This window comes from Rheinheimera faecalis (genome assembly GCF_021290965.1).
GTDB classification, from domain to species: Bacteria; Pseudomonadota; Gammaproteobacteria; order Enterobacterales; family Alteromonadaceae; genus Pararheinheimera; species Pararheinheimera faecalis.
This window is the reverse complement of sequence record NZ_JAJOYT010000004.1, coordinates 346,029-403,699: the sequence shown is the minus strand read 5'-3', so window position 1 is coordinate 403,699 and position 57,671 is coordinate 346,029. Positions and strand designations below refer to the sequence as shown.

General features: G+C 46.1%; 47 protein-coding genes and 3 tRNA genes (2 of these 50 cut by a window edge). 31 read left to right on the top strand and 19 right to left on the bottom strand.

What is annotated here, in order from left to right; genetic code table 11:
* The 12 genes from LSG34_RS10070 to LSG34_RS10015 form a co-directional block, all read left to right on the top strand.
* On the top strand, positions 1 to 1,091 hold the 3' portion of the coding sequence (locus LSG34_RS10070) for an anthranilate synthase component 1 (protein ID WP_233008958.1). The gene continues 508 nt to the left of window position 1, outside the view; the window shows 1,091 of its 1,599 coding nt (coding positions 509-1,599); its start codon lies off the left edge, out of view; its stop codon occupies positions 1,089 to 1,091.
* Positions 1,088 to 1,696: an aminodeoxychorismate/anthranilate synthase component II gene (locus tag LSG34_RS10065; protein ID WP_233008957.1), complete on the top strand. Its 609-nt coding sequence runs from the start codon at positions 1,088 to 1,090 to the stop codon at positions 1,694 to 1,696. Before LSG34_RS10070 ends, LSG34_RS10065 begins: the two co-directional genes overlap by 4 nt.
* Positions 1,693 to 2,724, top strand: coding sequence for an anthranilate phosphoribosyltransferase (trpD, locus tag LSG34_RS10060; RefSeq protein WP_233008956.1), 1,032 nt, complete (start codon positions 1,693 to 1,695; stop codon positions 2,722 to 2,724). Before LSG34_RS10065 ends, trpD begins: the two co-directional genes overlap by 4 nt.
* The gene (gene trpCF / locus LSG34_RS10055) at positions 2,717 to 4,099 is read left to right on the top strand and encodes a bifunctional indole-3-glycerol-phosphate synthase TrpC/phosphoribosylanthranilate isomerase TrpF (RefSeq protein ID WP_233008955.1); all 1,383 of its coding nucleotides are present in this window, start codon (positions 2,717 to 2,719) and stop codon (positions 4,097 to 4,099) included. The genes trpD and trpCF overlap by 8 nt, the downstream gene beginning before the upstream one ends.
* Positions 4,092 to 5,309 (top strand): tryptophan synthase subunit beta, encoded by a 1,218-nt coding sequence (gene trpB, locus LSG34_RS10050; protein ID WP_233008954.1) that lies wholly within the window; start codon positions 4,092 to 4,094, stop codon positions 5,307 to 5,309. The genes trpCF and trpB overlap by 8 nt, the downstream gene beginning before the upstream one ends.
* 10 nt (positions 5,310 to 5,319) lie before the next feature.
* Positions 5,320 to 6,120, top strand: a complete 801-nt coding sequence (trpA, locus tag LSG34_RS10045) for a tryptophan synthase subunit alpha (RefSeq protein ID WP_233008953.1) — start codon at positions 5,320 to 5,322, stop codon at positions 6,118 to 6,120.
* Positions 6,121 to 6,616: 496 nt separating this feature from the next.
* Positions 6,617 to 8,014, top strand: a complete 1,398-nt coding sequence (locus LSG34_RS10040) for an undecaprenyl-phosphate glucose phosphotransferase (protein WP_233008952.1) — start codon at positions 6,617 to 6,619, stop codon at positions 8,012 to 8,014.
* A gap of 13 nt (positions 8,015 to 8,027) precedes the next feature.
* On the top strand, positions 8,028 to 9,209 hold the full coding sequence (locus LSG34_RS10035; protein WP_233008951.1) for an outer membrane beta-barrel protein: 1,182 nt from the start codon (positions 8,028 to 8,030) through the stop codon (positions 9,207 to 9,209).
* 28 nt (positions 9,210 to 9,237) lie between these two features.
* Positions 9,238 to 9,765 carry a polysaccharide biosynthesis/export family protein gene (locus LSG34_RS10030; RefSeq protein ID WP_233008950.1) on the top strand — a complete coding sequence of 176 codons (528 nt, stop codon included), beginning with the start codon at positions 9,238 to 9,240 and terminating at the stop codon, positions 9,763 to 9,765.
* A gap of 2 nt (positions 9,766 to 9,767) precedes the next feature.
* Complete coding sequence (locus tag LSG34_RS10025) at positions 9,768 to 11,957, top strand: GumC family protein (protein ID WP_233008949.1); 2,190 nt, start codon at positions 9,768 to 9,770, stop codon at positions 11,955 to 11,957.
* Positions 11,957 to 12,682, top strand: coding sequence for a tyrosine-protein phosphatase (locus LSG34_RS10020; RefSeq protein WP_233008948.1), 726 nt, complete (start codon positions 11,957 to 11,959; stop codon positions 12,680 to 12,682). Before LSG34_RS10025 ends, LSG34_RS10020 begins: the two co-directional genes overlap by 1 nt.
* 10 nt (positions 12,683 to 12,692) lie before the next feature.
* A complete protein-coding gene (locus LSG34_RS10015) occupies positions 12,693 to 13,445 on the top strand; it encodes a hypothetical protein (RefSeq protein WP_233008947.1) in 753 nt (250 codons plus the stop codon).
* A gap of 6 nt (positions 13,446 to 13,451) precedes the next feature.
* Here the strand turns inward: LSG34_RS10015 and LSG34_RS10010 are convergent, their stop codons facing one another.
* The 9 genes from LSG34_RS10010 to galU form a co-directional block, all read right to left on the bottom strand.
* Positions 13,452 to 14,453 (bottom strand): acyltransferase family protein, encoded by a 1,002-nt coding sequence (locus tag LSG34_RS10010; protein ID WP_233008946.1) that lies wholly within the window; start codon positions 14,451 to 14,453, stop codon positions 13,452 to 13,454.
* Positions 14,450 to 16,384 (bottom strand): acyltransferase family protein, encoded by a 1,935-nt coding sequence (locus tag LSG34_RS10005; protein ID WP_233008945.1) that lies wholly within the window; start codon positions 16,382 to 16,384, stop codon positions 14,450 to 14,452. The genes LSG34_RS10010 and LSG34_RS10005 overlap by 4 nt, the downstream gene beginning before the upstream one ends.
* Complete coding sequence (locus LSG34_RS10000; RefSeq protein WP_233008944.1) at positions 16,381 to 17,589, bottom strand: hypothetical protein; 1,209 nt, start codon at positions 17,587 to 17,589, stop codon at positions 16,381 to 16,383. The genes LSG34_RS10005 and LSG34_RS10000 overlap by 4 nt, the downstream gene beginning before the upstream one ends.
* The gene (locus LSG34_RS09995; protein ID WP_233008943.1) at positions 17,582 to 18,601 is read right to left on the bottom strand and encodes a glycosyltransferase family 2 protein; all 1,020 of its coding nucleotides are present in this window, start codon (positions 18,599 to 18,601) and stop codon (positions 17,582 to 17,584) included. Before LSG34_RS09995 ends, LSG34_RS10000 begins: the two co-directional genes overlap by 8 nt.
* Positions 18,567 to 19,628: a glycosyltransferase gene (locus tag LSG34_RS09990; RefSeq protein WP_233008942.1), complete on the bottom strand. Its 1,062-nt coding sequence runs from the start codon at positions 19,626 to 19,628 to the stop codon at positions 18,567 to 18,569. Before LSG34_RS09990 ends, LSG34_RS09995 begins: the two co-directional genes overlap by 35 nt.
* 1 nt (position 19,629) lies before the next feature.
* Complete coding sequence (locus LSG34_RS09985) at positions 19,630 to 20,694, bottom strand: glycosyltransferase family 4 protein (RefSeq protein ID WP_233008941.1); 1,065 nt, start codon at positions 20,692 to 20,694, stop codon at positions 19,630 to 19,632.
* Positions 20,672 to 21,919, bottom strand: a complete 1,248-nt coding sequence (locus tag LSG34_RS09980) for an oligosaccharide flippase family protein (RefSeq protein WP_233008940.1) — start codon at positions 21,917 to 21,919, stop codon at positions 20,672 to 20,674. Before LSG34_RS09980 ends, LSG34_RS09985 begins: the two co-directional genes overlap by 23 nt.
* Positions 21,920 to 21,925: 6 nt before the next feature.
* Positions 21,926 to 23,281: a UDP-glucose dehydrogenase family protein gene (locus tag LSG34_RS09975; RefSeq protein ID WP_233008939.1), complete on the bottom strand. Its 1,356-nt coding sequence runs from the start codon at positions 23,279 to 23,281 to the stop codon at positions 21,926 to 21,928.
* Positions 23,282 to 23,385: 104 nt separating this feature from the next.
* Positions 23,386 to 24,318 carry a UTP--glucose-1-phosphate uridylyltransferase GalU gene (galU, locus tag LSG34_RS09970; RefSeq protein WP_233008938.1) on the bottom strand — a complete coding sequence of 311 codons (933 nt, stop codon included), beginning with the start codon at positions 24,316 to 24,318 and terminating at the stop codon, positions 23,386 to 23,388.
* A 564-nt stretch (positions 24,319 to 24,882) separates the two neighbouring features.
* On the opposite strand from galU, the gene LSG34_RS09965 reads away from it, so the two are divergent.
* The 6 genes from LSG34_RS09965 to LSG34_RS09940 all read left to right on the top strand — a co-directional run bounded on the left by LSG34_RS09965 (position 24,883) and on the right by LSG34_RS09940 (position 33,384).
* Positions 24,883 to 25,536 (top strand): transglutaminase-like cysteine peptidase, encoded by a 654-nt coding sequence (locus tag LSG34_RS09965; RefSeq protein WP_233008937.1) that lies wholly within the window; start codon positions 24,883 to 24,885, stop codon positions 25,534 to 25,536.
* A gap of 5 nt (positions 25,537 to 25,541) precedes the next feature.
* Positions 25,542 to 27,569 carry a bifunctional diguanylate cyclase/phosphodiesterase gene (locus tag LSG34_RS09960; protein WP_233008936.1) on the top strand — a complete coding sequence of 676 codons (2,028 nt, stop codon included), beginning with the start codon at positions 25,542 to 25,544 and terminating at the stop codon, positions 27,567 to 27,569.
* 18 nt (positions 27,570 to 27,587) lie between these two features.
* Positions 27,588 to 28,112: a hypothetical protein gene (locus LSG34_RS09955; protein ID WP_233008935.1), complete on the top strand. Its 525-nt coding sequence runs from the start codon at positions 27,588 to 27,590 to the stop codon at positions 28,110 to 28,112.
* A 106-nt stretch (positions 28,113 to 28,218) separates the two neighbouring features.
* Positions 28,219 to 29,559 (top strand): O-antigen ligase family protein, encoded by a 1,341-nt coding sequence (locus tag LSG34_RS09950; protein ID WP_233008934.1) that lies wholly within the window; start codon positions 28,219 to 28,221, stop codon positions 29,557 to 29,559.
* Positions 29,560 to 29,638: 79 nt separating this feature from the next.
* A complete protein-coding gene (locus tag LSG34_RS09945; protein WP_233008933.1) occupies positions 29,639 to 30,628 on the top strand; it encodes an ABC transporter substrate-binding protein in 990 nt (329 codons plus the stop codon).
* Positions 30,625 to 33,384 (top strand): diguanylate cyclase domain-containing protein, encoded by a 2,760-nt coding sequence (locus LSG34_RS09940; RefSeq protein WP_233008932.1) that lies wholly within the window; start codon positions 30,625 to 30,627, stop codon positions 33,382 to 33,384. The genes LSG34_RS09945 and LSG34_RS09940 overlap by 4 nt, the downstream gene beginning before the upstream one ends.
* Before the next feature lie 62 nt (positions 33,385 to 33,446).
* Here the strand turns inward: LSG34_RS09940 and LSG34_RS09935 are convergent, their stop codons facing one another.
* The 3 genes from LSG34_RS09935 to LSG34_RS09925 all read right to left on the bottom strand — a co-directional run bounded on the left by LSG34_RS09935 (position 33,447) and on the right by LSG34_RS09925 (position 39,629).
* Positions 33,447 to 35,219, bottom strand: a complete 1,773-nt coding sequence (locus LSG34_RS09935) for a M14 family metallopeptidase (RefSeq protein WP_233008931.1) — start codon at positions 35,217 to 35,219, stop codon at positions 33,447 to 33,449.
* Between the two features lie 264 nt (positions 35,220 to 35,483).
* Entirely contained in the window at positions 35,484 to 38,549 is a 3,066-nt protein-coding gene (locus LSG34_RS09930) for an efflux RND transporter permease subunit (RefSeq protein WP_233008930.1), read from the bottom strand.
* 3 nt (positions 38,550 to 38,552) lie between these two features.
* The gene (locus LSG34_RS09925) at positions 38,553 to 39,629 is read right to left on the bottom strand and encodes an efflux RND transporter periplasmic adaptor subunit (RefSeq protein WP_233008929.1); all 1,077 of its coding nucleotides are present in this window, start codon (positions 39,627 to 39,629) and stop codon (positions 38,553 to 38,555) included.
* A gap of 114 nt (positions 39,630 to 39,743) precedes the next feature.
* Between LSG34_RS09925 and LSG34_RS09920 the strand changes: the two genes are divergently transcribed.
* Positions 39,744 to 40,628 carry a LysR family transcriptional regulator gene (locus LSG34_RS09920; protein ID WP_233008928.1) on the top strand — a complete coding sequence of 295 codons (885 nt, stop codon included), beginning with the start codon at positions 39,744 to 39,746 and terminating at the stop codon, positions 40,626 to 40,628.
* Between the two features lie 196 nt (positions 40,629 to 40,824).
* Here LSG34_RS09920 and LSG34_RS09915 read toward each other — a convergent pair whose 3' ends face one another.
* From LSG34_RS09915 to LSG34_RS09905, 3 genes are all read right to left on the bottom strand, one after another.
* On the bottom strand, positions 40,825 to 41,598 hold the full coding sequence (locus LSG34_RS09915; RefSeq protein ID WP_233008927.1) for a putative porin: 774 nt from the start codon (positions 41,596 to 41,598) through the stop codon (positions 40,825 to 40,827).
* Between the two features lie 206 nt (positions 41,599 to 41,804).
* Positions 41,805 to 43,796: an excinuclease ABC subunit UvrB gene (uvrB, locus tag LSG34_RS09910; protein ID WP_233008926.1), complete on the bottom strand. Its 1,992-nt coding sequence runs from the start codon at positions 43,794 to 43,796 to the stop codon at positions 41,805 to 41,807.
* Positions 43,797 to 43,860: 64 nt separating this feature from the next.
* Positions 43,861 to 45,225 carry an MATE family efflux transporter gene (locus tag LSG34_RS09905; protein ID WP_233008925.1) on the bottom strand — a complete coding sequence of 455 codons (1,365 nt, stop codon included), beginning with the start codon at positions 45,223 to 45,225 and terminating at the stop codon, positions 43,861 to 43,863.
* 534 nt (positions 45,226 to 45,759) lie between these two features.
* Between LSG34_RS09905 and LSG34_RS09900 the strand changes: the two genes are divergently transcribed.
* The 12 genes from LSG34_RS09900 to gloA all read left to right on the top strand — a co-directional run bounded on the left by LSG34_RS09900 (position 45,760) and on the right by gloA (position 55,161).
* Positions 45,760 to 45,836 (top strand) — tRNA-Asn (locus LSG34_RS09900).
* Positions 45,837 to 45,862: 26 nt separating this feature from the next.
* A tRNA-Asn gene (locus LSG34_RS09895) sits at positions 45,863 to 45,939 on the top strand.
* Positions 45,940 to 45,974: 35 nt separating this feature from the next.
* A tRNA-Asn gene (locus LSG34_RS09890) sits at positions 45,975 to 46,051 on the top strand.
* 122 nt (positions 46,052 to 46,173) lie between these two features.
* Positions 46,174 to 48,030: an EAL domain-containing protein gene (locus LSG34_RS09885; protein ID WP_233008924.1), complete on the top strand. Its 1,857-nt coding sequence runs from the start codon at positions 46,174 to 46,176 to the stop codon at positions 48,028 to 48,030.
* Positions 48,031 to 48,267: 237 nt separating this feature from the next.
* Positions 48,268 to 48,849 (top strand): electron transport complex subunit RsxA, encoded by a 582-nt coding sequence (gene rsxA / locus LSG34_RS09880; RefSeq protein ID WP_233008923.1) that lies wholly within the window; start codon positions 48,268 to 48,270, stop codon positions 48,847 to 48,849.
* Positions 48,850 to 49,404, top strand: coding sequence for an electron transport complex subunit RsxB (gene rsxB, locus LSG34_RS09875; RefSeq protein ID WP_233008922.1), 555 nt, complete (start codon positions 48,850 to 48,852; stop codon positions 49,402 to 49,404).
* 1 nt (position 49,405) lies between these two features.
* Complete coding sequence (gene rsxC / locus LSG34_RS09870) at positions 49,406 to 51,664, top strand: electron transport complex subunit RsxC (RefSeq protein ID WP_233008921.1); 2,259 nt, start codon at positions 49,406 to 49,408, stop codon at positions 51,662 to 51,664.
* Positions 51,661 to 52,725: an electron transport complex subunit RsxD gene (rsxD, locus tag LSG34_RS09865; RefSeq protein ID WP_233008920.1), complete on the top strand. Its 1,065-nt coding sequence runs from the start codon at positions 51,661 to 51,663 to the stop codon at positions 52,723 to 52,725. The genes rsxC and rsxD overlap by 4 nt, the downstream gene beginning before the upstream one ends.
* Entirely contained in the window at positions 52,725 to 53,351 is a 627-nt protein-coding gene (gene rsxG, locus LSG34_RS09860; RefSeq protein ID WP_233008919.1) for an electron transport complex subunit RsxG, read from the top strand. Before rsxD ends, rsxG begins: the two co-directional genes overlap by 1 nt.
* A gap of 31 nt (positions 53,352 to 53,382) precedes the next feature.
* Complete coding sequence (locus LSG34_RS09855) at positions 53,383 to 54,078, top strand: electron transport complex subunit E (protein WP_233008918.1); 696 nt, start codon at positions 53,383 to 53,385, stop codon at positions 54,076 to 54,078.
* A gap of 39 nt (positions 54,079 to 54,117) precedes the next feature.
* Positions 54,118 to 54,750: an endonuclease III gene (gene nth / locus LSG34_RS09850; RefSeq protein WP_233008917.1), complete on the top strand. Its 633-nt coding sequence runs from the start codon at positions 54,118 to 54,120 to the stop codon at positions 54,748 to 54,750.
* A 9-nt stretch (positions 54,751 to 54,759) separates the two neighbouring features.
* Complete coding sequence (gene gloA, locus LSG34_RS09845) at positions 54,760 to 55,161, top strand: lactoylglutathione lyase (protein ID WP_233008916.1); 402 nt, start codon at positions 54,760 to 54,762, stop codon at positions 55,159 to 55,161.
* 64 nt (positions 55,162 to 55,225) lie between these two features.
* Here gloA and LSG34_RS09840 read toward each other — a convergent pair whose 3' ends face one another.
* The 4 genes from LSG34_RS09840 to LSG34_RS09825 all read right to left on the bottom strand — a co-directional run.
* Positions 55,226 to 55,915, bottom strand: a complete 690-nt coding sequence (locus LSG34_RS09840; protein ID WP_233008915.1) for a transposase — start codon at positions 55,913 to 55,915, stop codon at positions 55,226 to 55,228.
* Between the two features lie 115 nt (positions 55,916 to 56,030).
* Positions 56,031 to 56,921 (bottom strand): aspartoacylase, encoded by an 891-nt coding sequence (locus tag LSG34_RS09835; RefSeq protein WP_233008914.1) that lies wholly within the window; start codon positions 56,919 to 56,921, stop codon positions 56,031 to 56,033.
* A 126-nt stretch (positions 56,922 to 57,047) separates the two neighbouring features.
* Positions 57,048 to 57,272 carry a bacterioferritin-associated ferredoxin gene (locus tag LSG34_RS09830; protein WP_233008913.1) on the bottom strand — a complete coding sequence of 75 codons (225 nt, stop codon included), beginning with the start codon at positions 57,270 to 57,272 and terminating at the stop codon, positions 57,048 to 57,050.
* Positions 57,273 to 57,424: 152 nt separating this feature from the next.
* On the bottom strand, positions 57,425 to 57,671 hold the 3' portion of the coding sequence (locus tag LSG34_RS09825; protein WP_233008912.1) for a DUF2750 domain-containing protein. 146 nt of this gene lie beyond the right edge of the window; the window shows 247 of its 393 coding nt (coding positions 147-393); its start codon lies beyond the right edge, outside the window; the stop codon is at positions 57,425 to 57,427.

Genomic DNA, 57,671 nt, shown 5'->3' with positions numbered 1-57,671 from the left:
CAACAGCTGAAAACCAGTGTCCTGACTATCTGTTTTATCTGGCTGAAACGGTGTTAGTGGTCGATCATCAGGCAGGCAATAGCCGTCTGATTGGTAATGTATTTTGTGGCACTCAAGCCCAGCAGCAGTATTTTGTTATAGGTCAGCGTTTATCAGAGCTGCAGCAGCTATTGCAGCAATCAACTAATACAACAACGGCAACAGAGCCTGCAGCCAAAGCTGAAGTCAAAGTAGATATCAGCGACGCCGACTTTGTCGCCCAGGTCGAAGCACTGAAACACAATATAGTGGCTGGTGATGTATTTCAGGTCGTGCCATCACGCTGTTTCAGCTTGCCCTGCCCTGATCCACAAGCGGCTTACGCCAAACTGAAACAACAAAATCCAAGCCCTTATATGTTTTACCTGCAGGATAGAAACTTCAGCCTGTTTGGTGCCTCTCCTGAGTCGGCGTTGAAATATGAAGCAAAAACAGCACAAGTAGAGATTTACCCCATAGCAGGCACCCGTCGCCGTGGTTTTGCCGCCAATGGCAGTATTGACCGCGACTTAGACAGCCGCATTGAGCTGGAACTGCGTCAGGACGAAAAAGAGAAAGCCGAACATTTAATGTTGGTCGATTTAGCCCGTAATGACGTAGCCCGTATCAGTGTGCCAGGCAGCCGTTATGTCAAAGAGCTGCTGAAAGTAGACCGTTACTCTTACGTGATGCATTTAGTCTCGCGTGTAGTCGGCACCTTAAAACCAGAACTGGACGCTTTGCATGCCTATCAGGCATGTATGAATATGGGCACCTTAGTAGGCGCACCTAAAGTACGGGCAGCAGAACTGATTCGTGGTGTCGAGAAAAAACGCCGTGGCAGTTATGGTGGCGCAGTAGGTTATTTGGCTGGCAATGGTGATTTTGATAGCTGCATTGTCATTCGTTCGGCTTATGTGCAAAACGGCATGGCTTACATTCAGGCCGGTGCTGGTGTGGTGTACGACAGTGTCGCGCAAGCCGAAGCGGACGAAACCCGCAGCAAAGCTCAGGCTGTGATTAATGCTATTCAATCTGCAGGCCAAGCTGCTAAACAAGGAGTATCAGCATGAGCGTGGTATATCTGTTAGATAATTTAGATTCGTTCAGCTACAACCTGGTGGATGAAGTCGCCCAATTAGGTTTTAGCTTAAAGCTGTACCGCAATACTGTGCCTGCAGCTTATATCTTTGAAAAGATGCAGCAGGAACAACAGCCTGTGGTGTTGTTATTATCCCCTGGCCCTGGCGCACCTTCACAAGCCGGTTCTATGCCGGAGCTTATCGCACTCTGTGCTGGCAAATTCCCAATGCTGGGTATTTGTTTAGGCCATCAGGCGCTGGTGGAACATTATGGCGGTGTGGTTGGTCGTGCCGGTGAAACAGTCCATGGTAAAACTTCTATTATTGAGCTGAGCGACCACCCGGTATTTGGCGCTTTACCTAAACAATTCCCTGTGGCGCGTTATCACTCTTTAATGGCCACTGAAGTGCCGGATTCGTTGCAGGTGATCGCAGCCTATCAGCATATTCCTATGGCCATAGTGCATGAAGAGCACAAAGCTTTAGGTTACCAATTCCACCCTGAGTCTATTCTGACCACTTTAGGTAAGCCTTTGCTAAAACAAAGTCTGGACTACTTAATGAAAAGCCCAATGAGCTTGGGAGCAACAGCATGAGCCAGCCAATTTTAGAACTAGTACAAAAAAGCCTGAAAGGTGAAGCCTTGTCCTTTGAGCAAAGCCATGCTTTTTTCAGTGCGGTAGTTAAAGGTGAAGTGGAACCTGTTTTGCTGACCGCGCTTTTAGTGGCGCTGAAAATGCGTGGCGAAACGGCCGATGAAATTGCCGGAGCAGCCGCTGCTATGCGCGCTGCCGCCACTGAATTTCCGGCTAGTGTTGCTGGCGCTATAGATTGTTGTGGCACAGGTGGTGACGGCTCCAATACCATCAATATTTCCAGCACTGCAGCTCTTGTGGCAGCCAGTATGGGATTGCCAGTGGCCAAACATGGCAACAGAAGCGTATCCTCTCAGTCCGGTTCAGCCGACTTGTTGGAGCAACTAGGCATCAATATCCAAATGAGTCCGGAAGCAGCCGCTCAAGCCTTAAGTCAAAGCAACAGCAGCTTCTTATTTGCGCCTTTGTACCATGCAGGTATTAAGCATGCGATGCCGGTACGTACAGCCTTAAAAAGCCGCACCATTTTTAACTTATTAGGGCCGCTGATTAACCCGGCTAAACCTGATTATCAGCTGCTTGGTGTCTACGATCCGGCCTTAACTGCTGTGATGGCAGAAGCACTACAGCAATTAGGTGTAAAAGCCGCCTGGGTAGTGCATGGCAGCGGTTGTGATGAAATTGCTTTACATGGTGTGACGAACGTCAGCGCTGTGACCAGCACAGGCGCCATTGAACACTTTGAGCTGACCCCTGCTGATTTTGGTTTACCTCAAATCAGCCTGAGTGAATTAATAGGCGGCAGCCCGGCCGATAATGCCAAAGCCACACTGGCGATTTTACAGGGCACTGGCAAAACAGCACACAATCAGGCGGTGGCGGCTAATGTAGCAGCAATGCTGCATATCAGTGGCGCAGATAAAGAGCGCAAAGATCTAAAACAGTTGACCCAATCTGTGCTTGAACATTTAGCTTCAGGACAGGCTTTTTCGACATTGACGCAGTTAAGGGAACTTAGTCATGGCTAATGTGTTAACCACTATTATCGATCACAAAAAACAGGAAGTGGCAGAGCGCAAGCAAAAGTTGCCACTGGCGCAGTTTCAGCAGCTGGTGCAACCCAGTCAGCGTAATTTCTTAAAGGCTCTGCAGCAAAAAGGTCCACGCTTTATTCTGGAATGCAAAAAGGCGTCGCCTTCAAAAGGTTTAATTCGCAGCCCTTTTGATTTAGAAGAAATTTGTGCCGCTTATGGTCAATATGCCGACTGTATTTCTGTACTGACCGACGAGAAGTTTTTTCAGGGCAGTTACGATTATCTGGCAACAGTGCGCGCCAAGGTAAACCAGCCGCTACTGCATAAAGATTTTATTATCGACTCCTACCAGATTTACCTTGGCCGTTTGCAAGGTTCTGATGCTGTGCTTTTGATGTTATCTGTGCTGAATGATCTGGAGTATCTGGAACTGGCAAAGGTTGCGAAAAGCTTAAATCTGACGATCTTGACCGAGGTCAGTAACGAGTCAGAAACCTTAAGATCTGTGGCTTTAGGCGCAGAGCTGATTGGCATTAATAACCGCGACTTACGTACTTTAGATACCAACTTAGAAACCAGTTTCAAGCTGGCTCGCCTGATCCCTGATGGTATTACTATCGTATCCGAATCAGGCATTTACAGCTCGCAGCAGGTACGGCAGCTGGCCAAAGTAGCTGATGCTTACCTGGTGGGCAGTTCGTTAATGGCACAAGCTGATTTGGCCAATGCCTGTCGCTCACTGATCCGGGGCGAACATAAGGTCTGTGGTTTAACCCGCGCAGAGGACAGCAAGGCTGTGTATGCCCATGGTGCTTATTTTGGCGGCCTGATTTTTTATCCAAAATCACCACGTTTTGTCACAGTAGAGCAAGCTAAAGCTGTGCAACAAGGCGCACCAGCTTTGCATTACGTTGGCGTATTTGTGGATGAAGCAGTAGAGACAGTGGCTGCAACAGCACGGGATCTAAAACTGGCCGCAGTGCAGCTGCACGGTGATGAGTCCGACTTGTATTTACAAAAACTGCGGCCTTTATTGCCCAAAACTACAGAGATTTGGAAAGCCTACCGTGTGCAACACAAGCTGCCAGAGCTGACACGTTACGCCGACCGTTATTTGCTCGATGCCTATCATCCAGAGCAGGCGGGTGGCACAGGGCAACAATTTGACTGGCAATTATTGGACGAACAACTGCTGGATAAAAAAGTGATGCTGGCTGGAGGTTTAAATCCGGACAATGTCATTGCAGCACTGAAACATCAGGTACTGGCCGTGGATCTTAATTCTGGCCTCGAATCCGCTCCCGGCATCAAAGATGCGGGCAAAATTCAACACGCATTTGTGAACATCAGAGAATTCAGTCATGACTAAATTAAATTTAAACCCTTATTTTGGCGATTTTGGTGGCATGTTTGTGCCTGAATTGCTGGTCCCTGCTTTAGTGCAGCTAGAGCAGGCTTTTGTCGATGCGCAGCAGGATCCGGCTTTTATTGCTGAATTTCAGGCGCTGTTAAAAGACTACGCGGGTCGCCCTACTCCTTTAACTTTATGCCGTAATGTGTCGCCTAATCCACTGGCAAAAATTTACTTAAAACGTGAAGACTTATTGCACGGTGGTGCGCATAAAACCAATCAGGTATTAGGTCAGGCCTTATTGGCTAAACGTATGGGCAAAAAAGACATTATTGCTGAAACCGGTGCCGGTCAGCATGGTGTGGCAACAGCACTCGCCTGCGCTTTATTGGGCCTGAATTGCAAAATTTATATGGGTGCCAAAGATATTGACCGTCAGCAGCCGAACGTATTTAGGATGAAGCTGATGGGCGCAACCGTTATTCCTGTGACCGCAGGTTCTGGCACCTTAAAAGATGCAGTTAATGAAGCCATGCGTGACTGGTCCGGCAGTTATGCCACCAGCCATTATTTATTAGGGACTGCGGCTGGCCCTCACCCATTCCCGACTATAGTGCGCGAATTCCAGAAAATGATTGGTGAAGAAGCCAAACAACAAATTCTTGAAGCTGAAGGTAAATTACCTGATGCGGTGCTGGCTTGTGTGGGCGGTGGTTCAAACGCCATTGGTATGTTCGCTGATTTCATCAAAGAAGAAGGCGTACGCTTAATTGGTATTGAGCCAGGTGGTATGGGCATTGAAACCCATCAGCACGGCGCGGCATTAAGTACAGGCAGCTTTGGTATTTTGCACGGCGCTTATACAGCTATTATGCAAACCAAAGATGGTCAGATTGAAGAGTCCTACTCTGTCTCTGCTGGTTTAGACTATCCGGCTGTTGGGCCACAACATACCTATCTGCAAAGCATAGGCCGCGCTGAATATGTGGCTATTAACGACGATGAAGCCTTAGCTGCCTTCCAGCATCTGGCGAAATCTGAAGGTATTATCCCGGCACTGGAAAGCTCACATGCGTTAGCTCATGCGCTCAAAATGGCGGCTGCTGCCACAGAACCTTTGGTGCTTTTAGTCAACTTATCAGGTCGTGGCGACAAAGATTTAAACCACGTCTATTCAATTATTGGCGAAGCCCATATCAAACCAAACAACATGGCAGAGCGCAGCTAAGGAGATTTTTATGCAACGTTATCAGCAGTTATTCAGCCGCCTGAGCATCGCCAAACAAGGTGCTTTTGTGCCTTTCGTCACTATGGGCGATCCGGGTCTTGAGCTGTCTTTCAACATTATCAAAACCTTAATAGATGCAGGCGCCGATGCGTTGGAGCTGGGTATTCCGTTCTCCGACCCAATAGCTGACGGCCCTGTCATTCAAAACGCCAATATCCGCGCTTTGGCCGCTGGTGTCACTCCAGCTCAGTGTTTTGAACTGATTGGCCGTATTCGTCAGTACAACAAAGACATTCCTATTGGCTTGTTGCTGTACAGCAATCTGGTGATGGCTCGCGGCATAGATAACTTCTATCTGCAGGCACAGCAAGCTGGTGTGGATTCTATTCTGATCGCCGATGTGCCTTTGCATGAAAGCAAGTTATTCAGAAACGCAGCGATGAAACATGACATAGCCCCTATTTTTATCGCGCCGCCCAACATCACAGACGAGAGCTTACGTGAACTGGCCTCTTATGGCCGTGGTTACACTTATCTGTTAAGCCGCGCTGGTGTGACAGGCACTGAAACTCAGGCCGCAATGCCCGCCAGCACGCTGATTAATCAGTTAAAAGAATACAATGCTGCTCCTACGCTTTTGGGTTTTGGTATCTCCAAACCTGAACATGTCAAAGCAGCTATTGATAGTGGTGCAGCGGGTGCAATTTCAGGTTCGGCTATAGTACAAATTATTGAAAAACATCAACATCAGCCAGACACTCTACTCAGTGAACTCTCAGCTTTTGTTCGCAGTATGAAAGCGGCAACCTAAGCGACAACACAAACAAAGCCTGACAAAATCAGGCTTTGTTTGTACCGACAATACTGCAATTTCATAAAAAATTCACATCACAATTCCTGCTTTGCCAATAAAAAAATACAGCCCTTGATTCCAATAAAAACCCTAAATCCGCTATTTTGACTATTTTATACACGATTTTTTTTAACTCATGACAGCCTGAAAATAACCTGAATTTTGAAACAGCTTTAGCTTATTACGGCAAAAACACCAGCAAGATCAAGACCAACAGCCTACAACACGGTTTCCCAATACAAATACACCTCTAAAAGCACCATAGTTGAATATTTTTCAACCAGTTGAACAAACAGATTTTTTAGTTAAGCCTGTGTAAGGTGACTGTCACAACTCGTGGCTATAGTCCTTGGGATGGCGAAAAATCAATCAATGAGTCATTGCTTCATTTTTTGCTGTAGGCACTTCGTACCAACGGCGTTTGATGCCAATTGGAAGTTAACAGGATTTAACTATGAACACGCACACAAGTTTCAAGGCGGAAGATAGTGGTTTCTGTTTCCTAAACAGACTCTTCGACATAATGGCCATAGGTGCAGCTTTGTACCTGAGCCTGAAGCTGTATGGCGAAGTCGTGACGACCAGTTACATTATGCTGTATTTCACTGTAATGGCGGTCTATCTGTATACGGCAGAATCCGTTCAATTATATCGTTCATGGCGCATTAGTACACTGACCAGCAATGTCGCTTTGGTGGTGCTGTGCTTATTTGTTGCCTTTAGTCTGATGCTGGTGATTACCTTTGCATTAAAAAGTACCGCCAGTTACTCAAGGGTCATTCTTGTCGGCTGGTTCAGTTTGGCGTTGTGCTACACCACTGTGTGGCGTGTGGCTGCCCGCATGATCAAAAACACCCTGCACAAAAAAGGCTACAGCATCCGTCGTGTTGCCGTCATTGGTTGCACCGCCAATGCAAAACGTCTGATTAACGAAATCACCAGCAAACCACAACTTGGATTACAGTTTTGCAGCGTGTACGACGACAGAGAAGCAGATCGCCTGCCTGAATGTGGAAAAACACTCAGCGGTAAAATTGACGAATGTGTTGATTCAGCCAGAAATGGTGCATTCGATAAGCTCTATATCACCTTGCCTTTATCCGCGGATAAGCGCATCGCCGATATTATTCAGCGCTTAGGCGATACCACAGTGGACGTGCACATAGTGCCTGACTTCCTGCTGTATAACCTGATGCATGCCCGACTTGGGACTATAGGAGATGTCGAAACGCTGAGCGTATTTGAATCCCCCTACTATGGTGCTCACGACTGGTTAAAACGTTCGTTTGACGTGACGGTAAGCAGTATCGCCCTGTTGTTACTGGCCCTTCCAATGCTAGTGATAGCTGCTGCCATTAAAATCACCAGCCGTGGTCCGGTATTCTTTAAACAAGACCGCTACGGATTGGACGGTAAAGCGATCAAGGTATTCAAGTTTCGCAGTATGACGGTTCAGGACAACGGAGATACTGTTGTTCAGGCTAAAAAAGGCGATGCACGAGTGACGCCCTTAGGTGCGGTACTAAGACGCACATCACTGGATGAGTTACCGCAGTTTATCAATGTACTCAGAGGTGAAATGTCTGTGGTGGGTCCCCGTCCACATGCGGTAGCGCACAATGAACAGTATAGAAAGCTGGTAGCCTTTTATATGCTCAGACATAAAGTAAAACCAGGTATTACCGGCTGGGCGCAAATTAACGGCTGGCGTGGTGAAACCGACTCGTTAGAGAAGATGGAAAAACGGGTGGAATATGACCTGACGTATATCAAAAACTGGTCACTGTGGTGGGATACAAAAATAGTATTTTTGACCTTCTTTAGAGGGTTTACAGGGAAAAATGTATATTAAAAGGGCCACTGTCATGAAATCCAAGTTAGCTATTATGACAGCGCTGGCTTTTACCAGCGCTGGAGTACAAGCTGTAGATCCACAGGCTATTAAGACAGAGTCGGGCTTTGATATTACGCCTCTGCTCAGCACTGGCCTGAAGTACGACGACAACATTACCAGTGTCAGTGCCAACGAAACAGACAGTTGGATTATGACAGTGTTGCCGTCGTTAAAAGCCAGCAGAGATGATGGCGTCACCAGTCTCGAATTCAGTGCAGCCGCTTATCACGGCAACTATTTCAGTAGCAGTAGCGATAACTTTACCGACACCTTATTAGGTGGCTTGTTTAATACCCAGTTGTCCGAGCAAGGTAAGTTAAACGTTAAAGCGGATATGGTATGGGGCCACGAGGACAGAGGTACAGGTATTACCGAAGGTCTGAATAACAATCTGGACGACCCTACCCGCTTTAATAATCAGACCTTGTCTGGTTATTACGAGTATGGTGCTGTAGCCGCACCAGCCCGGGTTCGTTTTGGTGCCCGTTACTTTAATAAAGAGTATATGAACCAACGTGAAGTCACGCAGTTCCGGGATTATGACTCCACCATGGGCGGCATTAATTTTTACTATGACACCTTGTCAGGCACTACTGCGGTGCTGGAAACCTGTATTGTCGACATAGGCTATGACTTCGTAGATCCGGAAGCCCCCAGAGACAGTAAAGAAACCAATGTAAAAGCTGGTGCTGAATGGCAAATCAGTGCCCTGACCTCAGGTGAGTTCAAATTAGGTTATCAGAAAAAAGAATTTGATGACTCCACCCGTGATGATTTCAGCGGTGTGGCCTGGACAGTCAACGCCAACTGGGCCCCTCTGACCTACAGTAACTTTAATTTAGGCACAGGACGTAAAGCCAAAGATCCATTACAAGGCGGAGACTACATCAAAGAGACCACTTACACGCTAAGCTGGTACCACAACTGGTCAGAAGCTGTGCAGACTCAACTGGCCTATAACAGGCTGGAAGAAGAGTATGTGGGGATCAATAGAGAGGACGAAAACGACTCCTACACCGCCAGTATCAAATATGCGTTTCGCCGCTTTGTCGATGTTTCGTTATTTACCACTATGACAGATAAAACCTCTTCTGTACCTGGTATAGAATTTGACCGGAACATTGTCGGCGTAAATTTTGACTTTTCCCTTTGATCCACGGATCAGATTTCATGGATAGATTATGCAGCACTTTGTAGTTTGGCTTGTTGCCCTGTTAATTAGTTGGTCTTCCTGGGTAAGTGCCCAGGAGGACGCTAACTATTTATTAGGTCCCGGCGATAAAATCATTATTCAGGTGTACGGTGAAGAAGAGCTGAAAATAGAAACTCAGCTGACTGACAGTGGCAAAATTAATTACCCCTTCCTTGGCGAAATCATGGCCAAAGGACTTTCGATTAAACAGCTCGAAAGCCGTATTTATAATGGCCTGAAAGGTGATTATTTTGTTGAACCTAATGTTTTTGTCGGAATGGTGGAATACAGACCGTTTTTTATTCATGGTGAAGTGAAGTTACCTGGAGGCTACCCTTATCAACCGGGGATGACGGTCAATCAGGCGGTTGCTTTGGCTGGAGGCCTGACCGAGCGGGCTTCAAAAGAGAAGATATTTATTACCCGTGAAGCCAATAAAAGCAAACAAGAAAATGCCAACCTGAACACGAAAGTGAATGCTGGCGATACCATCACCATCGAACAGAGATTCTTTTAACTATGGCAGTAACGGACTTAGCAGGTGCGCCTTCGCAGCAGGAAACCATTGACCTGCGTAAATATCTTTCCATTATCAATATTCATAAGTGGCGTATTCTGAGTTTAGCTGTACTAGTGACCATACTGACGGTGCTGGTCATGCTCAACGTCAAATCCAGATATGCAGCAACAGCCACTCTGCTGATTGAAAGTCAGCAGGCCAATGCGGTGTCGATAGAAGAGGTGTACGGTATTAACTCCAGTCAGCAGGAGTACTACCTGACCCAATTCGAAATTTTGAAGTCACGCTCTATTGCAGAAGCTGTTGTTAATAAGCTGAACCTGCAGGATCATCCGGATTTTCTCGGAAAACCAGGTTTAATCAGCCGGCTTAAAGATCTGATCCCTTTTATTCCAAGCGCAGAAAGCAAACTGACACCTGAACAGCGTGAGCTCAGACAAAGAGATCAGCTGATTTCACAATTCCAGAGCAGACTGAACGTCAGTCCCATCCGAAAAACACAACTGGTTCAAATCAGCTTTGTCACCTATACCCCGGATCTTGCAGCTCAGGTTGCTAATGCTGTGGGTGAGGCTTATATCAATAGTCAGTTGGAAGCGAGGCTTGGCATCACGCAGCAGGCCGCCAGTTGGCTGGGGGGTCGCCTTGGTGAGCTGCGCGTACAACTGGACGAATCCGAAGCAAAATTACAAGCCTACAGAGCGAAGGAAGGTCTGGTTGATGTTGAGGGTGTTAGAGGTTTGGGTGCCAAAGAACTGGAACGATTGTCTGAAGCCCTGACCGAAGCCCGTAGCCGCAAAGCTCAGGTCGACGGTTTTATCCGTGTGATCAAACAATATGGCATAGACAATATTGAAAAACTGGAAAGCTTACCTGAAATTACTGCACACAGAGGGATCCAGGATGCAAAAAACCAGCTTATTTTGACTGAGCGTAGAGTGTCTGAGTTATCAAAAATTTATGGTGTAAAACACCCACGACTGATAGCTGCAAAAAGTGAATTGACGGCTGTACAGGAAAACTTAAGAAACCAGATTAAAAAACTGATTTCTGGTATAGAGAATGAAGCCCAATCTGTGCAGGAAAACGTCAGCTCACTGGAAGAGGAAATGGCAAAAGCCAAAAATCAATACCAGACGGTCAGCTTAAAAGAGACCACTTATCAAAGCCTTGAGCGAGAAGTTCTGACCAACAGACAGCTATTTGAAACCTTCTTATCCAGACAAAAAGAAACCCAGGCGACCAGTAATTTTAATTCGGCTCTGGCGCGTTTCACCGATCTTGCAACACCGTCGACTGAGCCTATCTCACCTAAACGTAAGCTGGTGGTCATTATCGCCTTTATCATTACGCTTGGCTTGGGCATGTTATTGGCCTTTTTGTTGGATGCATTAAACGATACGATAAAGTCGCCTAATGACGTCGAAAATCAATTGGGACAACGTACATTAGGTTTTATGCCTGACTTGCCTCATAAGAAAAATCAGGACTTGCCTCTCTATAGCTTTTTTAGCGATCAACACAAGCAATACGCCGAGGCGGTACGAAGTATCAGAACCAGTTTAATTTTGCTGGCGCTGGATAAACCCTTAAAGCTGATTGAAGTGACCTCAGCAGTACCGTCTGAGGGCAAATCAACCTCTGCGACTAATCTGGCATTTGCCTTTGGCCAGATGGAAAAAGTGCTACTGATTGATGCGGATATGCGCCGCCCTACGCTCGCAAAACGTTTTGGTTTACCTGCCTATCAACCGGGTTTGGCTAATTTAATAGCGGGCCGTGAACAAATTGACACCTGCATAGTGGCCGATGAAACCTCAGGTATCGATCTTCTGCCCGCTGGCAATGTCCCCCCTAACCCTCTGGAGCTTTTACTTTCTCCGCGTTTTGCCGAGCTGTTGGGCGAGCTGTCCGCAAGATACGACAGAATTATTATTGATACGCCTCCTGTTCAGGCCGTAAGCGACTCCTTAGTCGTTGCCAAACAGGCTGATGCTGTAGTCTTTGTGGTTGCAACAGACGAGACCCGTAAAGGAGCAATACAAAGTGGTATCGCCAAGTTACTGCAGACAGAAAACAACCTCTATGGCGTCATTCTGAATAAAGTGAATATGAAAAGAGTGGCGCAAAGTTATGGTGACTATAGCCATTATGGCTATTACCACTATTACAGCAACGAGAACAGCTGATGTACGACCTGCACTGCCATTTTATTCCGGGGCTGGATGATGGAGCCAGAACTGTAGAAGAGTCTATACAGCTGCTGAAAATGGCAGAACTTAATGGCATCAGTCATATTGTCAGCACCCCTCATATCAACCCGGGGCACTTTGACAATACCCTGGCCAGTATTCAGCACGGATTAACAGGCCTCAAAGTTGCGGCGAAAGAAGCAGGTGTGTCGGTGCAACTCGCTGCGGCTGCCGAAGTACGCTTATGCTCTGAACTACCGGGCTGGGTTGAATCAGGCAGCTTGCCTTATTTAGGCGAGTATCAGGGCTACAAAGTGTTGTTACTGGAGTTTCCGCACAGCCATATACCTGCAGGTGCAGACCGGCTGGTTAAGTGGTTATTGGGCAAACAGGTACTGCCGATGATCGCACATCCAGAGCGCAACAGAGATGTCCAAACGGATCTGAAAAAACTGCTGCCCTTTCAGCGTATGGGATGCTTGCTGCAACTGACCGCAAGTTCAGTGCTGGGTGATATGGGCGAAAGCAGTAAAGAGACCGCATTGCTGTTGCTGCAGCAAAAAGCGTTTCACATAGTCGCCAGCGACAGTCATAACCTGCAACGTCGTCCTCCCAAACTGGCCGAAGCACGGGATTATATTGCGGCCTTGTGCGGCATTGATTACGCCGAACAGTTAGTCACTGAACATCCAAAACGTATTAGTCATATTCACTTCAGTTAAGGGTTCGAGAATGCCAGAACGCCAACGTCGCACCCGCCACCAGAGTGCAAGCACTGTGTTGCATGGCAGTAGAGTGTCCCGTTTACTCGCCCTGCCGGCATTGTTGTTATTAGGCCTGACGGCCTGGCATATCATCCCGATAGGACTGGCAAGCGCCTGGTATTTTAAAGCCAATTACTTTGTCGAGCTATGGGTGAAAAATCAGCCATTGTTGACCGAAGAAAGCTGGAAGCAAGCCAGTGAAGCCATAGATAAAGCTATAGAGCTACATCCTAAACACCCCCACTATCTGCTGACCAAAGCCAAAATCAATGAATGGGGCTGGTACGCAGGTTTAATGACGACCAAAGAACTGGAACAGACTGAAACTTATTATAAAGAAGCCATTCAGGCCAGGCCTTTATGGCCTAATGCCTATGCTGACTATGCCTATTATCTGGGTGTGACCCAGTTCCGTATTACTGAAGCTTTTGAACAGTTAGAGCTGGCGAAAAAGTATGGTCCTTATATGCCTGAAACCTCGTTAAGAGAGCTGGCTTTAGGACTGTCCCGCTGGTCATTACTCAATGGCCAGCAAAAAACTGAGACTTTTTATGCGATGGATAAAGCGCTGCAAAGTGGTCAAAGCTCTTATTTTCAAAGCTTAAACATTATCAGAAGTACAGGAAAGGTTGAGCTCGCCTGCACCTATTTTCGAACATCAAAGAACAGCTTGCCTGAACCTATCAGGCAGCTGATCAAAGATGATCTTTGCGCAAAATAGTCCCGCTCAGCCAGTCAGAGTCTTTAACATCAGCTTCGCGTATTTTTCCCTTACTGAGGCCTTTGCAATAATAGCCTTCACTATCCTCACCTGAAGATACATACAAAGAATAGAGCAGCTGAGGATCAGCAGCCAGCGCAGTAGCCAGTGCCCGTCTATCAGCCCTAAAAATACGATGTGCCACAGGTAAATCCAGATCGAATTCGAGGAGACAAAAAGTATCAGGTTATTTAAATGTGGCACTGCAAACAACTGGGCATAAAACCGGGTTGAGCAATACAACAGAAAGCAAGTCACGGCCACTGCATAAGACAAATAATACAAACCTGGCGGGTATTTAAAATGTTGGGTGGACAAAATACCGCCGTCAGTTCGTCCTACCCAATAGAACATCACCATAAAGAGAACAATACAAAATACCGACGTCATTAAAACGCTGGCGTTGCTCTTGGTTTTGAACCTTAGTCCTAACAAAAAAACCAGGGAATAGGGGATCAGAAGTAACAGTGTTCTTAGTAGTTTATAGTCCTGATACAACTCCCGGCCTGCCCAGGAGATAAACAGATCGTAAAGAACTAAAAACAAAAAACACAGGCAGAAAAACATAGTATCAGAGCGGATCAACTGATTAAATTTATAGATAAAAGGCGAAACCATAGCAATGGACACAAACACCTGAATAATCCACAAATACTCCAGTCCCTCGCCTTCCACAAAAAGAAAGGTTAACAACACATAGTCCGGATCACTCGCTAAAGCAGAGTTGAATGCAAAAAAGAACAATAGAAAAAACCAGACAGGGATCACTAAGCGTTGCAGCCGTGCCATCACATAACTTAAATAGCCGCTATAAGACACGCCATAAGAAAACACAAAACCAGAACAAAACACCATCAATGGCACATCGAAGTTTCTCAGTTGGAAAATGCCACCGGGTGGGCCTGAGTGGGCCAGTATAATCATCACCAGCCCAACAAATTTCAGAAAATCAATACGCAGATCTCTCATTTCTGCTCTCCTTCTTTTAGCGAATTCAAGTCAGACACAAAGCTGGTTTCATTCACCAGATAGGCGGAGCCACTCTTGGTTAAATGGATGTAATCCTTAAACAGAGGCTTGTCGTTGAAACTGCTTATACAATGCCCGGAGTCAGCACAAAAATATCTGGATAAATTGATTTGCAGATACTGGGGGGGCAGCAGGCTTAACAGCTCTGTCGCTTCCCCGATCTGGACAGCTTTGAAATTGCACTGCTCTGTATTGGCGCCTGAGGCAACAGAGCGCACATAACAAAATCCTGGGTCAAAAGAAGACAAAGGGGGTGGAGAAATCACTACTACTTTCTTGCCAAGCTCTTCAAGGGCGGCAATAGTTGCAGTCAATCGCTGCAAAGCGATGCTGCGGTCATAGTTTTGGATCTGGTCATCGTAGTAATTCTTCGCATAGGAATAATCGAAGGTGGATGCCAGCACCACATACTTCAGCTCTGGCTGCGTTTTTATAAAATCAAACACAGCCTGATTATTTGCCATACATTTATTCGCCCATTTGCCGGTATGGTCATAACGAAGCACACTAAAATCTAAAACAGGCGGGCATGCACTCAAGGTTTTCTGCACAAATTTAAAGGCATTGGCTGCTTGCATACTGTTTGCGACATGCATCCCCAGTGAATCGCCCCAGACAATCCACTCCGGCTCTGCACTATTTTGACAGGCATCCGGGTTTAATTGGCCATTATCGCAAAGATCGGATAAGCCAAGGTTAGGTTTAACCTGTGCATCTACCTGCATTAACTGCGGGCTGTATAGCGTTGCTGGTTTATAAAGCACCAGCATTTTCAAAGTCACAAGACTTAGCAGCACCAGAAAAAAAGTGGCAAAAAACAACTTATAAATCATCGCTCTGTCCATACGGCTTTTTGACCTGAATGGTGACTCTATAAATCTGTAGGTCAGATAAGAGATCGCAAAGGTGATGGCGATGAGAAAAAATTTATACCAGATAGGGTTGGTGGAACTGTGGTTAATAAAATTGGAAAAAACCACAACAGGCTGGTGCACCATATATAAGCTGTAACTGATCAAACCTATATACACCAAGGCTTTATTGGCTAAAAGCTTATAAAACAGAAAGTCGGCTTTATTCAGCGCCAATATAAAAAATACCACTAAAGTGGGTGGCAAAGCCCAGGGACCGGGAAAAGGACTGCCTTTCTCATAACTCAGGATGAAATAAATCAGGATAAAAAACATCGAAAAAAGAAAAATATCAGCTTTTAACGGATGTCGTATCCCGTCAAATTTATCCCGGTAAAAATAGGCAAGCGCGCCCAGTAACAATTCCCAGCCGCGGGTTGGCAGTAAATAATAACTGGCCAGAGGTTTCGAATAGGACCCAACACAGGACAGCACATAACCCAGAATAAACAGCACAAAGAGCACCAAAAACACTTTGTTTTTTAACGCGGAGCGAAACAAATAAATCAGCAGAAAAGGGAAAACAATATAGAACTGCTCTTCAACGCTCAAACTCCAGGTATGCAACAGAGGCAATCGGTCAGCACCATCGTCAAAATAACCAAAGTTATTCCAGAAATAGATATTTGAAGCAAAAAATAATGAATAAACAGCGCTGTCCAGAAATGCAGAAAACTCTCTGGGGCTAAACAACAGCAAAGCAAAAATTAGACTGACCACCAGTACTGAAAAATAGAGCGGCATTAATCGCCGGATCCGGCGCTCATAAAAAGAAATGTAAGAGAAGCGCCCTTCCCTGATTTCTTCGACGATAATGGACGAAATTAAAAAACCGCTGATGACAAAAAATATGTCTACACCTACAAAGCCTCCCGAAAATACTTCAAAACCAAAATGAAAAAGTAGTACCGGGAGAATAGCGATCGATCTTAGCCCATCAATGTCAGCGCGATACTTCATGCTCCCCGCTCCCTGTTAAACTTAATAAGAGTAGCTATCGCCAACAGTCCAATAATACGTCCATCCAGCGGCACGTAAAAACACCAGGAAATGATCATAAAAATAAATAAAGACAGGTTCTTTCCACCAGCACCTTTAATCTTTGAAAAGCAAAAGGATAGAAACTTGTAGAATAAATATAAAAACACCCAGCCTGCATATATAAGCCAGTCAAAAAATAAGGTTTTTGTCGATACAGACTCCACGTTACCTACAATGAAATAGGTAACAACTTCGTCAAAATTAAATAAATTCGGAAAGTAATAATCTACAAAATTAATCACATCGGGGCCGAGTTGGTAGATCTGGTTAAAGTAGCCGGTAAACCCCACGCCAAAAGGCGAGACTAAAGCGCTGTAAATACCGGTAAATATCATTACCCCCCGGGTTGAGGAGCTATTGTACTTTTCGATATCGAGGATAAAGGCATCCAGCAGTACATAATAAAAGCCAAAAGAAAAGGCGAGAAAACCAACAATAAGAAAAGTGATTTTATTAAAGCCACTTTTGGCCAACACAAACTTTGAGATCACAACAGACAAACAAAAAGCCAGTAAGGCGCCTTTTGACGAGGTAAAAAGTAAAAACGAAACTACGACCACAATAGACAACAGATAATTCACGCTGAATACAATGGCCAGCAACATCACTGCCGTAACCACCTGAAACCCGAAGGTGCTGGCCTCCAGAGTAAAACCCCGCATCCGATCAGGCGAAAACGCAGCTGAGCCTTGTAAAAAGGATGGATTATTGACGATATCCGGGGCCACAAGGTTAATAAAAAACACCATGACGATAAGAATACCGGATATCTTGCTGGCGACTTTTAATTCAGCGTAATCAAAGGTTAAGAAGAAAACTAAAAACACAAAGGAGGCAAGATTAATCAGGAACAACCTCAATCCCCGGTCAAGCAAAAAGCCAAAATAAAGACTGTCTGCGAAGATAAATAAGTAGGCTAAAGAAAAAAACAAAACACCAAAGATAAAATAAATAATGCGTTTACCCACTATATCTATCGAATAAAAATTAAACAGCAAATACAAAGTGACTGCTGGGAATAAAGAAATAGCCAGAGGAGCTGTAAAAGCCCCCCCTATGGCACTGAGCGCGGTATTTTCGAAAACAAGAAAAAAACTGCTTAAATATAAAAGGATCTTACCCATGTACAGTCCTGTTCATTACTTTCGACAGGCGCTCAAACTGAGAACTTTTCAGCAAAACATCGAACACAATCACAAACAAGCCTTTGACAGAATATGGATAACGGCAACGTCCTATCGCTGCACCAAAGCGCTTCATTTGCTGCAATAAATCCAGATAGTCTGCAGCATGATTGGCTTTTGCCAGCTTCAGACTGCGGACATAGAGATTAATGAGGCAGGTTTTCAGAAAAAAATTGGCTTCAGATTGCAAAGCACCACTCAGATGAGCCTTACTAAGCTGCGATATTTGAGCAAAAGCAGACAGATGTTCAGTTTCCCGCTTGCCTTTAAAGGAGGAGATCACAGACCCCTGGCGGATATTGTAATAATAAAGCACATCCTCAAAACCTTTGACCTTCGCTGCAACGGCAAAGGCATTAAAGATAAATAAAACATCTTCGCTAAGACCGGTATCTTCGCTAAAACGCAGCTGATGCTGTTGCAAGAATTTCATGCTGAAAATAAATGAGCAGATATGAAAACTGTTTTTCTTCAGCAGGAAATGGGAAAACAGCTCTGTGCCATCAGCACTATTGATAATGTGACTAGTCTCTGCACCAGTCCCCTCATGCCTCGTGACATAAGAGTACTGATGAATATCCTTATCTGATGCCACCAGATCCCGCTGCATAATTTCAAACAGGTTATCCGGTATATCGTCATCACAGTCTAAAAACATAATGTAATCTGAGCTTGCGGAATCAATGCCCAGATTTCTTGCCGATGACACGCCGCCATTGGTCTTTCTTAAATAAGTCACCATAGGTGATACCGGCATCTGAGCTGAAAGGTCAGAAGCGGAGCCATCATCAATGACAATCACTTCAAACAAGTGATTCAAATCAACAGCTGCACCAGCGCTGATAGCGAGGATCCGTTCTATCAGTCGCTTTAAATAATCCCAGTCGTTATACACAGGAATAATGATGGAGCAGAGTTTAGAGTTCAATGGATAACCCCTTCCAGCTGTCATTGATCGCACCTTTTGAGGTTTCTTCGGCCAGCACCAAAGCGCGTTGACCAAAGCTGGTATAGACCTGCGTATTGCCAAGCACAGTGATGATTTTTTCAGACATAGCGGCTATGTCATAAGGGGGGATCAAATAGCCATTTTCACCATCGCGCACTATCCATTTAGCGGCAGGAAAGGTATCAAACAAAATGATGGGTAAGCCCTGGCTTCTGGCTTCCACCAGGGTTTGTCCGAAACCTTCATAGCGGGAGGTCATTAAGAATAATGAATACTCTTTATAAATTTCCTCTACTTTATTGGAAGAACCTTTATAAGTAATCCGGCTGTCGTGTGCTATCAGTGTCTTTAAATCAGACACTTCTTGCTCTGAACCATCCCCATAAATATCCAGGCTGTAGTCTGCCGGCAACAGACCCATCACCTCCACCATGGCTTTGAAGTTTTTCTGATCTTCAAAAACCCGCGCCAGCGTCAGTAATTTTTTCGACTGTGCGGGAATAGCACTCGCTTTCTCTATTTTACTGGCTCTGGGGATAATTTTTATTCTGGATTTAAACTGCGGATAAAGTGCACCGAGCTCAGCTTCATCGAAGGAGGTATAAACCGTAAAGTGATTGATATACTTGCCTCTGAGCGACATCGCCAGTTTGCCCAAAGGCGTAAAAATGATGTCCAGCCTGTTGGTCTGCACCATGATGACATTATTGGCTTTCAGCACAGCCCCTGGGATATACAAAAGATCGGTAGGATGAAAAACCAACAGATCCTCCCCTACAGGGGCAAGCTTTTTCAACTGCCGCCATAAATTCAATGCCGTTTTTATTTTTGCGACATACCCGGCTTTACTCTCTTCACCATAGCAAATGTAAGTTACAGCTGGGGATTCGCTGTAGACATGTTTGCCCGCTCTGTACTTAAAAAACTCGGTCACTCTGGCGCCAGTGCCTTTAAATAAGGACTGAACCTCCCGAATTAAGGTTTCAATACCACCCAATGAGGTGGATATGCAGGAATTCACTGTGATCATGTTATTTTCCCACCTGAAGGTCTTTGTACAAAGTTAATATCGAGGTCTTAAATTTCTCTGCGGTAAAACGCTGCAAAAATGACGCTTTGGCATTTAATTTCAACTCGCGAAACTTAACTTCATCGTCAAGTGCAGCAAAGATAGACTCTGTTGAGGCCAGATTATCCAGATCAAAAGTAAAGCCATTTAAAGGCGGTACAATCAGTTCAGGCAAAGCGCCTCTGTTAGAGCCAATCACAGGCACGCCCACACGAAAAGATTCAATCACAACAAAACCAAAACCTTCCCATCTGGAAGGGCAGATCAAGGCTCTGGCGCTCGTTAAAATACTGTTGATTTTGCTGCTGCTAAGCCAGCCAGCGACTATGATGCGGTCACTGTGAAAATCATTAGCCTCAAAATCGCCTATGACGACTATTTTGTAATGTGCCGGAAGGTAACGGGATAGTTCGTCTAAAAAGTCATAACCTTTCTGCTGGCTTTTCCGACCGATAAAAACAATGTACTTTTGCTGTTCTTCAGTTAAAAAATCCGGTTTAAAGTCAGGATCGAACTCATAAGATTCAGGAAGGGAGTTGTAAATAACGATGAGTTTTCTTTTGCTGATACCAATCCTGATGGCTTCGCTCATCTCGTAACCCGAGATACAGACTATTTTTGCGCTGAGCCAGGACAAACAAAGCTCAATAGCTGAATAGAGTTTTAATATGATTTTTCTCTTATCCATATTAAAGCTCCAGCCGTGAGAGCAATAAACAAACTTATCTTTCAGTGTTGGGTTGATGATGCAAAAAAGCCGGAGCAGTCCTGCAAAGGTACTGTGCAGGAAAATAATGTCCGGACTGTCATTTTTATAGACCCGATAAAAGGCTTTGAACATCGAGAGCAAACCAGACACACCGCGACCAGTTGAGCTAAAACCTATAGACTCACTCTCTATATAAGTACGCTGATTTTCAGGCAGCAAAAATAAATTAGTGCACTGAGCATCAGTCACATGGCTCAGCAAATTCAGATAAGTGGCTACACCACCTTTCACAGTTTCAGCTACGTGAAGGACTTTCATTGGCTCTCCATGGCATGATCATTCTTCTTTCCATATACCAGATATCAAAGAAGCAAATAAAAGAGACGGCGATAAACGAGGCTGAAATAAGTACTAATGAAGTTAAAAAGCTATCTGCGAAATAACCCAGCAGTATGGATACCAGCAACATAACCACCAGCATCAGATTAATTTTCAAATTTCGTTCGGGGTGCGAAAGTGCGTAATAAATGCCACCGCTGACGCTATACATGGCCTGGAAAGGAATAGAGATACTCAAGATGATCAGCATATCTTCAATACCGACCCACTGTTCGCCAATGATGAAGATAATGATGTCCCTTGCATTTAACTGGATGAGCAGCACCAGAAAAAAACCGCCGATCAAAAATATCGCACTTATTTTTAGCAAAAACCCCCGCAGCTCCTGAAAGCTTTTTAATTTTTTAACCAGGGGCTGGATGGCAGGTTGTAACGAAAATGCGATCAACATCACAGGGTATTTAGTGAGCTGATAGGCCCTGTCATACAGAGATAAAATTTCCAGACTAAACAGCTTGCCTATCACCAAATTGTCGCCAAAGCGGACAAAAAACGACAACAGGTTACTTAATGTGACATGGGTCGAAAATCCGGAGCTATCCGATGATTTCTGCCGTATCAGGTCAATGGCATTGCCAAAAAGCGCATGCTCTTTGAAGAAAAACCAGAGGATTAAAAAGCGGATGTAAGAGTAAGCACTGATCTTTATAATTAAAACGTTGATATCAAATGAATAAAAGTATCCATACGCTAAAGCCACACCAAGAGAAAGCAACTCAGCTGTGCATTCGACAACAGCGACTTTATAAAATCTGAGTTCTTTATACAGCACCCCGGTCAGACTTGAGGCGACACCATAAAACAGCAAGGCTGACATCAACAACAGCATAGCGCCGACACTGACGTCAATGCTGTAAAGCAAAGGCAGTAACACTAACAACAGCAGCATGACTGCAACACCAAGGGCTGACGTCAGAAAGGATTTTGCAATAATCCTTTTTTCATCAACACTGTTTTGTGCATTGATCACCTGCTGCATACCGCCCGCTTCCGCGACAATAATGCAGAAAAAATACAGGCTGTTGATAATCGCAAAAGCACCAAAATACTGCTTATCAACAAATCTGGACAACAGCATCAAGGTCAATAGCTGAAATGCGAACAGAGAGCCTTTCGAAAGAAAGCTTGCCACTAATCCTTTCATTGAACTCTACCCACGACCTATTGAATAATAGGTAATTCCCTCTCTTTTCATCGATGCTTGATCAAAGATATTTCTGCCATCAAAGATCACTGAATCTTTTAAATTACTTTTTGCAAAAGCATAGTCCAGCACCTTAAAGGCCTTCCATTCGGTGATGATCACTAAGGCATTCGCTTCCCGGACTGCGCCCTCTTTGGTACCAAGTAAAGACAACATAGCCCTGTCGCCATAAATCTTTTGTGTTTCATCCATGGCTTCAGGATCATAGGCCTGCACTTTTGCACCGGCAGCCCATAATTGTTCCATCAATACACGGCTTGGCGCTTCACGCATATCATCTGTATTAGGTTTAAAAGCCAGACCCCACAGCGCAAAGGTTTTGCCTTTTAAAATATCTTTGGTCTCGCCTTTTTCTGCTTTATCCCAGACACCGTAGTGCTTACAAATCATCTCAAACAGCTTTTCTTTCTGTTTGTTATTGACGTTTTCTACTGCATTCAGAATTTTTGACTCATAACCAAACTGAGCTGAGGTGCGCGCTAATGCCTGCACATCTTTAGGGAAACAACTGCCGCCATAACCACAGCCAGCGTATATAAAGTGGTAACCGATACGGGGATCCGAGCCTATGCCTTTACGAACATTCTCAATATCTGCCCCCACCCGCTCTGCAATATTAGACATTTCATTCATAAAGCTGATTTTGGTCGCCAGCATGCAGTTGGCCGCATACTTGGTCAGTTCGCTGCTACGTACGTCCATCACGATGATTTTTTCATGGTTCCGGTTAAAAGGTGCGTACACCTCACGCATAATGCTTTCGGCAAAGTCAGAACTGGTACCAATGACAATGCGATCCGGCCGCATAAAGTCCGCCACTGCGGCGCCTTCTTTTAAAAACTCAGGGTTGGAGACCACATCAAATTCAGCAGTAGAATTGCGATCTTTCAGCGCCTGTTGCATGACCTCCGTCACTTTGTCTGCCGTGCCTACAGGTACAGTGCTTTTATTGACCACCACTTTATAGCTGTTCATCAGCTGACCTATGGTTTTGCCCACAGCCATTACATATTGCAAATCTGCAGAACCGTCTTCGTCCGGTGGTGTACCTACTGCGATGTAAATAACCTCGGCATGCTGCACTGCCTCTTCAGCACTGGTGGTAAATCTCAGATTGCCTTGCGCCACATTACTTTTTACGACGCTCTCAAGACCAGGTTCATAAATCGGGATCCCTCCCAGTTTCAGGCTGTCAATTTTTGCCTGATTGACGTCCACACAAATCACATCGTGTCCAACATCAGCCAGACAAGCGCCAGTGACTAAGCCTACATAACCTGTACCAAAAATACTTAACTTCATGTGTTATCCCTTTAACTTTGAAGCAATGCGTCAGGCCATTGATAAAGATAAACGCCGTTACTTTAACAGCTCAATGCCGGACGCCAGACAGACGAAAACCAGACTCAGGCGATTAAACTAAGTTTTTTATTGCTTAACAAAGTTTGCAGATAAGCACCAAATTCAGCCCCTAATACCTGATCTTTCAGTGCATAGGTCACTATAGCTTCCAGGTATCCCAGCTTACTGCCACAGTCGTGGCTTCGGCCAACAATACGGTAGGCTTCCATGGTTTGTTCTTTTAGCAACTGGGCTAAAGCGTCGGTCAGCTGAATTTCATCACCAGCACCTGGCTGGGTAAAACTCAGGATTTCCATTACAGCTGGTGACAATACATAACGACCGGTAATGGCCATATTAGAAGGAGCTTCATCCACCAAAGGTTTCTCGACCATGGCATGCAGCTGCACAGATTGACCTTCTGCAATAGCAGCTCCGTTTAAATCCACCACACCATAAGAGCTGACGGCAGCTGCAGGAACAGCTTCAACCATCACCTGACTGGCGCCAGTCACCTGATAACGGTCCAGCATGGCTTTCAGGTTGTCTTGTTTGAGATTGCTTTCGTACTTGCTGATCAATACATCAGGCAGCAGCACAGCAAAAGGTTCATTTCCTATAATAGGAGCAGCACACAAAATGGCATGTCCCAAACCCAAAGCCACATGCTGGCGCACCGAAATCACTGTCACGTTTTTCGGATTGATAGAACGAACTTCTTCTAACAGCGAACGTTTCACCCTTTTTTCCAGCTGAGTTTCTAATTCAAAGCTGGTATCGAAATGGTTTTCGATGGAATTTTTACTGCTGTGGGTGACTAAAATGATTTCAGTAATGCCTGCAGCTGCAGCCTCTTCAATCACGTATTGGATTAGAGGTTTATCAACCACAGGTAACATTTCTTTTGGGATAGCTTTTGTTGCAGGCAACATGCGTGTTCCAAGACCGGCAACAGGGATGACGGCTCTTGTTACTTTACGAAATTCAGATGGTTGCATATAAAACTCCTTCTATAGTGTGCTGATATAAAGTTGTAATGAAACGGTATGTTTTCGCTCAACTGCTCAGCAAAGGCCACTCCCTGCCTGTAGAACTCCGGTACACGGAGCCTGATGTTCATTTACTCTATTTGCACTATGTGACAAAAGAGTTAAAGCCTGCCCGGAATAAACGACAAGACCAAACTGTTCACAAATTAAGCATTTCTTATGCCAGAGCACATTTTAGGTCCAGGCTAGTTGAAATATGATAAAAATGATAAATTCATAGCTATTTTCCATAGTTTAACCTGGTTCACCGTGCAATCTTGGTGCGATAACGCTCCAAACTAATGCACAAAATCCAGTGCAGAATTATTCATCAATCAGTCCCTTGGCAAGCTCTGCAGAAAGTGGCAGATTACAGTATCTTTTTTAACCAAAGCTGTTTTACTCAAGACAACACATCTGTTTTAAAACGCTCCGGGAAACGGACCAGATAGACAAGGCAGGACTGTATAGTTATGGAAATTAGCTTGACTCACATCTAATGGTGGCCGCATGTCAGGTTATACCGGGAGGTTTATGCTACGCAGGTATGCGGTTGTAGTGCTGCTGTCTTTTTCTGTCTCTATTTTTGGCAACGCCGATTATCTGGCAGCTGTATTTGAGCCAAAAGTGCTGGAAAGTATTGGTAGTAAATATGGTGCTCCGGCGCTTAGCAGGGTCAGACAATGGCGTGATTTACTACAGGAAGGTCAGTCTGAATCGGACTGGGTGCGGGTCAATAAGGTCAATCAGTTCTTTAATGATCAGATCACCTTTCAATCCGATTTAGCTCATTGGGGACAGACGGATTATTGGGCCACACCACTGGAGACGCTTGGAACTGCAGCTGGCGACTGCGAAGATTTTGCTATAGCTAAATATGTATCTCTGCGTGCTATGGGTGTACCCGATAACAAGCTGAGGATCATGTATGTCAGGGCAATGTCTGTAAATGAGCCGCATATGGTGCTGATTTACATGGAAAGTGAAAACTCCGTACCTCTGGTTCTGGACAATCTGATTAAGAAAGTCCAGCCGGCAACCCGAAGACCCGATCTCAAACCTATCTACGGTTTTAACGCTGAAGGGTTATGGCTTGCAAAAGCACAGGGATTGGGACGTAAAGTTGAAGGCAAGACAGGGGGTTCAAATTGGCAGGACTTGCTGAACCGAATTGAGAAGGGAATGTAACTGTTATGGCCCATAAGCTTTTGGGGAAACTCCCCGGTATATCGTTAAGAGCACAACTGCACCTGTTGATCGTATTGGTGGCAGTCTTTACCTTTTCGTTCAGTTTGTATATCTCAGTGCAAAGTACGCAACACTACCTGAACACTCAGATGAAATCCCATGCTCAGGATGCCGCTACCAGCTTAGGCTTATCGATGTCGGCTTATATGGACGACCCGGATCTGGTGATAGCACAAACTATGGTCAGTGCTATTTTTGATTCTGGTTATTACGCCGATCTGGAGTTTAAAACCAGCAAAGGCGAGGTGAAAATCAAACGGCAAAACCCTATAGAGTACGATGAAGTGCCGGAATGGTTTGTGTCGCTTTTCCCGCTGACACCACCACTACAAAGCAGTGAAGTGAATAACGGCTGGATGGTTGCAGGTGTTTTATCCATCCAGTCCACCCCGGGTATTGCTTACAAAACACTATGGCAACAAGCCAAACAAAGTTTCTACAGCATCGCCCTTATCACCTTGTTCAGTGTGCTGCTTATTCAATTGATTGTATTTGCGGTACTCAAACCTCTGCGGCAAATTGAAATGCAGGCTCAGGAAGTAGGCAAAAAGAACTTCTTACAGCAGGACAAGCTGCCCTTCACTACAGATCTTCGTTCTGTGGTCAAAGCCATGAATGCCATGGTCGCCAATATTCAGCGCAGTTTTAAATCTCTCAGCCTGCAAGCTGATGAACTGAAGGTAAAAGTATTTACCGATCTGCTGACAGGTCTTGGCAACAGAAGATTATTAGAACAACGTTTTACCGCAGAAAAAAATGAGCAAAAAGCGCACGACCTGCACTTGCATATCGGCATGATGAGTTTGCATTCGCTGACAGATGTACACCAGCGTCAGGGCTTTGAAGCTGCAGACCAGTATATTTTACTGGCCGTAAAAGAGTTCAGGGAAGCGCTGGAGCATTCAGCCAATAATCAGCTATTCCGCCTTGGCGGCAGCGACTTTATCTTTTTAAGTCAGGCCAACGCAGAGCCTTTGGAAAAACAGGTTCGTCAGCTGAGCTCTAAACTGAAACAACTGGACAGTGTATTTTTCCCCAATGGCTTCGCCTCAGTCGCGCTGATGGAAGTCGAACCTGAAGATAATCTGCATCACTGCCTGTCTACGCTGGACAGCGCCATTATTCAGCGTATGCAGCAACCAGATTTACCTTTACTGGTCAAAGATGAAAGTATGCTGATTAAGCCAGAAGGCCGCATGGCATGGCATGCCGTGATTAAAGATTTGATCCAAAACCATCATTTTGAACTCTGGGCTCAACCTGTAGTAAATGCGGATAAGTCCATTGAATACATTGAAACCTTTGTCCGGTTTTATTACCTGCACTCCCAATTATCCACCGCAGAAACCTATGCTATGGCTGAACAACAAGGGCTGTCCTTGCAGCTGGATCAGCAGGTGATCAATTTTATTCTGAAACAAGTGCAGGAAGAAACCAGCCATACCTATGCCATTAACTTGTCACAAGGGGCTGTCGGATCGTCACTATTTTTGCAGTGGCTCGACAAAGAACTGCAACAACTGGCGGGTAAAGTTCGTCTGGTGTTTGAAGTCTCTGAGTATTCAATTTTAAAAGCGCCGGACGAAACCAAAGCCCTGATGGATATCATTAAACGCAACAAGTGCAAAGTCTGCATCGAACGTTTTGGTGCCAGTATGACGACCTTTAAATACCTGCAGGGGCTGAATGTCGACTACGTAAAAATTGACGGCGCTTACACCACAGCATTGAGTGATCAGGATAACCAGTTTTTTATAAAAACCTTATGTCAAATCAGTCACGGTATAGGGATCAAGGTGCTTGCTCCTCACATTGAATGTGAACAAGTAATGGATAATTGTTTTGCCGCTGGCGTCAACGCAGTTCAGGGCAATTGGTTGCTTGCACCACAGAAGGTGAATGTACAGGTGAAAAAATCTATCTTGACACAAGCATTCATTAACTTAGACTTGCTTCATTCGCCTAAATATTAACCAACAAGGATTACAGGTATGAAGAAAACCACTACTCTCGCTGCCGCTCTGTTTGCAGCCGCAGTATTCACTTCAACTCCGGTAGTAGCTCAGGATGTAGCATCGGTTAAAGCTGTTGTGGAACAGTATCAAACGCTGGTTGCTCAGAACCAGGCCCAGAATATGACAGAACTTGAAGCTGAGACTCAGGCTCTGGAAGTGATTAAAGCTGAACTTCAGAAAATACTTCAGGATGCACCGGATGATGCTACCCGGGAAACACTGTTGCAGGCAGCTTTTGAAGCTGCAGTCTTGTTAGATGATGCTGCTGTTAGTGCAGTTGCAGCAGCAGCTGCTGCTGCAGGCATGTCTGCAGATGATATCACGGCTGTCGCTGCTGCGACTCCTGGTGTCGATGTAGGTCTTGTTGCGCTGGCCACAGCTGCAGGTCCTGGTGCTGAAGGTGCAGGAACTGGTGCTGGTACAGGCGTTGCAGGCGCTCCTGGTGGTGCTGGCTTTGGTGGCGGTTCAGGCGGTGGCGGCGGTACAGCCTCAGCCAACTAAAGCTGTTCGATACAATGAGGGCCTGCGGGCCCTCAATACTTTTAGCACTAAGATAATGTAGTTCTGAGTACAGATGGGAGCTACGCGAAATGGAAAGCGTCATCCGATGAGTTCGCCACAACTGTTATTCACTATGATCCGGGTCTTGTGTTGTTTTACGTTACTTTGGTCCCCTATTCCGCTGGCCAGTAACAGACCCTGGGCATGGACTATTCTTGAACTGCTGATTGCACTCATCTTCAGTTTACATTTACTTTGCGTCTACTTAGGACGCTCGGCCTGGTTTACAGGACGTTGGCACTATTGGTCTTTGTTACCTTTTGTGCTGATGTTACTGGTGCTTGGAGCTCAACTGTGGTCCCCTTTTACCTGGCTTAGCACTGTGGATCCAAATCAAACTGAAATTCTTTGGTTTAAAACCCTGTTTTATGCCCTCTTTGCGTGGCTGATCACCGGCTATTTCCGCACCGACAGAGAGTTAAAGCTGCTGTGTTACGTCGTGGTCGCCAGTGGTGTATTTCAGGCCACTTATGGCTCTATACTGAATTTGCAAGGCATTGAGATTTCTCCTGTTTTTGGTATCGTCGAGGGCAACAGAGCCCGTGGTTCTTTTGTTTACCAGAACCATTTTGCCAATTATCTGGCACTCGCATTGTCATTGGGATTGGGCCTACTTATGGCAGAATTATCCAGCAGGGCCATGCAGTGGAACTGGCGGACGCTCAGCCGAACCTTGCTGGAATCCTTACTCAGCACAAAAATATTGCTGCGTCTTGCACTCATCATCATGGTCGTTGGTCTGGTTTTGAGTCGTTCACGTATGGGGAATGCTGCATTTTTCACCGCATTACTGGTTATCTCTTTGTATGCCATCTGGTTTTACAAAAATAAACCTGCGCTGCTCAAACCTCTGGTGATCAGTATTTTTGTGTTTGACATGATCGCCATAGGCTCGATTTTTGGCATAGAAAAACTACAACAGCGCTATGAGGACACCTCCTTCGCGTCAGAAACACGAGATGAAGTGGTACGGGATAGCTTGCCAATACTGCATGACGCGCCCTGGTTTGGTCATGGTGGTGGTAGTTTTTATACCGTCTTTCCAGCCTACCAGCCTGGTCATTACCATGGGTTTTATGATCACGCGCACAACGAATACCTGCAATTTGCTATTGAGCTTGGCGTGCCAGTCACACTGATGCTGGGGGCATGGCTGCTGTGGTTACTTTGGCTGAACATGAAAACGATGAGGGTAAAACAGAATAAACTAAGCAGAGGCATAGCCTTTGGTTGTTCTGTGGCTATTGTGCATATGTTAATCCACAACCTGGTCGATTTTAACTTACAGGCACCAGCTAACGCAGTGCTGTTCATCACAGTGTTATGTTTAAGTGGCATTGTATTTACACGTCAGGATGTAAAAGTATCGGGTTCCGCACCAGCCTGAAGCCTAAGGAACAAGGGATGTCTGCTGTTCGGCTGGATTTGATTTAGCAACCATTGAGTTGCAAGGATTGCAAAATACTATGGGGAACGCATACAAATTGACACGCCGTCAGTTTTTACAACTGTGCGTGGCAACTCCTTTGCTCATAACAGCAGCTTCAGCATGCGGCAGAAACAAAGCCTTTAGCCTTGGAATTTATCAACATCCGGGTCACGAAGCCTTTTATCTCAGCGAACATTTCAATTTATTACCCGCTGGTGTAACGCTCAGAAGCAGCAGATCTGCCGATACAGTGGTAAACGCCATGATGTCCGGAGAATTAGATGCAGCGACTCTTGCATTAGATGAAGTGCTGCTCTGTCTGGCGGCTGGTATTCCATTACAAATCATACTGGTACTAGCGAACTCCTGCGGTGCCCATACCTTATTATCCCGCCCGGACTTCAGCACCGCAGCAGATCTCAAAGGAAAAATTATTGCGCTGGAACCACGTGCAGCCACTGAATTATTACTTGAACATTACCTTGTCGATGTAGGCCTGACCCGAAAAGATGTCGAAATCGCGTATTTGCCACAACTCAAACAACTGATGGCATGGGAAAATGGTCAGATTGACGCAGCCATCAACTCCCCTCCTGTGTCGCACTATATAGAACGTACAGGCGCAAAACGGCTGTTTGACGGACGCCAGTGTGCTCCGCAAATGTTTCAGGTGCTGGCGGTACGAACCGACAGAATTGACTGGCTGAACGACATACCAGCGCGTTTACTTAATAGTTATTACCTTGGATTGCAGCAACTGAAGCTCTTTGCCGGGGACAGCATGCGGCGCACTGCACTGTGGCGCAACCTGACCTTAAATGAAACTCATAGTTACTTTGCCAGCGTGGACTACCCCACTGCGGCGCAGAATCTGTCACTGCTGTGTGAGTCCGGCACTTTACATAACTCAATGCAGCAATTGATGGCATTTATGCCTGCCAGAACTCAACTTTTGCAGTATGAGCACAAGTACAGCACAAATTTATTTGATACGGCAGCACTTCGACAATTGGTGCTGCTGTCATGAAACACCTTCTGTATTGCCTGATTGTACTCTGTTGTACTGCGATGCAAGTATCAGCTCAGGTTGCAACATCCCCGATCCGCTTTGGTGTACTGGCACATAATGCTGATCATGAAACTCAACAGCACTACGCGCCTTTGTATCAATTTCTCGGTGCTCAGATGGCACCTGATGAAATACAACTGGTCTTTATTGAACCCACCAATCTGGATCTGGCCGATATTCAAGCTCAAACTGATTTTCTGCTGACCGACCCTTACCACTACCTGCATCTGCGGGCCACAGGCAAGCTGCGGTTGCCCTTATTAAGTCAGGTCACGTTAACAGAAGCTGGCTCATTTGATTTATCTGGTGGGGTTATATTTTGTCTGGTGTCCAATCCACTTTGTGATATGAACACTATCACTCAGGCCAAAATTGCCACAACGGGCCCTACTTCATTGCTTGGTTATGTAGCTCAACTCAGGGAACTTCAGCAACTAGGTATTAGTTTGTCAGCGGAATTAATGCACCACTTGAGTTCGGATCAGGCTGTAATTGTGGCGGTAAAAAATCAACAGGCCGATATGGGCTTCGTCCGCAGCGGCACAGTGGAAAAACTGATACAACAAGGCGTTATCACCACAGAAGAAATAAAGCTGCTGAACCAGCAGGAACTTGCTGAGTTACCTTTTCAAACGTCAACCCGCCTCTATCCGGACAGGCCTTTGCTGGTGATGCCTGCAGTACCTCAGGCCACAGTCAGCCGCATGATGGCGGCTTTACTTAGTTGGGAAACAGAAGCCAGAGCCAAAGGACTTACTGAAGCCTTTGGTGCTGCGGCGGATTACCAGTCGGTAGAACACAGCTTGCAGGCACTGGCCTTGCCACCTTATCAGGCGGGCGGTGCCCAGAGTTTTATGCACAGCTGGACTGATCACAGAGGAACACTTTTGGCTGTGGTGCTGCTACTGCTGTCGCTTTTAGTGTTGTATATCGTATTTCGGCAGAAAAACGCCCGACAAAGTTTGATGAATGACAAATTGCTGCAGTTAAACCAAAGTTTGATGCGACAAAAAACACAGATGAGTACAGTGCTGAACAACACTGTTCATGTGCTGTTATTTGGCCTGGATCTGCAAGGTCGTATTGTGCATTTTAATGATAATGCGCTCAAACTTCTGCATATCCCCGCTCAAAGTCTGCAAGGGCAATTATTGATGGATTTACTGGCGGATCCTGGCCAAAAACAGACTCTGCAATCGGCTATGCAACAACTACTGGAGCAACCCAAAGACGCTATGGTGCTTAGTTTGAAAATCCAGTTGGCAAACGGCAAAGAGCTGTATCTGGACTCCGATTTGTTTCGCTTACCTGATGTACCTGAAAATGGTTCTGACTTCGTGTTGCTGGGGACTGATGTCAGCCGCCGCTATTGGATTGAAAATCGTCTGCAAAGAAGTTTTAAGCGACTGGATCAATTGATTGAGCGTAGTCCCTCAGTCATCTATGCATTCGATCCAGAGACGATGCGGCTCAATTACATCAGTCCAAATTGCTTTACCATGTATCTGAAAAGCTCGATGGAAATCATGCGAATGGCAAACTGGTGGAACCTGTCTGTGCATCCGGATAACCAACAGATCATTGCACAGAAGTTTATCGACTGGGCGAATGCAGGTTATCCCGGCGTGCTGAAATACAGCTGCACCTTGCTACGTAACTTAGCCAATTCAGGCTTATACGCTGACGAGCCGCAGGAAAACAATCAACAGATCTGTATCGAAAATCAACTTTGCGCACTGAGAGACGAAAAAGGCCGGGTCACTGAAATCATTGGTTCCCAACTGGATATTTCGGAGCGGCATCATGCACAGATGAAGCAGGAATTGGCCGCCAGTGTGTTTATTCAGGCCCGTGAAGGTATTTTTATTACCGATGCCAGTGGCACTATTCTGGATTTAAACCACTCGTTTTGCCGTATTACAGGCTATACAGAAACCGAAGCTCTGGGTTGCCATCTGGCGCTTTTGGGTTCATCGCAGTCGGATAAATTGTATTTCGAATGTCTGTGGCAGGAACTCACCCGGGCCGGATACTGGGAGGGGGAAATACAAAGCAAACGTAAAAATGGCGAATCTATGGTGCTGGCTTTAACCATCTCTGTAGTCAAGGATATGCAACATCAGGCCTTGCATTACGTCGCTTTGTTTTCCGATATCACAGTGCAGAAAGCTCAGGAAGATAAACTTCGTTTTATTGCGCATTTTGATGCGTTGACCGGCTTACCTAACAGGTTACTGCTCAAAGACAGGATTGCACAAAACATGGCTCTGGCTAAACGCAGAAAACAGCTGATGGCCGTTATATTTATTGATATTGACGGATTTAAGGCCGTCAACGATAGTTTGGGTCACGAAGCTGGTGATTATCTGTTGGTTGAGTTAGCAAACCGGATGCGTTGCGTGATGCGGGAAAACGATACTCTCGCCAGGCTGGGCGGCGATGAATTTATAGCCTTGTTAACCGAGTTGACCAGCGAAGCTGACTGTATCCCTCTGATTGAACGTTTACTGCACAGTGCCAGCAAACCTTTTGATTTGCATAAACAGCAAGCCAGAGTCAGCGCCAGCATTGGTATTACCTTTTACCCTCAGAAAAAAGCAGTGGACGACGCCACCTTAATAAGACAAGCCGATATCGCTATGTATCAGGCCAAACATTCAGGTAAAAACCAGTACGCTATCTTTAGCAATACCGACAAAGAACTGGTTAGTTAACATTGAATTTGGGCTCAGATCACATCGTTAACTGGTCACAATGTGATCTGCCCCCAATTTAGTTATTCGATTAAGACCGGGTATTTCAGGTAATGTTGATCGTAATAAGGCAAGCGCTGATACAACCATTGCAGTTTGGCTTGTGGATCGGCCGCCAGTTTTTTATCCTGTTTTACTGCGTCGTCAAATTCAGCTTTGAGCTTTTTGTCCTGCTTCAGTGCCGTTTCAATCAGAGGCACTATAGCGTAGGTTTCAAAGTACTCGACCCGCTCAAACATACCCAGCATATAACCCCAACTGAATAAAGAATCCGGCGCTGTGGGTTCCAGCAATGCCACAGCTAAAGCACCTAATGGCTGGTCGGTACTGACCCGGACTGAACCAGCTGGTAAACGGATTTTTTGCCAGTTGCGGCTAAATTCTGCTTTTACCGCGAAACGACCTTCAAAAGGTTTGTTGGCAAACTGATGTGAAGTCGCAGTTAATTGTTGCAACTGAATAGTTTTGGGCGATTTTAAGCGGGTAAATTTCACACCATGCAACACCAGTTTCGCGATAACCTCTTGCTGCTCTGGTGGGATCCAATAGGCTTTAGGCACATCAATTTCAGCGGCAGGCTCTTTTTCCCAATACACAGGTAATTGCTCATAGTCCAGCGGTTTACCTGTCCAGGTCTGATAGGTTACGCCAGTAATAGCATCTTTTTTCTGGACCGCTTCCACCCCTTTAAAGCGGATGTAATCCGGTGTTTCGCTGGCTTTCCATGCTAAAACCTGGCGCTCTGGCCGGGCATTTTCATCGGCCTTTTTCGCCAGTTTCAGCACTGCGCCTTGTTGCTGCAGCAGCTTTAAACTTTGCTCGAGCAATACATAAGTGCCTAAAACTCTTTGTTTATAAGGCTTTAAGCTGTGATTCTCCACCAGCACTGTCGGGATGTGGCGCAAATCACCGTAACCATTGGAGAAACGTGGTGAAGAGGTTGATCCTGCCAAACCTTTGCTGAAATCAGAGCTGTTATGTGCAAAGACCAAAGGGCCTGGTATATGACCTGCGGCAGTGAGTGCCTGGTCGACTTCAGAGCGGAAGCTGCTGGCAAGCCAACTGGCGGCATTGGGGCTTAAGGCGGCAAAAGGTTCATTAAAACCATAGGTAATATCGTACTGGTAATCTTCACCGTCTGTGACATGGATATCCAGATACAGATCCGGCTGATAGCTATTCAGTAATTTCAATAGCGCCTGCATCTCAGGTGCTTCCGCTTTCATATAATCACGGTTTAAATTCAGGTTTTGCGCTGTAGCACGCCAGCCCTGAAGTTCAGGTCCACGCTGGTTCATCCTATTGTATTTACCACTGCGCTCATGACCATCGACCGAAAACACCGGAATAAACAGCAGGTTTACTTCTTTTAATAAATCAGCCTTGTCGCCATGCACTATGTCACGCAGCAGCATTAAACCCGCATCTTTACCGTCAATTTCACCACTATGAATACCAGCTTGCGCCAGTAATAACGGCTTATTGTCCCGGCCAATCATGTCGGGATCTGCACCCGCTTTCACCAGATAAACAGCCCTGCCCTGTGGGCTTTGGCCTATCACTTCAAGCTTAACCAAAGGGGTACTGGCCGCCAGACGCTCCAGATATTTAATGGTGGTTTCGTAATCCGGAGTTTCAGCTAAATCAGAAACTTCAGCCGGGGTCACCCAAGGATGCTGCGCAGGTTTAATCAGGCTTAAGGTCGAACCTTGCCAGTCAGGTAAAGGCGGTAAATGGTCGGCTGCAGTAACAGAAAAGATCAGGCTGCATGCAAGAGAAAGGGTGAGTTTTTTCATAGTTATAATGTCCATACAGGGGCAGTGATCACAAGCAAGCCCACGACAATTCAGAAATAGAATCCGGGTGCTATGCAAAAGCGCCACAGCATCCTCTTTGTTCTGTGCTTTTTTAGGAGATTACCACAAGCAGAGGGCGCAAAGTCCAGCATTTATCGCAGAAAAAGACCAACACAACCGCAAGGATAGTTTTAACGAAAAAAACCGCAGGGAAAAGCCGGAGAAAGCAGCAAAATGCTGTTTTCCCGGCAGGTTTAGAAGCGACTAGCTCACCGGTTTAATCCGATAAATAGAACAATACATCAGAGGTAAAAACAGCAAGGTAAGAATGGTGCCAAAACCCAGGCCAAACATAATGACCACAGCCATACTGGCGAAGAAGTCATCTGTGACCAAAGGCAACATCCCCAGGATAGTGGTAATGGCCCCCATAGACACTGGCCGAACCCGGCTGACTGCACTGTCATAAACGGCCTGATAAGGCGCAAGCCCCTGGCTTAACTCCAGTTTAATCTGATCAAGCAGCACTATGCCGTTTTTCACCAGCATACCGGACAAGCTTAAAAAACCCAGTAAGGCTAAAAAGCCAAAGGGCACATTCACCGCTAACAAACCCAGGGTGACACCAATAAGCGCCATCGGCACACAAGCCCAAATCACCAGTGCATCGCGCATAGAGCTGAACAGCAACACAGTGATCACAAACATCACCAGATAGCCCATAGGCAAAGAGCTGAACAAAGCTTTTTGTGCTTTGGTCTGTGCTTCCAGTTCACCGCCCCAACTCAGGCTATAGCCTGTAGGCAGCGGAATAGCTTCGATTTGTGGCCGTACTCTTTTTAGTAAAGAGGCTGCTGTGTCGTCACTTAAAATATTATGATCGGCCATCACAGTTAAAGTGCGTTTACGGTCACGGCGCATAATTTGTGGATCTTCCCACTCCAGCGCGAAGCTGCTGACTACCTGACTGATGGGGATATAGCGGTTTAGCTTAGGGCTATACACCTGTAAATCGGCCAGTGCATCCACACTTTGGCGTTCCGAATCCGGTGCACGGGTGATAATAGGTAATAAATGCGTGCCATCACGATAGATCCCCACAGTGCGGCCATTGACATGAGTCAGCAGCACATCGTCGACATCCTGCTTACTAATGCCAACCCTGCGCGCTAAAGCTTCATTAAACTGCGGCCGGATCACTTTGACTCTGTTGCTCCAGTCATCACGTAAATTACGGGTGCCTGAGTCCTGCGCCATAATGGCTTTGGCTTGCTCGGCCAGTTGCCGCAGCACATTAGGGTCGGCACCGCTAAATCGGGCTTCCAGTTTAGCTGCAGTGGAAGGCCCGACATCAAGGCGTTTTAACTTGTGCCGAAGTCCAGGGTGTTGCTCATTGATATAAGAGCTGACATCAGCCATACGTCCAGCTAACAGCGATTTGTCCTCGACCCGCACAATCAGCTGGCTATAGGCTGCATAAAACCGCTCTGGCTGATAGGTCAGCATAAAACGGTCTGCGCCACGGCCTGAGGTTAAAGTGACAGCTTCCACTCCTTCCAGAGTTTTTAGATACTGCACCACTTCCAAAGCTTCAGCGTCGGATTGCCGTATATCAGTGCCGGCCGGTTGCCATAAATCCACTAAAAAAATCGGTGTGTTGGATGCAGGAAAAAATACTTGTTTGACTTTGGCAAAGCCCATCACCGACAAAATCAGTAACAGGATCATCAGGCCATAACTTAAAAACCTGTACCTTAAGACGCCGGTTAAGGCGGCTCTGTACCAGTCAAAAATAAAACCGCGGTAGAGTTCAGGTTTATCCTGCGTTTCATCCACTTTGGTTTTTAATTCTTCTTTAAAAAACAAGCTGGCAAAAAACGGCGTTAGCGTAATAGCTGTTACCCAGCTCAGCAGCAAACTCACCAACAAGACCCAAAACAAACTGCCGGCAAATTCCCCCGTCGCATCACTGGATAAACCTATAGGCGCAAAAGCGGTAATAGCAATAATGGTTGCGCCCAATAAAGGCCATTTGGTTTGTTTGACTATGGCGGAAGCCGACTCGCTGATGCTCAGGCGTCTTTGCATGCCAATTAAAATACCTTCGGTAATAACGATGGCGTTGTCCACCAGCATACCTAAAGCAATAATCAACGCCCCCAGTGATACCCGCTGCAGTTCAATTTGCATTTGCTGCATAAAAATAAAGGTACCAAGCACGGTCAACAGCAAAATAAGGCCAATTAAAAAGCCGCTGCGCAGCCCCATAAACACCAACAGCACCACAATCACAATGGCGACAGATTCCAGCAGGTTCAGCACAAAACCACCGACTGAAGCTTCTACTTCGGCAGGCTGGTTGTAGATGGTATTGATATCCATACCCACGGGTCGGGCGTAATCCAATTCAGCCATACGAGCCGTGACTAAAGATCCGACATCGACGACGTTCACGCCCTGGCTAAAAGACACACCCAGAGTCAGGGTATTTTTGCCATCAAACTTTAAAATCTGACTCGGCACTTCCTGCACGTCTTTGTAAACTTTGGCGACGTCACCTAAATAAATCAGCTCCTTGGCGGCAGGATTGCTGATAATCAGCTGCTCCAGCTCCTGCACTGATTGAAACTCACCCGTAGGATGAATACGGATCCGGTCTGGCCCAAGGCGCAAAGCGCCAGCATTAGACACCACGTTTTGGGTTTGCAGCAAACTGGCAATTTGTGTCGGAGGAATGCCTAAAGACGCCAAACGGGAGCGGGATATTTCGACCACCACTTGTTCCTGTTGCCGGCCACTGACCGACACTTTGCCTACCCCATCGACCAGCACCAGCTCACGGCGTAAAAAATCAACATAGTCCCGAATCTCTTCGTCTGAATAGCCATCGCCGGTTACGGCATACAACATACCGTACACATCACCAAAGTCGTCATTAACGACCGGCGCCTGCACACCTGGTGGCAGTTGTGGCCTTAAATCATTGACCTTACGGCGTAGTTCATCCCAAATTTGTTTCAGCTCTTTCGCCCGGTAAATGCCTTTCATCTCCACCATAATTTGCGAGGTACCATTGGTAGAAATTGAGGTCACATGGTCGACATAAGGCAATTGCTGGATGGCATTTTCAATCGGATAGCTGACTTCTTCCTCCACCTGCAAAGGCGAAGCACCGGGGTAGGATGTGATGATCAAGGCTTGTTTCAGCGTAAACTGCGGGTCTTCCAACCGACCCAGGCCAAAATAGGCCATAGTGCCGCCTATTAATAAAATAGCGGTGACAAGCCAGGACGAGGTTTTATTTTTTATAAAATACTGAGCGACATCCATACCTTACAGACCCCGCTCACGTTGCCATGGCCGCACTTGCTGGTTTTCTGCCAGTTGATTTACACCAGCAGTGACCACCTGATCACCCGCAGCTAAGCCAGACAAAACTTCAATGCCCTGTGCAGTTAAGCGCCCGACAGTCACAGCACGTCTGTTCACTACACCTTCGCTATAAACCCAAACAAAACGCTCTGTCGCATCCACAGGCTGATCATTGGCCGCAAATACTGCTGTGGCAGGCACCACAACCACAGAGGCCTGAGCGCGCATTAGCTGGCTCATATCAGCCACTACATTAGCTGTCATACCTGAAAGCACATTAAATTCTTCCGGTGCAGCCATGCTGAACACGACTTTAAAACTGTTGGTTGCGCTGTCCGCTCTGGTATCCCACTCTTTGATACTGGCTTTGTAGCTCAGGCTTGGGTAAGAGTCATAAATTACATCTGGCTGATAACTGACGTCTTTTTTCACCAGTGCTATCACATCCTCCGGCACCTGGATCACCACATCCACCATGCCTTTGAGTTGCAACTCCAGAATGGCTTGCTGAGCGGCAACGTTTTCATGATTCTCAACTAAGGAACGCGATACGGTACCGCTAAAAGGCGCCACCATCTCCGTATAGGAAAGATTAGTTTGAGCAGTTTTTAAATCAGCCTCAGCCACTTGCAGCTGAGCTTTGGCTTCATCGTACATCGCCTGAGACACAAGTTTTTGCCCAATCAGGCTGGCTGCCCTATCAAACTGCGCTTTTGACAACTGATACCGGGCCTGTGCCTGCTCAACTTTCAATTTAAAATCAGTAGGGTCTAAACGAGCCAACACATCGCCTTTTTTCACTTCCTGGCCGGGCCGGATAGAAAACTGAGTGAGTTTACCGCTGACGCGAAAGGTTAAACGGGCATTTTCAGTGGGTTCCACTATGGCAGGAAACTGGCGGATTAACTTTTGTTGGCCATCCTGCACCTGATGCAATTTCACTGGTCTGTTTTGGCTTTGTTCTACGATTTCAACTGGTTTGGAACAACCTGCTACCGACACCACACATAAGAGCGCACTTATCATCTGTCTGGACATTTAAACCTTTCCCTTTTTTTGCTCTGGTTACACCGCTTTTTTGTATTTGCACTATACAAAAGCAAATTTGATATTAAAATTTATATTTACTTCAGTTCTACATAAGAAAAATTGATGAACCTGACTCAGCTTTATATTCTCGACGCCGTTGCCAGCAGTGAAAGTCTGCTGCAGGCCGCGGTAAAACTGCATAAAACTCAACCCGCTTTGAGTATGGCACTGAAAAAGCTGGAGCAGGAATGCGGTTTTACTATAGTGGATCGTAGTCAATATCGCCTGCAATTTACTGAGGCAGGTAAGCGTTTTTATCAACAAGCTCAACAACTTCTGCATCAAAGCGCACAATTAAAATCTCTGGCCCAACATTTAAGCCGTGGTGCTGAAGCCAGTTTACGTTTGGCCTTTGATGAGGCAGTTGATCTGCAGCCTTATATGACTGCAATCCGGCAAGCCCAGCAGCAGTTTCCACATACCGAATTGCTGTTGAGTTGTGATTACCGGCTGCAGGCACTGGAAAAACTGAAAAATCAGCAGGCCGATTTAGCCATCAGCCCCTGGTATCCGGTTTTTATTAGCTTGGGTGATTTTGAAGCTGTGGCTATTGGTAGTTTTGATATTTTATGTGTCGCAAGTCCGGATTTTTTAAAACAACTGGGCGGCCCTTTAACTCATCAGGCGCAATTAGCTGAATTACCGCAATTGGTGGCCAACTCGGAAGCGCTGAATTTTGATAGCGGAAAACTACTGCCCTTGCAGTCGGCACGGCGGGTCAAAGTAAATAACAGTTTATGTATGAAACAAGCCCTGTTAGCGCATTTAGGCTGGGGCATGGTGGCACGACATCAGGTGGCGGATGAGTTAGCAAGCGGTGCTTTGGTGCAGTTAAAACCTGTGGAGTTTCCAAAGTTTATTCAGGGAGAAGTGCATCTGGTGCGGCATAAAGATCAGCTGCTGGGACCCGTAGCAAAAGCCATCTGGCAGCAATTGACAGCGAGTTAATGCATCAGAAAAGAAAAAGGAGCCGTTAAGCTCCTTTCTTAAATCATCACTTCAGTTATAACTGGCATTGCCCTAAGTAGTTGGTGTTGCAGCGCGGCGGCAAGCGTACAAGACCCCAGGAGCATAGTAGTCCTATGTGACTGGGGCGAGTAGCGCAGCCAACAAAGCTGCAGCTTCAAGTACGACGGGCAATAAATTAGAAGCGGTAGCTTGCGCCCAACTGATACAAATCATCACCCGTCTCCAGCGCATCAAAGGCGATGCCTGCTGATAACGATAGGTTAGGCAAAGCGAACCACTTGGTGCGTAAGCTCAGACTGTCTTCGCTTTCGCTTAACACGCCGTCAGAGATCCACTGATAACCTACACCGGCAGAGAAGTTTTTGCCGAAGTAGTAATCCGCGCCTACACCATAACGGGTGGCTGAATTATTACGATAGTCCAGGATATCGGCTTCCAGATTGATCATATCACCCGTGCCTAAATCCCATAACTTTTTGGTCATCACACCATAGTTAGTGCTGCTGCCACCTTGATCAGGTCTGTTGTGCTCAAAAATCGCACCCACTAACCAATCGTTGCTGATGAAGTAACCTACAGTACCATCTACGTTTTGAGTATCATCACCGCTGTAATGCATCCATTCCAGCTTACCGTAGAAGTTATGGCTTTGGTCCATATACTCACCACCCACTGACCAGCCATTCTGATCAAAATCACCTACAGAAGTGCGGGACAAGGTGCCGAATACACTGGCGTTTTTATTGATAAATGCAGCTTCAGCCCGTGGCGTATTGCCAGAAGTGTCTACTGCATTGAAAAAATACTGGTGCTTCAGTTGCCATAGGTCTACATCAACATTGTTGATATCACCGTTGATATAATCGACTGAAGATTCATTTTGATAGCTGTTCGCTGCTGCACCGGTTGACACTACAGCGATAAGTAAAGCGAGCATGGAACGTTTCATAAATACTACCTTTTGGTTGAGAAAACGCAGGCAGTGTAAACTTCTGAAAGTTAATGCTCTCTGAACGACTCTGTAAAGAACTGTATGAATATCAAACAGATAACCATACAAAATAGGAAAATCCCGATGGAAGGCATGAAATTCGAGGCGGAATTGGGGTCAGAGTAAAATTAAACCACGGTTTAATTTTACTCTGACCCCATGATTTAAATCTCCAGCAAAGCTTCACGTAATTGATGAATTTGATCCCGAGCTTGCGCCGCCAGTTCAAACTCCAGATCTTTGGCGTGCTGCAGCATTTTTTGCTCCAGTTGCTTAATTTCTGCCTGCAGCTGATAAGGTGTTTTGCCTTTGGCCAGTTTGATTTTCTCCGCCACTTTCGGCAGATCGGCATCCTGCCCCAAGTCCATCACATCCGACACCTTCTTCTTAATAGCAGTAGGTGTGATGCCATGCAGTTCATTGTAAGCAATTTGCTTATTGCGCCGACGATCGGTTTCATTAATAGCGCGCTGCATGGAACCTGTCATGCGATCAGCATAAAGCACTGCTTTACCGTAAAGGTTACGGGCGGCACGACCCATGGTTTGAATCAGCGAACGCTCTGAACGTAAAAAACCTTCTTTATCTGCATCCAGAATGGCCACTAAAGACACTTCAGGAATATCCAGACCTTCCCGCAATAAGTTAATACCGACCAGCACGTCAAAGACGCCTAAACGTAAATCCCGGATGATTTCCATCCGCTCAACTGTATCTATGTCGGAGTGTAAATACCGAACCTTGACGCCATGGCCTGCTAAATAGTCCGTTAAATCTTCAGCCATTTTTTTGGTCAGCACTGTCACCAATACCCGCTCTCCTAGTTTGGCGCAGCGGAAAGCTTCCGACATTAAGTCGTCAACCTGGGTGGCTACAGGACGGATTTCAATCACAGGGTCTAATAAACCTGTTGGCCGCACCACCTGCTCTATCACTTCACCTGCCGATTGTTTTAGCTCGTAATCTGCTGGTGTGGCCGAGACATAAATACGCTGTGGCGCTATGGATTCAAATTCATCAAACTTCAGCGGCCTGTTATCCAAGGCTGAAGGCAAACGGAAACCATAGTTCACCAGGTTTTCTTTGCGCGAGCGATCGCCTTTGTACATAGCGCCAATTTGTGAAATGGTGACATGCGACTCGTCAATAAACATCAAACCATCGGCCGGAAAATAATCCAGTAAGGTTGGAGGCGGCTCACCTTCAGCCCTGCCTGATAAGTAGCGCGAGTAGTTTTCAATGCCGGAGCAATAACCCAGCTCCACCATCATTTCCAAATCAAACAAAGTACGCTGACCTATGCGCTGCTCTTCAATCAGGCGATTTTCTGCAAGCAATTGAGCGCGGCGATCTTTGAGTTCCACCTTAATACGTTCAGTCGCCTCGAGGATTTTTTCCCGTGGTGTGACATAGTGCGTTTTTGGATAAATAGTGTAACGGCTCACCACTTTTTCGACCGAACCTGTCAGTGGGTCAAATAAGCTGATGCGCTCAATTTCTTCATCAAACAGCTCAATCCGTACTGCGATTTCATCCGATTCGGCCGGAAACACATCAATTACATCGCCACGTACACGATAGGTAGCACGTTCAAAAGCCGTATCATTGCGGCTGTATTGCAACTCGGCCAGACGACGTAAGATAAAACGCTGATCGACTATATCACCCACTTTGAGATGCAACAGCATCTTCATATAAGATTCCGGATCACCCAAACCATAAATGGCCGACACTGAGGCGATAATCACTACGTCCCGTCGTTCCATCAAGGCTTTGGTTGCCGATAAACGCATCTGCTCTATATGTTCATTAATAGAAGCGTCTTTTTCGATAAAGGTGTCGCTGGACGGCACATAAGCTTCTGGCTGGTAATAGTCGTAATAAGATACAAAGTATTCAACCGAGTTGTTCGGGAAAAACTCCTTCATCTCTCCATAGAGCTGCGCCGCCAGAGTTTTGTTGTGCGCCATAATCAAGGTGGGTCTGTTCACTTGAGCTATCACATTGGCCATAGTGAAGGTTTTACCTGAGCCGGTGACACCTAATAAGGTTTGATGAGCTAAACCCGACTCCAGGCCTTCCACCAGTTTTGCGATAGCTGTTGGCTGATCACCAGCAGGTTGATAATTGGAGACTAACTCGAAATCGCGGCTCATAAACTCCCCCCCTGCAAAGTAAGAGTGGGCAGGTAATGGGAGAGCAATTTAATATCGCGGCTCATCAGGATTCTCCACTTAAAGTTAAGGCAGCTAATCTGCGTTTAAACCAGCTGTACGCCAGGCCGGAGGTAATAGCATTTGCAATCAAGCCACCGACAAAAACCCCTATCACGCCTCCTATCAAGCCACCTATATAAGCAAAGGGCACATAAAAAACAAAAAGGCGGATCACACTCAGCTGCAATGCATTGAGCGGCAGATGCAAAGCGTTAAAAGACGAGTTGGTCAGGATTATGATGCCCTGCAGACCATAACCTAAAGGCAAAATCCATATAAAGTAGCGAATATACTGCGCCACTAACGGATCTTCAGTAAATACATCAGCCAGCACCCAGGCACAGGCCGCTAAGCCAAGATATACCACAAGCTGCCAGGCCAGAATAAACTTAATGCAGCCTCTGTAAGCATCATGAATACGATGATAAGCACAGGCACCATAATTCTGGCTGACAAAAGGTGGCAAAGTCATAGACAGCGCCAGTACTACTAAAGACGCAATACTCTCAATACGGGCACCAACCCCAAAGGCAGCCACAGCTTCAGCCCCATAACTGGCCATCAGGGCGGTTAAAATACCCATAGCCAAAGGAGTCAGCATATTGGCGCCAGCTGCTGGCAAACCTATATGCAAAATTTTACGGCTGATAGTGATAAATTCGCCAAAAGGCTGATGCCCTATATCCACCAGCTTACGGCGCACCATCAGCAAATACAGAATAAGGCCAAAACCTAATAACCAGGAGATCAGACTGGCCAGTGAAGCACCAGCAACGCCCATAGCAGGGATTGGGCCCCAACCAAAAATCAGAATAGGGTCTAAAATCGCATTTAATAAACCCGCACAGGCCATCAAAATACTGGGCGTTTTCGTGTCCCCCGCCGCTCTTAATATCGCATTGCCTATCATAGGCGTAATAAGGAAAACAGCGCCAAAAAACCAGATATCCATATAGTCATGAATAAAAGGCAAAGTATCTTCTTTGGCCCCCAACAAACGAAACAGAGGGTCAATCGTCAGATAACCGACAATAGATAAAGCAATGACTAAATAGGCTGATAACCATAAAGCCGCTAACCCATCACTACGCGCACTTTGCTGATCACCACTGCCTAATGCGCGGGCTATTACTGCAGAAGCACCAATACTCAGTCCAATGGCTAAACTAATCACAGTAAAAGTAACAGGGAAGGTGAAACTGACAGCTGCCAGTTCGGCGGTGCCTAACATACTAATAAAGAAAGTATCGACCAGATTAAAAGACATTAAGGTGATCATGCCAAACAGCACAGGCACCGTCATTTGTTTCATGGTGGCCTGAATATCACCTTTGAGCAGATCAGGACGTTTCGAAGTGGATTGAGTCATAACAGTCAGCTTAAGCGCAAGTGGCGCTATTGTAGAGAAAAGTTAAAGGCGGCACTACCAGCAATGCGACCAAATCGGCGTAAAACTGAACAAGAATAAGAAAAAATGTTCACAATCTGCTTTTGCATAGAAACTTTGTTTCCTCAATGGTGTTTTGCATAAAGTTTCAGTTCTTTCAGATTCGTAACCTGTTGTTTTATATAAGGTAAAAAAATAGTCGCAAACCTATTGATCTGGCGCTAAGCCTTATCTGTTAAGGCTTAGCCTATCCATCAGGCCAACAATTCACAGACTTATCCACAGATTCTGTGGGTAACTTACGCTAGCCCTTTATTGGCCTGACTTTGCTAAATTTCAATGCCATGACAAAAGGGCGAATAGCTTTTGCATATGCAAAAATTAGTTTTGCGCAGCTTTTCTACCGGCTTTGGCTAAACAAACAGCAAGTAAACTTCTTTTATGAAAAAGCACTGGGCAAAGTGTTGACAGTGTTTAAGACGGGCATTAGTATTGCGCCCCGTTGCAGAACACAGTTCCTCAGTAGCTCAGCCGGTTAGAGCGGCGGACTGTTAATCCGTAGGTCGTTGGTTCGAGTCCAACCTGGGGAGCCACTGTAGTCTCAACATATTATTTCAGTTCCTCAGTAGCTCAGCCGGTTAGAGCGGCGGACTGTTAATCCGTAGGTCGTTGGTTCGAGTCCAACCTGGGGAGCCAACTGAAATAATCACAATTTGATAACCGTATACAATTCCTCAGTAGCTCAGCCGGTTAGAGCGGCGGACTGTTAATCCGTAGGTCGTTGGTTCGAGTCCAACCTGGGGAGCCACCTAAAGTACATCTTGTTTACTCTCTTAATTGTCTCTTTTTCTTAGTGTTTTTCCCTGAAATACCTTAAGCTTATTTTCTGATGTTCAAGCTCGGATAAAAAATCTTTATGGGTTGTCTGCTATGAAGTCTCCATCCTTTATTGCTCTGAGTCACTGGACTGCCGCTCTGGTATCGGCTGTGCTGGCACTTTGGTTATTCTGGTTTGCCGCAGCTCAACAAATTCAAAGCTTGTATCAGCTACACTACAGCGCTATTCAGCAGATGTTAGCCAGTGATTTAACAGGCGATACCAAAATTCTGACCCGCCAGTTAAGCAGCAGTTTTGATTTACCTTACTTAAAAGTGAGTCAGCTCGACGGTGTGGTACTGCACGAACAAAGCAATTCGATGCCCTCTTATACAATCTCTTCCTGGATATTAACTCAGTTTGACCGGCCCATTACTCCAGCTTCAGTCAAAGATCAGGCACATAATTTACAGGTAGAGTTTTTACCCCAGCTGTCAGAGCAATTGTCCACCCTTGAGCTTTTTAGTTTATTTTTGTTTTTTGGCCCGCTGATTTTAGGTGTATTGCCTTATTACCTGCAGCCGGGTCGGCCAAAAAAGCAAAAAGCTCTGCCGCCTCACCCTATCGAAGCTGCTGTACAACAAGCACCGGCCGTAGTGCAGCCATTACAACCTCAGGCAACCACCTCAGGCACAGACTATTTATTAGAGCTGGCACTTTATGATCAACTGACCTCGCTACCAAACCGTCAGCAATTTGTCCGTTATTACGAACAGCAACTCAAAGCCGCCAATGCAGTACATCAATCGGTATTTTTACTGGTACGCTGTCACAGTCTGGCTCAGATCAACCATAAACAAGGTTATCTGGCCGGTGATTTATATATTAAAGAGATGGCGGACTTATTAAAGCAACTGCCGCAGCTGTCCGATGAAAGCCCATTATTTCGCCTGAACAACACCGACTTCTGTGTGTTGTTTCCACAAATGACGGTTGAACAAACGGAAGATCTGGTATTACTGCTACAGCAAAACTTCGATAGTTATCAGCAGCAAAAACAGCTGGACTCGGTGGCCTTAACGGGTTTAGTTCAGGTGGCTCAGGGCAAACCATTAGGTGAATTGCTGGCAATGGCCGATACAGCTTTGGGTTTGGCGAAAACCAAGCAGAATAAAGCCACTAAACAAAGTAACTTGTGGTACTTGTTTACCGACAGCCAGGAGCAAACTGCAGAATCGTCGTTTAGTACCAAAAACTGGCGTAACCTGATTGATGATGTACTGCAAGGTCAGCGTTTAAGCTTATTAGCTCAGCCTATCCAACCGCTAAATAAAACCGGTAAAACCTATTCCGAATTATTGGTGCGCTTTCGCAGCAACGAAGATCAGTTATTACCCACAGCTTTGTTTTTAGATATGGCGCAAAAACTCGACAAGCTGATCGAAATTGAACAGATGATCGTAGAACAGGCATTGATACTGGTAGCAAAACATCCGGGCCAAAGTTTTGGTCTGAATCTGTCCGCCCATTCAGTGCAGGACGAAAGCTTTATCAGCTATTTGGAACGACGTTTATTAAAAGAAAGCGAACTGACACCCCGTCTGGTATTTGAGATCAGCGAGTGGGGTTTGCAGCAAAATCTGAAACTAAGCAAACGTCTGATTGATATGCTGCATCAATGTGGTTCGCGGGTCACAGTGGAAAAGTTCGGTGCTGGTATTACATCCTTTAAATTTTTCCGTGATTTAAAACCTGATTTTGTCAAAATGGACGGCAGTTACACCCGACAAATTGAAGAAGATAAAAACAACCAGTATTTTGTCCGGCTGATGGTCGATCTGGCGCACCGTATTGGTGTGGCTGTGTTTGCCGAAAATGTAGAAACCGCAGCAGAAAAACAAATGCTGGAATCTTTATTAATTGACGGCATACAAGGCTACTTCTTAAGTAAGCCCGCTCCACTGGAATAAAGCTTCGTACGAAAACCACCTGAACCGTGGTGTCGTTTAGACAAACGGGTGTAGGGGCCGCGGCTTGTCCCGGCCCGTCAATGGGCACCGCGGTTTCATGTAGACGGGCGGGGATAAACCCCGCCCCTACGTTTTATCCGGTGCCATAGGCTCAGATAAGAGCCATTCGCGTTCAGTGCTGTTGTTTCAGACCTTACAAAGCTTCATAATAGCGCGACTTTTTTCTGGGGTTCTTTTATGTCGGAATTTTTGCTGTTGCTGGTCAGCACAGTGCTGGTAAATAACTTCGTACTGGTGAAGTTTCTGGGTCTTTGCCCCGTGATGGGCGTCTCCAAAAAGCTCGAAACTGCTATTGGCATGTCGATGGCCACCACTTTTGTTCTGACCTTAGCCTCGCTTTGCAGTTATCTGGTGGATTTTTACTTATTGCAACCACTGGATTTAATGTATCTGCGCACTTTAGCTTTTATTTTGGTGATCGCAGTCGTAGTGCAATTTACCGAAATGGTGGTGCATAAAACCAGCCCTACTTTGTATCGTTTATTAGGTATCTTTTTGCCTCTGATCACCACCAACTGTGCTGTATTAGGTGTAGCGCTGTTAAACGTGAATGCGCGTCATGATTTTTTCTCTTCTGTGGTCTATGGCTTTGGTGCCGCTGTAGGTTTTTCTTTAGTACTGATTTTATTCGCTGCGATGCGCGAGCGTCTGGCCGCAGCCGATGTGCCTGTCTCTTTTAAAGGTGCCGCCATCGGCATGATTACCGCGGGTTTAATGTCACTGGCCTTTATGGGCTTTACTGGTTTGGTGAAAGTATAAATGTCTATTATCACAGCCCTTTGGGCTTTGGGTATTCTGGCGCTGATTTTTGGTGCTGTGCTGGGATATGCCGCTATACGTTTTAAAGTGGATTCCGATCCACTGGTCGAACAAATTGACGAGATTTTACCGCAAACCCAATGTGGTCAATGTGGTTATCCGGGCTGCAGGCCTTATGCCGAAGCCATAGCCAATGGCGATGACATCAACAAATGTCCACCGGGTGGCGACGCTACGATCAAAAAGCTGGCTGATTTAATGGGCGTTGAAGCCAAACCTCTGGATGCAGCTCAAACTCCGGCGGTAAAACGTGTGGCTTTTATCCGTGAAGACGAATGTATTGGTTGTACCAAATGTATTCAGGCCTGCCCTGTCGACGCTATTGTTGGTGCATCCAAGCAAATGCACACTGTGATTGTCGACGAGTGCACCGGCTGTGATTTATGTGTAGAACCTTGTCCTGTGGATTGCATTGATATGGTGCCATTGGCCAGCAGTATTGAGCGCTGGAAATGGGACTTAAAAGCTATCCCGGTAAAAGTGCTGGAGTCGTAACTTGCCTACTTTATTTCAACAAATTCAGGCAGGAAAAGTCTGGGACTTTCACGGTGGTATTCACCCGCCAAGCCGCAAAGAGCGTACGAACCAAAAGCCTGTAGCGCTTTTGGATATTCCTGACCGTTTATATATTCCGCTGCGCCAGCATATTGGCGTACCTGGCAAAGTGCTGGTTAAAGTAGGCGATCGTGTACTGAAGGGCCAGGCTTTAACTCAGGCGGATAACGCAATGGCTGTGCCTGTGCATGCGCCCACCTCAGGCACTGTGTTGGCGATTGAACTGCATACCAGCGCGCACCCGTCCAGCTTAGCTGAACCCACCTTAGTACTGGCGCCTGACGGCATGGACGAATGGCGGCCTCGTAGACCTTTGGATCCAGATCAGGTCGATATCTATACCTTGCTGGAACGTATTCAGGAGTCCGGTATTTCCGGTATGGGCGGCGCAGGTTTCCCGACTCATATTAAGGTCAATGTTAAACAGCCTGTTGATTATCTGATTATCAACGCTGTGGAATGTGAACCCTATATCACAGCGGATGACATGCTGATGCAGGAGCGCGCCAGCGACATTATTGCCGGTATCGAGATACTGGTTAAACTGCTGAGTCCAAAAGCGGTATTGATAGGTATTGAAGACGATAAGCCTATTGCAGCAGCCTCTTTAAAAGCCGCTATAGGCCAGAAAGACAACTATTTCGTGCGGGAAGTACCTACTAAATACCCGTCCGGTGGCGAAAAACAACTCATCCAATTGCTGACCAATAAAGAAGTTCCTGCTGGTCGCAGGCCTTTAGATATCGGCATAGTGATGCAAAACGTCGGTACTGCTTTTGCGATAGCTCAGGCAGTGCTGGATGATATTCCATTGATCCACCGCGTGGTCACTGTGGCGGGTGAAACCTTAGCCCAGCAGCAAAACGTACTGGCGCTGATCGGTACCCCTGTTTCTGACTTGTTGAATGCCTGTGGTTTTCAGGCTGAACCGCAGCAGCGCATTATTATCGGCGGCCCTATGATGGGCTTTGCTATAGCGGACTGGTCTGTTCCTGTGGTTAAAACCACCAACTGTATTCTGGCGCCAACAGAAAACGAACTGGGTGCTGCCAGTGACGAAATGGATTGTATCCGCTGCGGCGCTTGTGCCGACGCCTGCCCTGCCAGCTTATTACCGCAGCAACTCTTGTGGTATAGCAAAGCCAAAGATCAGGACAAACTGGCGGAATACAATTTATCCGACTGCATTGAATGTGGTGCCTGTGCTTATGTCTGTCCAAGCGAAATTCCGTTGGTGCATTATTACCGTGTCGCCAAAGCCGATATTCGTGAAACCCAACGTGAAGCCTTAAAAGCTGAACAAGCCAAAGCCCGTTTTGATGCCCGCACTGAACGTTTAGAGCGGGATAAGCAGGAACGTTTAGAACGCAACCAGCAACTGGCTGCACAGCGTGTCGCACAGCAACAGGCCAGCGGTCAGGCCACTCAAAGCGCAGCAGCTGTGCAACAAGCACTGGAACGCACTCAGCAGCAAAATGCTCAGCCTCTCGATAAAGAACAAATTATTGCAGAGCGTGAACGTAAAAAAGCAGAAGCTTTGGCCTATCAGCAGCAGAAACAACAAGCTGTGACTTCAGCTCCAGTTGCGGACGACGCAGCAACTCCTGCCGAAGATCCACGTAAAGCAGCTATTGCCGCAGCCTTAGCCCGGGCTAAAGCGAAAAAACAAGCCGAAGCTTTGCCTGAAGTCGCTGCAGAACCAGCTCCGGCTGAAGCTCCAGCTGCTGATGCAGATGCAAAAAAAGCCGCAGTAGCTGCCGCTATAGCCCGCGCTAAAGCAAAAAAGCTTTCACAACAAGAGCCTGAAGCTGCTGTAGAACCAGCCCCTGCTGAAGCACCAGCTTCTGATGTGGATGCAAAAAAAGCCGCGGTAGCAGCCGCTATAGCCCGTGCTAAAGCGAAAAAGCTGACACAGCAAGAGCCTGAAGCTGCTGTAGAACCAGCTTCTGTTGAAACACCAGCACCTGATGTCGATGCAAAAAAAGCCGCAGTAGCAGCTGCTATAGCTCGTGCTAAAGCGAAAAAGCTGGCCGAACAAGCACAAGTGCAACAGATAGAACCTGCGCCTGCAGCAGAGGTTACAGAGCCAGTTGCAGCACCAGCAGAGTCAGCGCCAGAACAAGATGCAAAAAAAGCCGCCATTGCAGCAGCAATTGCCCGTGCCAAAGCTAAAAAACAACAAAACAGTGAGCCGTTATGAGTTTTAAAATCGCCAGCTCTCCGCACCAGCACAGTCAAAAAAATACCGCTCAGTTAATGAAACTTGTGGCGCTTGCTGCTGTACCAGGCATAGCTGTGCAGGCTTACTTTTTTGGGTATGGTGTGCTTATTCAACTGGTGCTCGCGATCATCACAGCGTTGAGCTGCGAAGCCGCTGTATTGGCTATTCGTAGTAAAAAAATCAAAGTCAAACTGCTGGATCACAGCGCCTTAGTCACAGCCTTGTTACTTGCTGTCGCTATCCCCTCTTATGCGCCCTGGTGGTTAGTGGTGATAGGGACCGCCTTTGCCATAGTAGTGGTGAAACAACTGTACGGCGGTTTAGGCAATAACTTATTTAACCCTGCCATGGCGGCTTATGTATTGCTGTTGGTGTCATTTCCTCTGCCTATGACCAGTTGGTTACCAGCAGCTCCGGTGCAACATTTATCTGTAGGCCCGGTGGACGCCGTCTGCGCTATTTTTACCGACTTTAGCTGCAGCGGTTACAGTGTCAGTCAACTGCGTCAGGATGCGGATGGCATCAGTATGGCGACACCACTGGACACTTTAAAAACCGATCTGTCTCAGGGTTACACCACAGCAGAGAGTATGAAAAAACCTGTGTTTGGCTGGTTATCGGGTGAAGGTTGGTTTTGGGTCAATCTGGCCTATTTGCTCGGTGGTTTGTTTTTACTGCAGCAAAAAGTCATACAGTGGCGCATTCCAGTCGCAGTATTAGGTTCGTTGTTTGGCTGTAGTTTACTGGCATGGCTGATCTCGCCGGATACCAATGCCAGTCCACTATTTCAGCTATTCTCTGGTGCCACTATGCTGGCTGCATTTTTTATCGCCACAGACCCTGTATCCGCTTCAACCACTGAAAAAGGCCGGTTGATTTTTGGCGCTTTAATAGGGGTTCTGGTGTTTTTGATCCGCAGTTATGGCGGTTATCCGGACGCTTTTGCTTTTGCTGTAATGTTAGCCAATATGACAGTGCCTTTAATTGACTACTACACCCAGCCACGCACTTATGGCCATAAAAACAAAGGAGCGCGCTGATGCTTAGTTCTGTCGGTAAAAATGCGCTATTGCTCGGAACAGCTGCTGTACTTTGTGTCTTTGCTGTCGCCGCTGTCAATGAAATCACCAAAGCTGAAATCGAAAAGCAGCAACTAGCCAGTAAATTGAGTACTTTGGTTGAAGTAGTGCCGGAACTTGCGGGGAATACAGAAGTACTGAAGGATTGTGTAGCAGTTCTTGATACCCAACTGCTGGGCAAAGACGCCAAACAAAAAATCTACCGTTATCGCTCTGAAGGCAAGCTAAAAGCTTATTTGATGGAGACCACAGCGCCCGATGGCTACAGTGGTGCAATCGAAGTACTGGCCGCTATTAGTCCGGACAGTGAAGTGATAGGTGTGCGGGTACTTAGCCATAAAGAAACACCTGGCCTTGGCGATAAAATTGAACTACGCAAAACTCCTTGGGTATTAAGCTTTAATGGCCAGACTGTAGGCTCAGGCGATGATCGCAGCTTTGCGGTCAAAAAAGACGGTGGTCAGTTTGATCAGTTTGCCGGAGCGACTATTACACCTCGTGCTGTAGTCAAAGCCGTGAAAAACGCTGCAGTTTATATTCAGCAACATCCTGAACTGGCCAGCTTGCCAGCCGATTGTGGAGCCTGATGATGGGCATTACGATGAATTGGAGAACAGCATGAGTCAGTATCAGGAAATAGTCCGTCAGGGTCTATGGAAAAATAATCCAGGTTTAGTGCAGTTATTAGGGCTTTGTCCTTTATTGGGTGTGACCAACAGCCTGACCAACGCTTTAGGTTTAGGTTTGGCCACTATGCTGGTGTTACTGAGCACCAATACTGTGGTGTCTTTGGTTCGAAACTATGTGCCAAATGAAATCCGCATTCCGGTTTTTGTGATGGTGATCGCTTCTGTGGTCACAGTGATAGAGCTGTTGATGCATGCCTTTTTATACAACCTGTATCAGGCCTTAGGTATTTTTATTCCGCTTATGGTCACTAACTGTATTGTCATAGGCCGCGCTGAAGCTTATGCCTCCAAAAATGCAGTATTACCAGCCGCCTTTGACGGTTTGATGATGGGTACCGGTTTTGCATTAGTGCTCTGCGCTTTAGGTGCCATTCGTGAAGTGATAGGGTCTGGTACCTTATTTGCCGGCGCCGATTTACTCTTGGGTGACTGGGCCAAAGTACTGACTATTCATCTGTATCAGGCCGACCATCAGTTTTTATTGGCTATATTGCCGCCAGGTGCATTTTTAGTGATGGGTTTTCTGATTGCGGGTAAAAATGCAGTGGACGCCAGAGCGGCGGCTAAAGCTAAACCTGTAGAGCAAAAAATCAGCCGGGCACGGGTCACTCACGTATCCACTTAGTCTTAAAAAATTTGAATAAAGAGTTTTAAATAAAGCCACATGAATAAAGAAAAACGTATTCAGATTTTACAGCGCCTGCGTGAAAACAATCCGAAGCCAACTACTGAGCTTGAGTTTAATTCGCCTTTTGAATTACTGGTGGCTGTATTGTTATCGGCTCAGGCCACAGACGTCAGCGTCAATAAAGCCACCCGTCTGCTCTACCCTGTCGCCAATACGCCACAGGCAATTTTTGATTTAGGTGTCGATGGCGTAAAGCAGTACATCAAGACCATAGGGCTTTTTAACTCAAAAGCAGAGAACCTAATCAAAACCTGCCGTATCCTGATAGACCAGCACAACAGCATAGTGCCGGAAAACCGTGAAGCTTTAGAAGCCTTGCCAGGTGTAGGCCGTAAAACCGCGAATGTAGTGCTGAACACTGCCTTCGGCTGGCCTACTATTGCTGTCGATACCCATATTTTCCGGGTCAGCAACAGGACAAAATTTGCGCCCGGCAAAAATGTTGATGAAGTGGAACAGAAGTTACTCAAAGTGGTGCCAGCCGAATTTAAGCTGGATGTGCATCACTGGCTTATTTTGCATGGTCGTTATACCTGCATAGCCCGTAAACCTAAATGTGGCAGCTGCCTGATTGAAGATCTGTGCGAGTTTGCCGAAAAAGTCGATTAAGGAAATTTTATGCGCATTTTACATACCATGCTCCGTGTCACTAACTTAGAACGCTCTTTGGCCTTTTACACTGAAGTCCTCGGCATGAAGTTGTTACGTACCTCAGAAAATGCTGAATACAAATACACATTGGCTTTTGTTGGTTTTAGCGATGAAAGCGAAGGTGCGGTATTGGAGTTAACTTACAACTGGGGCGTCGACAGTTACGAGTTAGGCACTGCTTATGGCCATATAGCCCTTGAAGTAGATGATATTTATGCTGCTTGTGAGCTTATTCGCGCTAAAGGTGGCGTGATTAGTCGTGAGCCAGGCCCAGTGAAAGGTGGTACTACAGAAATCGCTTTTGTACGCGACCCGGACAACTACGCCATCGAACTTATCCAGAAAAAAGCCAGCTACGTTCAGCTGTAATCTAGGTTAAAAATGGGGTCAGAACACATTAGTTATACGTAACTAATGTGTTCTGACCCCATTTTTATTGGTTGGATCTTGGTCTGCCTGCACTTTGTTTTGGGATACTCAAACCGAATTTTGCTGCGACACCTTTTTGAGCCGCAGCACTGCCCAACAGTGAACATTGTTGCAAAGAACTGCGGATAGAACAGAGCTCTTCTTCAGCTAAAGCACCATTAAATAATGTCCTGTAATTCATTTGCCGCTCAGCATCGTTTTCACCCAAAGCCAGATAACGTGGGTCTGGTGTAATAAGATCGCTGGAACGGCCCAGAGCATTACAACTATAGCTGGACCAGAAGTAATGTTCCGGCCTCTGAACCATTGCCGCACGCACTGGATTCATCTCAATATATCGATAAACATTCAGCACATAAGCTTCTTCTGCAATCAAACAAGATTTAAAGCGCCCTTCCCATAAAGTGCCGCAACGCTGATAACGAGTATTGAAATAACGAACATACTTTCGCCCTACCGACTGCATCAATACACTGGTCGCCATCTCTTCCTTAGGTGTGCATAAGAGGTGAACATGGTTAGACATCAAAACCCATGCATGAATGTCCACATAGAATTGCTCTTTGTATTCAGTAAGATAATTCAGGTAGGTAGCAAAATCCTGCGGATCAAAAAAGCAAGGCTGGTGATTATTTCCGCGTTGAACCACATGCTGTGGTACATCAGCCGGACAATAGCGTTGATGACGTGGCATGGTGTGCCTCCATTGCAAAGAAACACCACTAAGAATAGCTGTTAAACTCAAAAAAATGGGGATAGATCACATTATTTTTACAATAAATAAACAATGCGATCTGACCCCATTTTTACTATTCCAGCTCAATCCAGATTTTGTCGTTCAGTGACATCGCCAGATTGTTGTCGTAATAGGCGGCTTCATTGATAAAGGTTGGATACACCACTGTATCGCCGTCGTAAGGCACTTCAGTGCCATCAAATAAAGTGAAAATAGGATCGCCAGGGTGGATAGGATGATAGTCCTTGTCCTGCACATTTTTGTGCACCATACCCAAACGTTCGCCTTTTTCATTCATTGGCAATTTAATGCTGTGCAGATACAGATAAGCTTCAGTGCGTTTTGGCAGCTCTGGCAGGCTCTGGGTGTTGTACAGCTCCACAAAGTCCAGAATGTGTGCCGTCATCTCATGCATTTGCTCCAGCACGTCCTGACGCAGCACAGACTGAGATTGTGGCCCTACTTCCACTATCACCCCATAGCGACCCAGCGTACACATCAGCGCGTGATCTTCAGCGGCTAAATGGTCCTCATCGCGGGAGATAATAGCTTCTGGCATTTTCATCTTTACGTAAGCGGCCATCTGATTATAAAAAGCACCGGCTTGCGTCATGATCAAACAGGCGCCCATATTGCTGGTGGTGTTGTGTAAATCGATCACCAGATCGGTTTTGGCGTTGCCTTTTGGCCCTAAAATTTCATTGATCACTTTGGCGCGGCTTTGCTCATAATTAGTCAGATGTGGATTGGCCAAATCGACATTTTTAAACTGGCGGTTTAAGTCGCTGTGTAAATAACGCTTATTGGCTTTATGCGCTTCAGGATTGGCAAACAAAGTGCTGGTTTCAAAGCTTGGGCGCTGGATCAACGCTGGATTGACCTGGTACTGACGAATGGCATAAATACCGGAGAATTCGTTGCCGTGGGTGCCCCCCACTATCGCAACCTTAGCAATTTTAGTCATAAGGTTTACCTCAGGAAAAGATGCCAACATTATGCCTAGCCGCAGCAATAAATGCAGCCAATTTAACTTTAAATGCTGATTTTATGAATAAAAATGAAGAATAGTGCTTAGAGGTTCAGGAATGAATTAAGCAGCAGGGCGAGTGTTATTGATCATCAACACCGGGATAGGTTGTTGTGACGCATATTTAGATAAAGCAGCGTCAAGAATATCGCTGGCCTGACAGACACATTTGCCACATTGAGTGCCTACACCCAAAGTTTGTTTCAGCTCACGCATAGAACAAGCGCCCGCTTCGACCTGTTGGCGAATGGCTTTATCTGTGACTGCTTTACAAAGACAAACGTACATAAATGCACCTGCGTATTGAACTGCGGGCATCATAATCTAATCAAGAATTGTTATCAATAGCTTCAAGGAGAAAATCTTAGCCATAAAAATGGGGTCAGATCACATTGTTAATCGAACTGTTAACAATGTGATCTGACCCCAATTTAAAACTGTTATTCGTTGTCTTGTGTCGCTTCAATCAGAGTTTCAGAAAACTCTTCAGGGCCAATCACCACGCCAGGTTCAGCTGCGTGTGGGAACACAGCGATAGCTAACTCGTCGCCGTCTAAACCGCTGGTCCACTTGTCTAACCAGGTCGCGATGTCAACAGCTTGAGCCTGACACTGAGCCCAGTCACCGTTGATCCACAGTTCTGCTAATTCAGCATGTGGCCATACCGGGATGCAACGCTCTTCATCA

Bases quoted from the DNA above. Each gene is read 5' to 3' on its own strand.
- LSG34_RS10065 (WP_233008957.1), top strand. From the start codon at position 1,088: ATGAGCGTGGTATATCTGTTAGATAATTTAGATTCGTTCAGCTACAAC.
- trpD (WP_233008956.1), top strand. From the start codon at position 1,693: ATGAGCCAGCCAATTTTAGAACTAGTACAAAAAAGCCTGAAAGGTGAA.
- trpCF (WP_233008955.1), top strand. From the start codon at position 2,717: ATGGCTAATGTGTTAACCACTATTATCGATCACAAAAAACAGGAAGTG.
- trpB (WP_233008954.1), top strand. From the start codon at position 4,092: ATGACTAAATTAAATTTAAACCCTTATTTTGGCGATTTTGGTGGCATG.
- trpA (WP_233008953.1), top strand. From the start codon at position 5,320: ATGCAACGTTATCAGCAGTTATTCAGCCGCCTGAGCATCGCCAAACAA.
- LSG34_RS10040 (WP_233008952.1), top strand. From the start codon at position 6,617: ATGAACACGCACACAAGTTTCAAGGCGGAAGATAGTGGTTTCTGTTTC.
- LSG34_RS10035 (WP_233008951.1), top strand. From the start codon at position 8,028: ATGAAATCCAAGTTAGCTATTATGACAGCGCTGGCTTTTACCAGCGCT.
- LSG34_RS10030 (WP_233008950.1), top strand. From the start codon at position 9,238: ATGCAGCACTTTGTAGTTTGGCTTGTTGCCCTGTTAATTAGTTGGTCT.
- LSG34_RS10025 (WP_233008949.1), top strand. From the start codon at position 9,768: ATGGCAGTAACGGACTTAGCAGGTGCGCCTTCGCAGCAGGAAACCATT.
- LSG34_RS10020 (WP_233008948.1), top strand. From the start codon at position 11,957: ATGTACGACCTGCACTGCCATTTTATTCCGGGGCTGGATGATGGAGCC.
- LSG34_RS10015 (WP_233008947.1), top strand. From the start codon at position 12,693: ATGCCAGAACGCCAACGTCGCACCCGCCACCAGAGTGCAAGCACTGTG.
- LSG34_RS10010 (WP_233008946.1), bottom strand. From the start codon at position 14,453: ATGAGAGATCTGCGTATTGATTTTCTGAAATTTGTTGGGCTGGTGATG.
- LSG34_RS10005 (WP_233008945.1), bottom strand. From the start codon at position 16,384: ATGAAGTATCGCGCTGACATTGATGGGCTAAGATCGATCGCTATTCTC.
- LSG34_RS10000 (WP_233008944.1), bottom strand. From the start codon at position 17,589: ATGGGTAAGATCCTTTTATATTTAAGCAGTTTTTTTCTTGTTTTCGAA.
- LSG34_RS09995 (WP_233008943.1), bottom strand. From the start codon at position 18,601: ATGACAGCTGGAAGGGGTTATCCATTGAACTCTAAACTCTGCTCCATC.
- LSG34_RS09990 (WP_233008942.1), bottom strand. From the start codon at position 19,628: ATGATCACAGTGAATTCCTGCATATCCACCTCATTGGGTGGTATTGAA.
- LSG34_RS09985 (WP_233008941.1), bottom strand. From the start codon at position 20,694: ATGAAAGTCCTTCACGTAGCTGAAACTGTGAAAGGTGGTGTAGCCACT.
- LSG34_RS09980 (WP_233008940.1), bottom strand. From the start codon at position 21,919: ATGAAAGGATTAGTGGCAAGCTTTCTTTCGAAAGGCTCTCTGTTCGCA.
- LSG34_RS09975 (WP_233008939.1), bottom strand. From the start codon at position 23,281: ATGAAGTTAAGTATTTTTGGTACAGGTTATGTAGGCTTAGTCACTGGC.
- galU (WP_233008938.1), bottom strand. From the start codon at position 24,318: ATGCAACCATCTGAATTTCGTAAAGTAACAAGAGCCGTCATCCCTGTT.
- LSG34_RS09965 (WP_233008937.1), top strand. From the start codon at position 24,883: ATGCTACGCAGGTATGCGGTTGTAGTGCTGCTGTCTTTTTCTGTCTCT.
- LSG34_RS09960 (WP_233008936.1), top strand. From the start codon at position 25,542: ATGGCCCATAAGCTTTTGGGGAAACTCCCCGGTATATCGTTAAGAGCA.
- LSG34_RS09955 (WP_233008935.1), top strand. From the start codon at position 27,588: ATGAAGAAAACCACTACTCTCGCTGCCGCTCTGTTTGCAGCCGCAGTA.
- LSG34_RS09950 (WP_233008934.1), top strand. From the start codon at position 28,219: ATGAGTTCGCCACAACTGTTATTCACTATGATCCGGGTCTTGTGTTGT.
- LSG34_RS09945 (WP_233008933.1), top strand. From the start codon at position 29,639: ATGGGGAACGCATACAAATTGACACGCCGTCAGTTTTTACAACTGTGC.
- LSG34_RS09940 (WP_233008932.1), top strand. From the start codon at position 30,625: ATGAAACACCTTCTGTATTGCCTGATTGTACTCTGTTGTACTGCGATG.
- LSG34_RS09935 (WP_233008931.1), bottom strand. From the start codon at position 35,219: ATGAAAAAACTCACCCTTTCTCTTGCATGCAGCCTGATCTTTTCTGTT.
- LSG34_RS09930 (WP_233008930.1), bottom strand. From the start codon at position 38,549: ATGGATGTCGCTCAGTATTTTATAAAAAATAAAACCTCGTCCTGGCTT.
- LSG34_RS09925 (WP_233008929.1), bottom strand. From the start codon at position 39,629: ATGTCCAGACAGATGATAAGTGCGCTCTTATGTGTGGTGTCGGTAGCA.
- LSG34_RS09920 (WP_233008928.1), top strand. From the start codon at position 39,744: ATGAACCTGACTCAGCTTTATATTCTCGACGCCGTTGCCAGCAGTGAA.
- LSG34_RS09915 (WP_233008927.1), bottom strand. From the start codon at position 41,598: ATGAAACGTTCCATGCTCGCTTTACTTATCGCTGTAGTGTCAACCGGT.
- uvrB (WP_233008926.1), bottom strand. From the start codon at position 43,796: ATGAGCCGCGATTTCGAGTTAGTCTCCAATTATCAACCTGCTGGTGAT.
- LSG34_RS09905 (WP_233008925.1), bottom strand. From the start codon at position 45,225: ATGACTCAATCCACTTCGAAACGTCCTGATCTGCTCAAAGGTGATATT.
- LSG34_RS09885 (WP_233008924.1), top strand. From the start codon at position 46,174: ATGAAGTCTCCATCCTTTATTGCTCTGAGTCACTGGACTGCCGCTCTG.
- rsxA (WP_233008923.1), top strand. From the start codon at position 48,268: ATGTCGGAATTTTTGCTGTTGCTGGTCAGCACAGTGCTGGTAAATAAC.
- rsxB (WP_233008922.1), top strand. From the start codon at position 48,850: ATGTCTATTATCACAGCCCTTTGGGCTTTGGGTATTCTGGCGCTGATT.
- rsxD (WP_233008920.1), top strand. From the start codon at position 51,661: ATGAGTTTTAAAATCGCCAGCTCTCCGCACCAGCACAGTCAAAAAAAT.
- rsxG (WP_233008919.1), top strand. From the start codon at position 52,725: ATGCTTAGTTCTGTCGGTAAAAATGCGCTATTGCTCGGAACAGCTGCT.
- LSG34_RS09855 (WP_233008918.1), top strand. From the start codon at position 53,383: ATGAGTCAGTATCAGGAAATAGTCCGTCAGGGTCTATGGAAAAATAAT.
- nth (WP_233008917.1), top strand. From the start codon at position 54,118: ATGAATAAAGAAAAACGTATTCAGATTTTACAGCGCCTGCGTGAAAAC.
- gloA (WP_233008916.1), top strand. From the start codon at position 54,760: ATGCGCATTTTACATACCATGCTCCGTGTCACTAACTTAGAACGCTCT.
- LSG34_RS09840 (WP_233008915.1), bottom strand. From the start codon at position 55,915: ATGCCACGTCATCAACGCTATTGTCCGGCTGATGTACCACAGCATGTG.
- LSG34_RS09835 (WP_233008914.1), bottom strand. From the start codon at position 56,921: ATGACTAAAATTGCTAAGGTTGCGATAGTGGGGGGCACCCACGGCAAC.
- LSG34_RS09830 (WP_233008913.1), bottom strand. From the start codon at position 57,272: ATGTACGTTTGTCTTTGTAAAGCAGTCACAGATAAAGCCATTCGCCAA.